Below are 56079 nucleotides of genomic sequence, written 5' to 3'. Positions count from 1 at the left end.
AGGTCTTCGCCCGCGCCGCGGGCACGCGCGTGGCGTACGTCAAACCGCACGGCGCGCTCTACAACCGCGTGGTGCACGACGAGGAGCAGGCCGGGGCGGTGGTCGGCGGTGTCCTCCTCGCCGACGCCGCCCTGCCCGTGCTGGGCCTGCCGGGCTCGAGCCTGCTGGAACTCGCCGCCGAGGCGGGCCTGCCGACGGTCACGGAGGCCTTCGCGGACCGCGCCTACACCGCGGCGGGCACTCTAGTGCCGCGCGACCGGGACGGGGCGGTGCTGAGCGAGCCGGACACCGTCGTGGAGCGGTCGCTGCGGCTGGCCCGCTGCGGCACCGTCGCATCCGGCGCCGGGGAGGACATCGAGATACGCGCGCGTTCCCTATGTCTGCACGGCGACACGCCCGGGGCAGTGGAGCTGGCGCGCCGTGTCCGGGACACGCTGGAGCGGTCGGGTGTGCGGGTGGAGGCCTTCGCATGAGGGTGCTGCCGGTCGGCAAAGCCGCCCTGCTCGTCGAGGTCGCCTCGGGCGACGAGGCCCAGGCCCTGCACGCGGAACTGCTGCGCCGTCGCGCGCGCGGGCTGCTGTCGGCCCGTGAGATCGTCCCGGCTGCGCGCACCGTCCTGATCGACGGCACCGCCGACCCCGAACGTCTGAAGTCCGAACTGACCGTCTGGGAGGTGCCGTCCGCGCCCCCGCCGGGCGGCGATGTCATCGACATCCCGGTCCGCTACGACGGCCCCGACCTCGGCGACGTAGCCGCTCACTGGGACGTGTCCGAACAGGAGGCGGCCCGCATCCACACGGCCGCCGAGTTCCGTGTCGCGTTCTGCGGCTTCGCGCCGGGTTTCGGCTATCTGACCGGGCTGCCCTCGCGCTACGCCGTCCCGCGCCGCGCCACACCGCGCACCTCGGTCCCCGCCGGTGCGGTGGCGCTCGCCGGGCCGTACACCGGCGTGTACCCGCGTTCCTCGCCGGGCGGCTGGCAGCTGATCGGCACGACGGAGACGGTGCTGTGGGACCACGCGCGCGTACCGGCCGCGCTGCTCGCGCCGGGCACCCGGGTCCGGTTCGTCCCGGTGGCGGCCGTATGACGGACCGCGCACTCGCCGTCGTACGCGCCGGAGCGCTCACCACCGTGCAGGATCTGGGCCGGCCGGGCCACGCACACCTGGGGGTGCCCCGGTCGGGCGCGCTCGACGCATCGGCCGCCGTGCTCGTCAACCGCCTGGTCGGCAACCCGCCCGGGGCCGCCGTCCTGGAGACGACCGTCAACGGCTGCGCCGTACGGCCGCGTTCTGCGGTCGTCGCGGCGGTCGCGGGCGCGCCGTGCCCTGTCGCGGTGGACGGCCGCCCGGCCGGGTGGGGGGCGCCGGTCGTGGTCCCGGCAGGGGCCGTGCTCGAGGTGGGGGCCGCGGTACGCGGGGTACGGAGCTACGTCGCCGTCTCGGGCGGGGTGGCCGTCGGGCCGGTCCTGGGCAGCCGTTCCACGGATCTGCTGTCGGGACTCGGCCCGGCCCCGCTCACGGACGGCGCGGTACTCCCCCTGGGCCGCCCGACCGGTCCCCCCGCGCGCGTGGACATCGCGCCGCAGCCCGGGCCGCCCACGGAACTGGTGCTCGGGGTGACCCTCGGGCCGCGCGACGACTGGTTCACGCCCTCCGCCTTACGGACCCTCACCACGTGCCCCTTCAGCGTGTCCGCCGCGAGCAGCCGCATCGGTCTGCGCACCGAGGGCCCGGTCCTGGCCCGGGCGGTGACCGGCGAGCTGCCGAGCGAAGGAATGGTCCTGGGTGCGGTCCAGGTGCCGCCCGACGGACGCCCCGTGGTCTTCCTGGCCGATCATCCGACGACCGGGGGCTACCCGGTGATCGCCGTCGTACGCCCCGCCGACCTCCCTGCGGCCGCCCAGGCAGCACCGGGCACGCCGGTCCGTTTCATGGCCGTGGGCCACCGCTGAGATGCCCGCCCGGCCGCGCCCCGGGCCTCCCGCTCGCTACGCCGCCTCCGTCCCGAACGCCGCACCGGACCCGAATGCCGCGTCCGGCCCATAGGTGTCCGGCCGCTCCACGACCGGCACGACCGGCACGACCGGCAAGGCCGCCAGAGCCGCGGACACCGCGTGCGAGGCACTGAGGTCAAGGCGGGCACCGGTGCCCCGGGCCCGGTGGCGCATCTCGTCGACGGCGAGCCGGAGGAGCTGCGGGAGCAGGTCGGTGCAGCGCCGGGCCACCCAGGCGGTACCGGCGGTGGCCAGCCACCACAGGCTCGCCGACCTGGTGGGCACGGGGAACTCCGGCTCGGGCGAGGGCGCGGGGCCGGTGGCGAGCCCGGCCTCGGTGAGCAGCGCGTGGCAGCGGACGGCGAGCTGCCGGTGCCCCCGCTCACTGGGGTGCAGCCGGTCCGCGCTCCACATGGCGCGGTCGGTGATCCAGTCCTCCTCGGCGGCATGCAGATGGACGGCGCCGTAGCGCTCGGACAGCGCGTGCACGACCGTGTTGACGGCCCGCTGCCGCCGAGCCAGCGGGCGGGCGAGAGCGCCGGGGAGCCCGAGTATCGTGCCGGGGTCGGGCAGACAGGCGGTGAGCACGACGGCGCCGCGGGCGGTGAAGGCCGCGCAGACCTCGTCGAGGCGTGCCGCCACGGCGTGGATGTCGAAGGTGCAGCGCAGTGTGTCGTTGACGCCGATCACGACGGACACCAGGTCGGGCCGGAGCTCCAGCCCGGCGGGGGTCTGCCGTTCGAGCACATCGCGGGTCTGGGCCCCGCTGATCGCGAGGTTGGTGAACTCCACGGGCGGCTCGGCGATCCCGTCGGCGAGCAGTGCGGCCCAGCCGCGCCACCCGCCGTCGAACGGATCGCCCATGCCCTCGGTCAGGGAGTCCCCGAGCGCCACGAAGCGGACGGGTCTCATGTCACGCCCTCCGGCGCGGAAGGCACGGACGACGTCGAAGGCACGGCAGCAGCAGACACGGAAGCACGCGAAGGGCTCGACGCGCCATCGGCGGATGCCGGACCCGAACCCGAACCCAAAGCCTTCCCCGACCCCGCAGCCCCCCGCACCGGCACCGCCGCCTCGTGTGCCGCGAGGAAGGCGTCCACCGCCGTGTCCCACCCGAAGCACTCCGCACGCGCGCGCGCCGTCTCGCGGCGCTCGTGCTCGGGGCGTTCGAGCAGCCCCTCCACGGCGTCGGCGAAGGCGGCCCCGTGGTCGGCGGCCGTGGCACCGGCGGAGCCGATGATCTCCGGAAGGGCGGACGACGCGCTGGCCACCACGGGTGTGCCGCACGCCATGGCCTCCAGCGCGGCCAGCCCGAAGGTCTCGGCGGGACCGGGCGCCAGGCACATGTCGGCGGACGCCTGGAGCGCCCCGAGGAGTTCGCGGTCGGAGACATGCCCGAGAAAGGTCACCGGCAGCCCGCGCTCCCGCGCCCGCTGCTCCAGCCGCGGCCGGAGCGGTCCGTCGCCCGCGACCACGAGCACGGCCCGGCGTCCGCCGCGCAGCAGTGCGTCCAGGGCGTCGAGGGCGGTGCCGGGCCGCTTCTCCACGGACAGCCGTGAGCACATCACCAGCAGGGCCTCGTCCTCGCGCGCGTGCGCCGCGCGCAGTCCGGCGTCGTACAGCGCCGGGTGACGCTGAACCAGGTCCACGCCGAGCGGGGCGCGTACGACATTGCGGGCGCCGATGCGCACGAACTCCCTGGCGGCGAACTCGGTGGTGCACACGACCCGCGAGTAGGTGTGCGCCGTACGGGTGTTGAGGGAGTCGGCGGCACGCCGCGAGAGGTTCTCGGACAGTCCCCAGGTGCGCAGCACGCCGTCGGCGGTCTCGTGGGACACCATGACGGCGGGGACCCGGGCGCGCCGGGCCCAGCGGCCGGTCCAGCGCAGTGTGGTGCGGTCGGAGACCTCCAGACGGTCCGGGGCGAGGTCCTCCAGCAGGGCGGCGACGCGCCGCCTGTCGGTGAGGACGCGGTAGCCGCCGGTGCCGGGCAGCAGCGGGCCGGGGAGGGTGATCACGCGGCCCTGCTCGGTCTCCTGGTCGGTGCGGCGCTCGCCGGGAACGACGAGCACGGGCTGGTGGCCCGCCGCCCGGAAGCCCTTGCCCAGCTCGCGCAGCGCGGTGCGCAGTCCGCCGGAGGAGGGGGCGACGAAGTTGGCGAGCCGGACGATGCGCAGCCCCTCGGTTCTCGTGCCGGTCATGCCGCCACCACCGCCCTGCGGGCGCTGAGGACGTCCTCGTAGTGGGCGATGAGCTGGTCGCCGACAGCCGCCCAGGTGCGGCCCTCGACGGTGGTGCGGGCGGCCCTGCCGAACGAGTGCCGCAGCGCGGTGTCGGCGGCCAGGGCGCGCACCGCGTCGCGGACGGCGATCGCGTCGCGCGGCGGGACGAGGAAGCCGGTGCGTCCGTGGTCGACCAGGTCGAGCGGGCCGCCCGCGGCGGGCGCGACGACGGGCACGCCGCTGGCCATGGCCTCCTGCACGGTCTGGCAGAAGGTCTCGAAGGGGCCGGTGTGCACGAAGACGTCGAGCGAGGCGAAGATCCGGCCGAGTTCCTCGCCGGTGCGGCGGCCGAGGAAGACCGCGCCGGGCAAGGCCTCGGTCAGCTGGGCCTGGCTGGGGCCGTCGCCGACCACCACGACCCGGACGCCGTCGAGACCGCAGACGCCGGCCAGCAGCTCGACCTGCTTCTCGGGGGCGAGCCGGCCGACGTAGCCGACGATCAGCTCACCGTTCGGGGCGAGCCGGCGGCGCAGCGCATCGTCCCGTCTGTCGGGGCGGAAGCGGTAGGTGTCCACTCCGCGCGGCCACAGGGCGACCCGGGGGACGCCGTGCGCCTCCAGGTCGGCGAGCGCCGCGGTGGACGGAGCGAGGGTGCGGTCGGCGGCGGCGTGCACGGAGCGGATGCGCCGCCAGGCGGCCGCCTCACCGGCGCCCATGTAGGTGCGGGCGTATCCGGCGAGGTCGGTCTGGTAGACGGCGAGGGCGGGGATGCCGAGGCGGGCGGCCTTGGCCATGCCGCGCACGCCGAGGATGAAGGGGCTTGCCAGGTGGACCAGGTCGGCGCGGTGCTCGGTGAGCGCCGCGGCGACGCGTCGGCTGGGGAGGGCGACGCGGACCTGGGGATAGCCGGGGAGCGGCAGGGAGGGGACACGGACCACGGGGCACTGCGCCGAGGCGTCGGGCCCGGAGCGGTGGGGGCCGCTGTTCTGTTCCGGCACGATGGTGAGCCGGGCGGAGGCGGCCGGGGCGACGACGAGCGGAGCGTGACCGCGATCGACGAGGTGTCGGGCGGTCTGGAGCGCGCAGTGGGCCACGCCGTTCACGTCGGGGGGAAAGGATTCGGTCACGATGACGACACGCATACCCGTGTTGTCGCCGTGCCGGACGTGGCCGCGTCAACGTGGATCTTTCCGGACGGGGAACGTCCCATGAGCGTTGCAGTGCACACCCGAGCAGGTCAGACGGTGTCCACGCCCGCCTGTCCCCTGGGTCACCCCTCGTTCATGTGCCGGGCGGACAGCCGCGTCCGTCCTTGTCCGTGCACCAGCCCGAAGAACGTTTCGGGCCCCGGGCCGCCCTGGTACGAGCGGCGCCTCGGCACGCGGCACGCGCCGTACGCCCTCAGTGACCGCCGGGGTACGCCCCCTCACCCCGCCGCCGTGTCCGGCGGCCCGATGCGGCTTCGCACGGCGGTCTGTACCTCGTCCTCCTCGGCGGGGTCGGCGGCCAGCCGCCGTAGTCGTTCGACCACTCGGGCGTCGCCGGTCTCGGCGTGCCGGGCGGCGAGTTCGCGGGTGGTCTCCTCGCAGTCCCACAGGCACTCGACGGCGAAGCCGGTGGCGAAGGAGGGGTCGGTGGCGGCCAGCGCGCGTGCGGCGCGTCCGCGCAGATGGGAGGAGGCGGTCTCGCGGTAGATGTGGCGCAGCACGGGTGCGGCGCAGGCGATGCCGAGCCGTCCGGTGCCGTCGACGAGGGTCCACAGGGTCGGGGCGTCGGGCCCCTCGCCCCGGACGGCCTCGCGCAGGGCGGCGAGGACCTGGTCGCTGTCCCGGGTGCCGCCGCGGCAGGCGAGCATCCGTCCGGCGGCGGCGCCGAGCGGGTCGGGCCGCCGGGCCCAGCGGCGGGCCCGGTCGACGGCGGCGACACTGCGCATGCGTTCGAAGGCGCCGACGGCGGCCTCCACGACGGGTGCGGTGCCGCCGACCGCCGCTGCCTCGATCAGGTCGAGGGCGGCCGGGTCGTTGCCGTCGGCCAGATAGCGCAGGGCGGTGCAGCGGGCGCCCTCGGTGCCGTCCTGGGCGGCCCGCAGGATCTCCGGGCGGTCGTCGGGGCCTGCCACGGCGGTGAGGCAGCGGGCGGCGGGGACATGGAGCGCGGCGCCGCGTTCGACACCCTGCTGGGCCCATTCGAGGACGGCCCGCACGCTCCAGCCGGGGCGGGGGCCGGACGGGCTCAGCTGGCGCTGCCAGCGGTCGAAGCAGCCGGTCTCCTGGGCGGCACGCACGCGCGTGGCGATCGGTTCGCGGGGATCCTCGGCCCACAGCCGCCAGGGCCGCGGCTCGAAGGCGTCCCGTACGGCGGCTGCCAGCTCGCTGTCGCCCTCGGTGCCGGCCGGGAAGCGGGCCAGGACGGGGGCGGCCAGGGCGCGCAGGCCGGCGTCGTCGTCCCTGAGGGCGAGCTCGTCGAGGGCCCAGGCCCAGTTGGAGCCGGTGGCGGCATACCGGCGCAGCAGGTCGAGCGCGTCGCGCCTGCCGTACGAGGCGAGGTGTCCGAGGACGGCGAGGGCGAGGCCGGTGCGTGACTCCTCGGTGTCGAGCAGGTCCTCCGGGTCGAAGAGGTGGGCCTCGACGGCTTCGAGGCCGCCGCCCAGGTCGAGGTAGAGGCGGGCGTAGTAGAGCGAGCGGTTCTCCACCTGCCAGTCGTGGCGGGGGTCGCTCAGCACACAGTGGTTCAGCGCCGCGAGCGCCTCAGCGCGCGGTGCGGTGAGCGCGTGCAGCGTGCCGTCGCCGCGGCCCCGCTGGAGCAGGCCGAGCAGCGTTCCGCTGGGCGCTATGACCGGATCGAACATGGGAAACAGCCTCACATCAAGCGTCGACGCAACCGGGGAACACGCATTACCTGGCCGCGTGACAACACGTCGGGGCGCCCGCCGTCTCTTGCTTGCTGTAGACCATCTTCCTCTGCCTCTCGTCGGTGGCCCATGCGGGCCGCATCACGGTCCGCGTGGTGCGGCAACATCTGCCCAGCCATCGCGTCCATGAATCACGACGTCATGATGACTCGCGGGTTTCTCCTGCCGCGACCGTATTTCCGGCGGCCTTTTACCGCCTCCCCCGTTTTTCTCGTTGTCGCTGGTCAGAGCGTTCGGATCAGCGTGTACCGAACAATTCCAGCAGTTCCGTCCGGGCGAACGTCCGGGCGGCGTCGACGGCCGAGGGAGTGCCTTCGGCCGGGTCGGCACCGCCTTCCACAAGTGCCTCGATCACTTCCCTCTCGCCCTTGAAGACGGCCCCGGCGAGCGGGGTCTGGCCCCGGTCGTTGATCCGGTCCGGCGCGGCCCCGCGCGCGAGCAGCGCGCGCACCGTACCGGCGTGGCCGTGATAGGCGGCGAGCATCACCAGGGTGTCGCCCCGGTCGTTGGTGAGATCGGCGGGTACGCCCGCGTCCACGTAAGCGACGAGCGACTCGGTGCGTCCCTGCCGCGCCAGGCCGAAGATCTTGGTCGCGAGCTCCACGACCTCGGGGCCGGGGGCTTCACTCATCGACGGGTCCGCCTCTCCACTACTTGTGAGTCGCCAGGGTACTGGTTCGTGCCGCCGGTGAAAGCGGCCGCTCAGGCTCCGCCGAACGAGGGAAATGCAGCCGAAATCATCCATTTGCACCTTTTATCGTATGGATACATCCTGTGATCCTGGAAGTACTCATGGTGACTGTCCCCTTCGACACCAGGAGAAACCCCCATGATCCTCTCCATCTCAGGCGTCATCCTGCTCGGCATCGTCGTCTTTCTCTTCTTCCGCAAGGACGGGCTCAAGGGCTCGCACGCCGTGATCACGGCTCTGTTCGGTTTCTACCTCTCGAGCACGGCCATCGCCCCCAGCATCAAGGCCGGCGGCGAGAGCCTGGCGAGCCTGCTCGGCGGCATCAGGTTCTGACACCGCCCGTCCCGTCCGTCCCTACGCACCTCTCCAGGAGTCAGCAGTGGCCCGGCGCCCACTACCCCGCATCCTGAGCACCGGCGGCGCGCAGCTCGCCCGCGGCCGGGAGCTGGCCCGGACGGCGGCCGACAGTGCCACCGACGTCCTCCACCCGCTGATCACCATTACGCGTGGTCTGCGCCGGCTGGCCTCGGCCGGGCGGCGCAAGTGGGCCGCGACCCCCAAGGACCGGCGCGGGCCACTGCTGTTCCTGGTGGCCTCGGTGGTGCTGGTCGTGGCCCTCGTGCCCTACGGCCCGCCGCTCGTCGCCGTCGCCCTGATGGCGGTGGCCGCGTGGCAGGGCCGTGACCGCACCGCGGGCCCCGACGGCGCCGACACCTCCCGGGCGGAACGGCTCCGCTCGCTGTACGAGGCCCTGGTCCCGTGCTTCTCCATGGCTGAGGACCCGGCACCGCTCTACGCGCACGGCGGGGAGTGGGAGAAGGTCTTCCCCGTCTACGAGTTCGACGTGGCGGGCCGGGTGTCCCACCTCGTCGTCCGCTATCCGGCGTACTTCCCGGACGGCGAGCCCGAGGCCCGTGTCCGTGTCGAACACCTGCTCACGGCGAAGTCCGGCCGTGAGCGCGAGTACCGCTTCGTCTGGGACGAGGAGGCCAACCAGCTGACCGTCACCGTCCTCGTCCCGCTCCCCACCGACATCACCGCCCAGCACTTCGTCACGGCGCCCGGTGAGACGGTCCTGGGCCTCACCGACCCGTCCCAGGTCCAGCGCACGCTCCCCCTCATGCACGGGGCGGAGCAGCGCGACGTGCCGCCGGTCGTCTGGCGCACCGGTGTCCGCTCCACCGAGCCGCATCTGCTGGCCGTGGGCCAGCCGGGCAGCGGCACCTCGACCCTGCTGCGCTCCGTGATCCTCCAGGCACTGCGGCACGGTGACGTGCTGATCGCCGAGGGCGGCGCCACCGGCGAGTACGCGTGCCTGACCGGCCGGGACGGCGTCCTGGCCGTCGAGAGCGGGCTCGCCGGGGTGCTGGCCGGTCTGGAATGGGCGGCCACCGAGACGGAACGGCGGCTGATCGCGGCCAACCGGGCCCGGCAGGCGGGCGATCCGCCGCCGGAGGACACCCGGCGTCCCCTGTGGATCGTCCTCGATCGGCCGAGCGTCTTCACCCATCTGGCCGCCGCGGACGGCCGCAAGGATCCGCAGGCCCTGCTCCAGGTGCCCCTTCGACACGGGCGGGCGGCCAATGTCACGGTGGTGGTGGCCGAGCAGTTCGACAGTGCGGACGCTCTGAGCGACGCCGTACGGCAGCACACGCGCGCGCGGGTTGTCCTCGGGCCCGCGTCGGCTGCGCAGCTGGAGGCGGTGCTCGGGGCTCCGCCGCACACGACTCCGCCGGCCCTTGTGCCGCCGGGGCGCGGATACGCGCGGCTGGGCACGGGGGGCGTCCTGCGGCTCCAGGTCCCGGCTACGCCGGATCCTTACGACGACTCTGCCGATGCCGCCGAGCGGGAGGCGGTGCTGGCGCTGCTGCCGGCTCGGTCGACTCCGGCGGATGCCAAGCCGGATCTGCGGAAGGCGGAGCCTATCGGGGCGGAGCCTGCCGTTGCCGGGGCGGAGGCGGAGCCGGTGGGGGCGGTGGGGGTGGTCGAGGCGATGGTGGCGGAGAGGCCGTAGCCGGGTTTTTCGCCCCCGCCGCCCCTTCCCGTTCCCGTCCCTGGGGGCTGGGCCCCCAGACCCCCCTTTCGGCCCTTCGGGCCTCGTCCTCAAACGCCGGACGGGCTGAAGATCAGCCCAGCGGGGGTACGGGGGCGGAAACCGCTACGCCACGAACGTGCGCAGTGCCTCCGTGCCCAGGGCCGTCCCCGCGGCCACCAGGCGCGCTGCCATGCCCAGGCGGGTCGCCGCCTCGTCGGCCACGGCGCCCGCCACCGTGAACGGCAGCCGGACATAGCCCTCGAACGCGCCGTCGACGCCGAAGCGGGGGCCCGAGGGGACGCGTACGCCTACGCGTTCGCCCGCCTCGGCGATGCGGGAGCCGGAGAGGCCGCCGGCGCGGGCCCACAGGACGAGGCCGCCCGAGGGCACCTCGAACTCCCAGTCGGGCAGCTCGCGCCGGACCGCCGCGACCAGCGCGTCGCGGTTGCCGCGGGCCTCCTCGCGCCGCAGATCCACGGCCTTCTCCCAGCCGCCCGTGGTGAACAGCCAGTTGACGGCCAGCTGCTCGAGCACCGGCGTCCCGAGGTCGGCGTACGCGCGCGCGGCGACCAGGCTGCGGATGACGTCGGGGGCGGCACGTACCCAGCCGATGCGCATGCCCGCCCAGAACGCCTTGCTCGCCGACCCCACGGTGATCACGGTGGATCCGGCGGGGTCGAAGCCGCACACCGGCCGCGGCATCTCGACGTGGTCGTCGAGCCACAGCTCGGTCATCGTCTCGTCGGCGACGAGCACGGTGCCTGCCGAGCGCGCCGCGTCCACCAGCCGCCGCCGCTGGTCGTCGTCGGCGAGGGCGCCGGTGGGGTTGTGGAAGTCGGCGACCACGTAGGCGATACGGGGCGCGGCGTCGCGCAGCACCTGCCGCCAGCGGTCCAGGTCCCAGCCGGCCAGGCCGTCGGCCATCGCGACCGGTACCAGCCGGGCGCCCGCCTCCCGCATCAGCTGGAGGATGTTGGCGTAGGAGGGCGACTCGACGGCGATCCGCTCGCCGCGTCCCCCGAAGAGGTGACAGATGGCGTCCATGGCGCCCATCGCGCCGGTCGTCACCATGATCTGTTCGGGCATCGTGGGGATCCCGCACGCGCTGTAGCGCTCGGCGAGCATGGAGCGCAGCGCCGGGAGCCCGGCCGGGTAGTCGCCGTGGGTGTGTGCGTAGGGCGGGAGTTCTTCCAGGGCGCCCTGGACGGCGCGGGTGAGCCATGGTTCGGGCGCGGGCAGCGCGGCGCTGCCGAGGTCGATCATCGAGCCGAGGGCCTCGGGCGGCAGGGGTTCGAGGCCGCGCGCGGGGATGGGGTTGCCGGCGGGTACGGCGGTCCAGCTGCCCGCGCCGCGCCGCGACTCCAGGAAGCCGTCGGCGCGCAGCACCTCGTAGGCGGCGGCGACCGTGGTGCGGCTGACCCTCAGGGCCGTGGCCAGTTCGCGCTCGGCGGGCAGCCGGGCAGCCACGGGAACGCGTCCTTCGAGGACCAGCAGCCGGATGCCGTCGGCGAGGGCACGGTAGGCGGGCGGGCGGCGGCTGCCAGGCCCGGCCGGGCGGTCCTGCTGGGAGTTGAGCAGCCGTGCGAGCGGCGCGGCCCCCACCGCCGAGGTCCACTGCGCCATGCAGATCAGTCCACCTTCCCCGAATTGGCCATGGATGGCCTCCACCACCCGGCCACAGAGTGACACGGGTCGGTCCACATCCACCACCGGGGGTGCCCCTTGTCGGTCCAACGCCGTCTGCCGATCCCACGCCGGCCGTCGATCCCGTACCGTCTCGGGCGACGGCTGGTCCAGCTGTACACCGGTCTCACGCTCTACGGCGCCAGTTCCGCGCTGCTGGTCGGGGCGGGGCTGGGGCTGGAGCCCTGGAACGTTCTGCACCAGGGGCTGGCCGAGCTGACCGGTCTGACGATCGGCACGGTGTCGATCGTCGTGGGCGCGGCGGTGCTGCTGCTGTGGATCCCGCTGCGCCAGCGGCCGGGGATGGGCACGGTGTCCAATGTCTTCGTAGTGGGCCTCGCCATGGACGGCACACTGGCCCTGCTGCCGGAGGTGCGGGAACTCGCGGCGCGGATCGCGCTGCTGGCCGCGGGCGTCGTCCTCAACGGGGTGGCGACGGGCCTCTACATCTCCGCGCGGTTCGGCCCGGGCCCGCGTGACGGTCTGATGACCGGTCTGCACCGGTGCACGGGCCGCTCGATCCGTCTGATGCGCACGGCGGTCGAGGTGGCTGTCGTGGTCACCGGCTTCGCCCTGGGCGGCACGATCGGCGTCGGCACCCTGCTCTACGCGGTGTCGATCGGCCCGCTCGCCCAGCTGTTCCTGCGGATGTTCGCCGTCCCGGCGGCATCCGACGGCAGCACGGTCGTTGCCACCGGGACACCGCGGCGGGCCATACTGCCCCGGTGACCTCGCGCAACGACCGGCCCGGCAACCATCCCCGCCACCCGTATCTCGACCATCCGGGGCCCATCCCCTTCGCCCACCGCGGCGGGGCCGCCGACGGCCTGGAGAACACCGCGGCGCAGTTCCGCCGTGCGGTGGGCCTGGGCTACCGGTACATGGAGACCGATGTCCACGCGACGGCGGACGGCCGCCTGGTCGCCCTGCACGACCCGACGCTGGACCGGGTGACCGACGGCGCGGGCCGGATCGCCGAGCTGCCGTGGGACGCGGTGCGTGAGGCGCGGGTGGCGGGCCGGGAGCCGGTGCCGCTGTTCGAGGAACTGCTGGAGATGTTCCCCGGGGTGCGCTGGAACGTCGACGTCAAGGCGGAGCCGGCGCTGCGGCCGCTGCTCGATCTGCTGGAGCGCGCCGACGCCTGGGACCGGGTCTGCGTGGGCTCGTTCTCCGAAGCGCGGGTGGTGCGTGCGCAGCGGCTGGCGGGGCCACGCCTGGCGACGTCGTACGGCACCCGAGGGGTGCTGAGTCTGCGGCTCAGGTCCTGGGGTCTGCCGGTCGCGGTGCGCCGGTCCGCGGTGGCCGCGCAGGTGCCCGAGTCGCAGTCGGGGATCCCGGTGGTCGACCGCGCTTTCGTGCGGACCGCACATGCGCGCGGGCTTCACGTCCACGTGTGGACGGTCAATGAACCCGATCGGATGCACCGGCTCCTGGACCTGGGTGTCGATGGCATCATGACCGATCACATCGACACGTTGCGCAAGGTCATGCAGGACCGGGGCGTCTGGGCCTGAGCCCGGTGCCGAACGGGACCGGCGCCTTCGTACAGCACCGACGGGGAAGCGAGGGCACGGGTGAGCATCGGCACCGTGCGGGCTCAGGCGGCCGACGAGGCCGCCGAGCGGCGCCGTGAACAGCACGGCTGGTACTTCTACGACTGGGCCTGCTCCGTCTATTCGACGAGCGTGCTCACCGTGTTCCTCGGCCCCTATCTCACGGCGGTCGCCCGGCACGCGGCGGACGCCGACGGGTATGTGCATCCGCTGGGCGTGCCGCTGCGGGCCGGTTCGTTCTTCGCGTACTGCGTCTCGGCGTCCGTGGTGCTGGCGATCCTGGTGATGCCGGTCGCGGGTGCCGCGGCCGACCGGACGGGCCGCAGGAAGCCGCTGCTCGCGGTGTCCGCCTACACGGGGGCGTTCGCGACGACAGGGCTGTTCTTCCTGGACGGCGACCGCTATCTGCTGGGCGGGCTGCTGCTGATCGTGGCGAACGCGTCCGTGGCCGTGTCGATGGTCCTCTACAACTCGTTCCTGCCGCAGATCGCCCCGCCCGAGGAGCGCGACACGGTCTCGTCGCGCGGCTGGGCCTTCGGCTACGCGTCCGGTTCGCTGATGCTGGTCGTGAACCTGGTGCTGTTCTCCGCGCACGACTCCTTCGGGCTGTCCGAGTCGGCGGCCGTCCGTGTCTGCCTGGCGTCGGCGGGCCTGTGGTGGGGTGCCTTCACCCTCGTGCCGCTGAAGCGGCTGCGGGACCGCCGTACCGCGTCGGCGGGCGCGGCGCCCGCCGCGCACGGCTGGCGGCAGCTCGCCGCGACGGTGCGCGACATGCGCGGCAAGCCGCTCACCCTGGGCTTTCTGCTGGCCTACCTCATCTACAACGACGGCATCCAGACGGTGATCTCCCAGGCGTCGGTGTACGGCTCCGAGGAGCTGGGGCTCGGCCAGTCGACGCTGATCGTCGCCGTGCTGATGGTCCAGGTGCTGGCGGTGGCGGGCGCGCTCGGCATGGGGCGGCTCGCCCGGGTCCACGGCGCCAGGCGCACGATCCTGTGCTCGCTGGTCGCATGGACGCTCACACTGGCCGCCGGGTACTTACTGCCGGCGAAGGCGCCGGTGTGGTTCTTCGTGCTGGCCGGCGGGATCGGGCTGGTGCTCGGCGGCAGCCAGGCCCTGTCACGCTCCCTGTTCTCCCATCTCGTCCCGCCCGGCAGGGAGGCCGAGTACTTCTCGGCGTACGAGATGAGCGACCGCGGCATGAGCTGGCTCGGTCCGCTGCTGTTCGGGGTCACGTACCAGCTGACCGGGAGCTACCGCTCGGCGATCGTCTCGCTGGTGGTGTTCTTCGTCATCGGGTTCGTGCTGCTGCTGCGAGTGCCGGTACGGCGGGCGATCACGGAGGCGGGAAATCCCGTTCCGGAGATTATTTAGCGCTGGACGGCAAAGGGCGGTAGTGTACGCGTTTGGCCTGCCAGGCGTACCGTTACTGCGCGTCAAAGGTGCCGAAACGCTGGGTGACATCTGCTAGCAGATGTGACAAACCGGGCGCCGGTGGGTACAACAAGGGGCGGCTACGACGGCGACGCATCACCCTGAACGGGAATCTTTACCGCCGACCGGACGTTGACCGGATGACGACGACAGCGACACCTGTCCTGTGGGCGACAAGCCCGGGAGGCACGAATTCATGAGTGAGCGAGCTCTTCGCGGCACGCGCCTCGTGGTGACCAGCTACGAGACGGACCGCGGTATCGACCTGGCTCCGCGCCAGGCCGTGGAGTACGCATGCGAGAAGGGGCACCGCTTCGAGATGCCCTTCTCGATCGAGGCGGAGATCCCGCCGGAGTGGGAGTGCAAGGTCTGCGGGGCCCCGGCACTCCTCGTCGATGGCGACGGCCCGGAAGAAAAGAAGGCCAAGCCCGCGCGTACGCACTGGGACATGCTGATGGAGCGGCGCACCCGTGAGGAACTCGAAGAGGTCCTCGAGGAACGTCTTGCCGTTCTCCGCTCCGGCGCGATGAACATCGCCGTTCATCCCCGGGACAGCCGCAAGTCCGCATAGCCCATGCGGGGGCTGAGCCGTCGGACAGCACATACCTGAACAATCGCGGGCGCCGTACGTGAGATCTTCTCCACGTACGGCGCCCGCGGTTGTGTGCCGGTGGGTGGTGCGCCGGGTGTGCTGTGCGCCCGGGTGTGCCGGGCGTGCCGGGCGTGCCGGGCGTGCCGGGCGTGCCGGGCGTGCCGGGCGTGCCGGGCGTGCCGGGCGTGCCGGGCGTGCCGGGCGTGCCGGGTGATCATGTCCCGGGAGATCGTGTCGCGGCTGATCGCGTCCCGGTGTGACGAACGCCGCAGAACACCCGGCCGGCAGCGGGGCGTAGCGGAACTCAGCTGGTCAGTGGCGGGCGCTGCTCCCAGGGGCCGCCGCCCGGCTCGCCGCCGCGGGCCGGGTCCGCCGAATCGTCCCGTATGACCTCGCCCTGGACGACCTTGCCGTCGGGGCGGTGGATACGGGCCTGCTGGAAGGCGTCGCCGAAGCTGCCCGCTCCGGCCGCGCGCAGTCGGCGCTCGACGGCGCGCTCCGTGTAGCGGCCCAGCGCCTTCTGGACCGGCGGGACCAGCAGCAGAAGTCCCACGGCGTCCGAGATCAGGCCGGGCAGGATCAGCAGCAGACCGCCGAGCATCATCAGACCGTTGCCGCCGCCCTGCGACGGGGAGCCGCCGCGCTGCAGGGCCTCGTTGAGGTTGCGGAAGGCGCGCCGTCCCGCATGCTTGACGACCGCTGAACCCACCACGATCCCGGCGAGCAGCAGCAGGAAGACCACCAGCCCGCTGGTCGCGCCGGCCACCAGGGTCAGCAGCCAGATCTCCAGCACCAGCCAAGCGGCGACGGCCAGCGGCAGGAATCTGCGCGTCCGGGAGCGCCGGGGCCGGGTGGGGGTGGAAGAGGTCGGAACGCCAGTCGTCATGCCTCCAGTGTGCATGGGCCCGGCTCAGTACGGGATAAGCAGGGATAAGCCGGGAGCGTACGGGCCCGATCGGGTCGTACTGGCGCGCGGGCCGCCGGGGTCGCGTCGGCCTGCCCGGAGGGCCTGTCCGGCGGATCATGCCGGAGACGCGGAGACCGGCACTCCCCGGAGGTCTGCGAGCAGAGGGGGCACCCCCACCCCCAAGCTCTTCGAGCAGGGGGCACCCACAGCCGCTTTGTCATCGCTCGCCGAGTCTCCCTCCGCCTGGCAGCCGCACGCTCCCCCACGGTGTCGTCGGCTTCCTCCGGCTTGATCCGCCGGTCAGGCCCTACGCCCGCTTGTCGCGGCCGGTGATCTTCCCGACCCGCTCCCGCACGCCCCAGGAGGTGACCCGCCACAGCGCCTCGACGAGGATGTCGCGACTCATCTTGGAATCGCCGAACTCGCGCTCCACGAAGGTGATGGGCACCTCGACGACGTGGTACCCGGCCTTGACGGCGCGGCGTGCCAGGTCGACCTGGAAGCAGTAGCCCTGCGAGGCGACCGCGTCGAGGCCGAGGCCCTCCAGGGTCTCGCTCCGGAAGGCCCGGTAGCCGCCGGTGATGTCGCGCAGCGGCAGATCGAGGGCGAGGCGGGAGTAGAGGCTGCCGCCGCGGGAGATGAACTCTCGGGACTTGGGCCAGTTGACCACCCGGCCGCCCGTCACCCAGCGGGAGCCGAGGACGAGGTCGGCGTTCTTGAGCGCGGTCAGCAGCCGGGGCAGTTCCTCGGGCTGATGGGAGCCGTCGGCGTCCATCTCGACGAGCACGCCGTAGCCGTGGGCCAGGCCCCAGCGGAAGCCCGCGAGGTAGGCGGCGCCGAGGCCCTCCTTGCCCTTGCGGTGCAGCACCTGGACGTTGTTGTCCTCGGCGGCCAGCTCGTCGGCGAGCTTGCCGGTGCCGTCGGGGCTGTTGTCGTCGGCCACGAGGACATGCGCCTCGGGAACGGACTGCCGCACCCGGCGGACGATGCTCTTGATGTTCTCCGCCTCGTTGTAGGTGGGGATGATCACCAAGGCCGTACCGAGCGGGCCGAACCGCCTCGCCTGGGCCGGTGCCCCGTGAGTCCCGTCGCCGTCGTTCACTGCTGCCCCTTCATGTCGTACGCAGGGGTCCACCATAGTGGCCGCAGCCTGCGCGGACGGGTCAGGACGTTCGTACGCGCGGTGTCGATTCCACAAGAGTGGGGTAAGGGGACGTTTATGGCTGAATCAAGGCCGTTTGTCCGCCTGCCAGTGCTAGGCGTGCCCTAGGGGCCGCCGCAAGGCGGCGGAGGGGGCCCGGCGCCCTTCGGGCCGACCTGGGACCCGCCGGCTGCGGGTCGACCTGAAGCCGTTGTCTACTGAGCGTCCGGGCCCCACCCGGGTCGCACCTCCCCGGCCGGCCGGAACGTCCCTCGCCGTGGCGCCTGCGCTGAGCCTGGCTCCCAGTGGCGGCACGCCCCGTGCGGCGCACCGTCCCTGACCCAGCGGCGCCGCGACGTGTGCGCGGAGGTTCCCCGGTCGGGCGTCCGGTGGTGGACTCGGCCGAACCTACCCGCCCTCTGCCGTCGGCTGTCAATAGTCGTCCGACCTGCGCCGTTCCGATGGATCGCCTGGTCAGCGCGGAGGATGCGCAGGTCGCGCGTCGGGGCGGCGGGCGGCGGGCGCCGCCGCGCCGCCCCGGGAGATCACTCGCCCGGGCGTACGAACACGGTCCGGCCGCCGACCACGGTGCGCAGGCAGACCGGCAGGTCACGGCCGGGGGTCAGATCGGGCAGGCCGGGGGTGCCGGAGCGGGGGTCGGTGGACCAGCGGGCGACACGGTCGTCCGGGGCCTGGACGACAAGCTCGCCCGTGTCCCAGACGGCGTAGTCGGCCGGTGCGCCCGGCACCAGGGCGCCGGCACCGTCCTGCCCGACCGCCCGCCAGCCGCCGCGGGTGTGCGCGGTGAACGCGGCGCGCACCGAGATCCGGTGCTCGGGCGTGCGGTGGAAGGCGGCGGCGCGGACCGTGCCCCACGGGTCGAGGGGCGTGACGGGGCTGTCGGAGCCGAAGGCGAGCGGGACGCCCGCGCGCAGCAGGGCCGCGAAGGGGTTGAGCGTACGGGCCCGTTCGGCGCCGAGCCGCTGGGTGTACATGCCGTCGTCGCCGCCCCACAGCGCGTCGAAGGCGGGCTGCACGGAGGCGGTGAGGCCCAGTTCGGCGAAGGCGGCGATGGTGTCGGGGCTCAGCATCTCGGCGTGCTCGACCCGGTGGCGGGCGGCGCGGACGCGGTCGAGGCCGGTCTTCTCGGCGGCGGCGCGCACCCCCTCGACGACGACGGTCACCGCGGCGTCGCCGATGGCGTGGAAGCCCGCCTGGAGGCCCGCCTCGGTGCAGGCGACGACATGCGTGGCGACGGCGGTCGCGTCGAGGTAGGCGGTGCCGGTGTGGTCGGCGTCGGCGTACGGCCGGTGCAGACAGGCTGTGTGGGAGCCGAGGGCGCCGTCGACGAAGAGGTCGCCCGCCGCGCCCGCGGCGCCCAGTTCGCGGGCGCGGGCCACTCCTTCGTCGCCCTGCTCGGCCCAGTAGCCGACGACGCGCGGGCCGGGCTGCTCGGTGGCCAGCCGGAGCAGTCCGGTGAAGTCGTCCTCGGAGGAGATGTGCGGGCCGCCGCACTCGTGGACGGACCCGATGCCGAGGGCGGCGGCGCGGGCGAGGGCCGCGCGCTGGGCCTCGCCGCGCTGGGCGGGCGTCAGGGCCGCCAGCGCCGCGGCCCGTACGGCGTGGTGGGCGTCCTTGGTGAGGGGGCCGCCGTCCGCCGCCTCGACGCCGGGGCACAGGTCGAGCAGTGCGGTGGTCACGACCGCAGAGTGGACGTCGATGCGGGACAGGTACAGCGGCCGTCCGCCGGTCGCCTCGTCGAGCTCGGCGCGGGTCGGCGGACGGCCGCCGGGCCAGCGGGCGGCGTCCCAGCCGTGTCCGAGCAGGACCCGGTCACCGGGGCGGGCGGCGGCGAAGTCCCGCACCCGGGCCAGTGCCGCCTCCAGCGAGGGAGCATCGGACAGGTCGAGGCCGGTGAGGGCGAGGCCGGTGGCGGTGGTGTGCACGTGGGAGTCGGTGAACGCCGGGGTGACGAGCGCGCCGTCGAGGTCGATCACCTCGTCGACCCCGTCGGCGAACGCGTCGGCCGCCCCCTCGGAGCCGACCCAGGCGACCTGCCCGCGCTCGACGACCATCGCGGTGGCGAAGGGATCGGCGGGACTGTGGACCTCACCGCGACGAAGAAGGACGGTCGCCGACGCGGAAGCCTCAGCCGGCTCGGGAATGCGCTCGCTCATGGCTGACAGTCTCGCGCCTCACCCCCGGGGCCCGGCACAGGGGTGGGCACACGCCGCCGCGCGCGAGGAGTGACCGGGGGTGCGCGGGCCGCGGCAGCCGATGAGCCGGACAGGGGTGGGCCTCGCAGGAGCGGGAGGGGACGACCTCAGCTCGTGGGACCCGGAAGCGCGGCGCACCCGCTCCTGGGCGACAGCCGCACGGCTCGTCGGCGGCACCCCGCATACGGGTCGCCGTCCCGCCGTGCCCGGAGGACCGCCCCAGGCACGCAGACTCGGCCGCCGGGTCAGACGCGGCACGGCCCAGGCCGGTGTAGGGGGCGCAGACGACCACCAGTTCGGACCGGATCGCAAAGCCGCCCGCGGGCGCACCCCCAGGCGGGAAACGGCCCCGCGCCCCTCCCGCTGCGCCCTGCCCCGCAGGCCGGCACCCCGACGCACTCGAAGCACTGCCCCAGGCACGCAGGACGCAGGCACGCAGGCCCGCAGAACACGGCCGCCAGGTCAGACACGGCACGCGCTGCACGCGCGGCACAGTAGGGCGGCACAGACACGACCCGAGGGCCAGGAAGGCCCGAAAAGCTCGCGGGAGCCGGGAGCGCGCGCCCGCGCGTAGGGGGCAGTCCCGCGGCCCCGCCCCGCGCGGCTCGCCTCGCCTCACCCCAAGCGCCGTGGGGCGCACGCCTGGCACCGCTGCCGGGTCAGATGCGCGGCGGTCGGGCCTCGTACGGGGTGGAGAGGACGACCGTGGTGCGGGTCGAGACGCCTGCCAGGGTGCGTACCCGGGACAGGATCTCCTCCAGTTCGTGCGGGGTGGCCACGCGTACCTTGAGGATGTAGTTCTCGTCGCCCGCCACGCTGTGGCACGCCTCGATCTCGGGGATGCCGGCCAGGCGGTCCGCGATGTCGTCGGGGGCGCTGGGGTCGAACGGTTTCACCGAGATGAAGGCGGTCATCGGCAGCCCCACGGCCTCCGGGTCGACCACCGCGGCGTATCCGCGGATGACACCGCGCTGCTCCAGCCGGCGCACCCGCTGGTGCACGGCCGACGTCGACAGACCCGTGGCCTTGCCGAGGTCGGTGTAACTCATCCGCCCGTCCTTGACGAGCAGCTGCACAATCTGTCGGTCCAGCTCCTCCATGGCGCAAGAACCTACAGTGCGGCTGATCTCCTCAGCATCTCCTCAGCGGCCGGGAACCCGGCAAAGGCGGTCGGCGGAGGCGGCCACCAGCGGCATGTGACGAAGGCCACAGCATCCATACGCTCTCCGTGACCGTCTCGCGATTACCGCGGAGATCCACAGGGAAATGCTTGCTGTGGTCGAGGCCGCAGCGCCTTCACGGCCCAGCCCGAGGGGGAGTAACCCATGCAGAGTCTTAAGCGCCCTGGTCGTTCCACGTCCAAGCGGCAGCAACTGGTCGTCGAGCCCGAACCGGAGGGCGTCGAACTTCACGTCCTCGACGGCGAGGAGGCCGATGACTACGACACGTTCGAGACCTTCCGGGTGATCTGCCCGGACTGCGCGCAGTCCATCGCGCTGCTGTCGGGCGAGGAGATCCTCCCCGAGCACGCGCTGTGCGCCTCGCCGTGGAACCCGTTCGGTCTGACGGTCTGTGCCGGCACCGGCCGCACGGCCTCCGACGCCCGTTCCGCGGACGAGTCCTTCGAGCCCCAGGAGCAGGGCACGGCCGTCGTACTGACGCTTCCTCAGGGCCTCGACTGGCGTACGCAGCCCTTCTCTCACGTCGGCGGCCCGGGCTCACGCCCGATGCGCGTACCGGCGATGCGCCGCCAGGCCGCCTGAGGACTTCGCTCGACTCTCCCCGGCAGACCACCGTGCGCCACACCTATTGACCGTCCTGTGGCGACAGCCGTTCGACGGTACGTCAATTCAAGCTGCTCACACGGAAGTCAGCCGGGGTCCGGGCCCAACAGGTGGCGGGCGACGACCGTCCGCTGGATCTGATTGGTGCCCTCGACGATCTGAAGTGCCTTGGCCTCGCGCATATAGCGCTCGACGGGGAAGTCGGCGGTGTAGCCGTATCCGCCCAGGATCTGGACGGCGTCGGTGGTGACCCGCATCGCCGTGTCGGTGCAGTGCAGCTTGGCCATGGCGGCCTGCCGGGCGAACGGGCGTCCCGTGTCGCGCAGCCGTGCCGCCGCGAGGTACAGCGCGCGGCCCGCCTCGATCTGGGTCGCCATGTCGGCCAGCATGAAGCGCAGGCCCTGGAAACCGGCGATGGGCCGGCCGAACTGCTGCCGCCCGGTGGCGAATCGGACCGCCTCGTCGAGCGCGGCCTGGGCCAGACCGGTCGCGCAGGCCGCGATGCCGAGCCGTCCGGAGTCGAGCGACGCCAGGGCGATCGCGAAGCCCTGGCCCTCGTCGCCGATGCGCCCGGCGTCGGGCACATGGACCGCGTCGAAGTGGAGCTGCGCGGTGGGCGAGCCCTTGAGGCCCATCTTCCGCTCCGGTGGCGCGGGGTGCAGTCCCTCGGCGTCGCCGGGAACAAGGAACGCGGTGATGCCGCGCGGCCCCTCCTCACCCGTACGGGCCATGACGGTGCAGAAGTCGGCGATGCCGCCGTGCGTGATCCACGCCTTGGTGCCGGTGATCGTCCAGCCGTCGTCCTCCCGCACCGCACGGGTGCGCAGGGCCGCCGCGTCGGAGCCGGAGGCCGGTTCGGAGAGGCAGTAGGCGCCCAGCAGCCCGCCGCCGAGCATCGCGGGAAGCCGTGCGGCCCGCTGCTCCTCGGTGCCGTACTCGGCGAGGGCGTGGCAGGCGAGGGTGTGCACGCTGATGCCGAGCCCGACGGTGAGACGGGCCGCGGCGAGTTCCTCCAGCACCTGGAGGTAGACCTCGTACGGCTGGCCGCCACCGCCGTACCGGGTGTCGTACGGCAGACCGAGGAGTCCGGCCCCGGACAGGAACGTGAACAGTTCGCGGGGGAAGTACCCGGCTTCCTCCTGGGCGGCGGCGCCGGGGGCGATCTCGCGGCGGGCGATGTCGCGGACGAGTGCGATGAGGTCGCGGGCCTCGTCGGTGGGCAGGGTGCGGTCCACGGGTGGTGCGGCGCAGTCGGGCATGACGGTACGGTCGGGCGTCGTGGCACGGTCGGGCATGGCGGCACTCTCCTCCCTGCCGGACCCGCCTGCGGACCGGTGGCTGAGCAGCGGGAGACGGTCTCGCCGCGGTCCGGGCGGGCGGACGGTGACGGACGTCTCCGGGCCGCTGACCGGGTCGGGGCCGCTGACCGGGTCGGGGTCGCGGACCGGGTCGGGGCCGCGGAGGCGTCCGACCGACCAGCGGTTGTGCCATGAGTATGCCCGCTTTGCGGCGGTGGATCACCGCCCGTCCCGTCTCAGGCGTCGCGGCGGGCGGGAGCCGGGGCCGGGCACGACGGCTCCAGCTCTTCGATGGCGCGCAGGGCGCCGCCCAGGGTCCTGACGAGCAGGGCGCACATGGTCTCGCGGGGCAGTTCGGGGCGGGCGATCCAGTCGAGGGTGGCACCCTCGACGCTGCACACCCAGGCGAGCAGACCCATACGGGTCAGCGGCGGGACGTCGGTACGGCCGTAGGAGCCCTCGGCGAGGGTGTCGACGATCGCCTCGCGCACACCGTCCCGGACGTCCTGTACCTCGGTGTCGAAGCCGACACCACCGCTGACGATGGTGCGGAAGGCGGCCTGATTGTTCTCGGCGTAGCGCAGATAGCCGTCGATGGTGCGCTGCAGGCGTTCCAGGGGCGGGAGTTCGTGGCCGCTCCCGGCGAACGAGACCAGCACGGCGACGGAGTCATGGATGATCGCGAGGTAATAGCCGCGCTTGGACTGGAAGTAGTAGTAGATGAGGCCCTTGGCGACCCGCGCATGCCGGGCTATGTCGTCCATCGAGAGGGCGTCGTAGGGCCGGTCGGCGAACAACTTCCGCCCGATGGCGATGAGTTCGGCGCGGCGAGCCAGCGAGCGCTCGGTCCCGCGGGCCCTGGGACGGGTTGCGGTACCGGACTGTTCACTCATGTTCAATGCGGACCCTGGTCTCAACGGCGGCGGGACATCCGCAGTATGTCAGGTCATTCCATCGGCAGGGTCCGCCACAAGGTCAGTTCTCCGTACGGCGGTTCATGGACGTCGGGCCGCGGACATCAGGTGCGGGCTGGCCGTCGCGGACGGCGGTCCGGAAGGTGATCGGACGCAGCCGTTGCTCACAGGCCGGCGGCCCCCGGCGCGCGCTGTGGGGGCCGCCGGCGGCGTGGTTCAGCGGACGCCGACCGCCGCGAGGGCCTGGCGTTGGCGGGGTGTCGGACGTGCCGGGAAGTAGAGGTAGCAGACTCCGCCGGTGCCGGAGACGACCTTGCCGGAGGCGTTGTAGCGCTTGGTCCTCAACCAGATGTTTTCAAACTCGCGCCGGGCGTAGACGCGTCGTACCGCGTCGTCGCTCGGGGAGGCCGGGTCGTTGGCGATCACGTCGCCGTCCGCGGTGAAGCCGATCACCGTCATCAGATGGCCGGAGGTGCCGTAACCGGCGCCGGTCAGCTCGTCCTTGAGGAAGGACTGGGAGGTGATCGCCGGGATCCCGGCCTCGATCAGGGTCTCCAGGTCGGTGAGCGAGGCGAGCCGGGTGACCACGCTCTGGAGGCCCTCGAAGGTCGCGGCGTAGGCCGCGTTGAACGGCCAGTTGCCGCAGCCCTGGTACTGGAAGTCGTAGGCGTGACGGGCCGCGTGGTCGACCTGCGGGTCGGCGTAGGACGGATCGACCCAGGACAGTTGTTCCGGGGTGAGGCGGCCGCCCCAGTACTCGATGATCATCTGCGAGGAGGTGGGGCTGCACCAGGCCTCGCCGCCGTTGTCGTACTCGGGGTACTGGCCCTTGTGGATCTCCTGCGAGTAGCGCGGAACCACCAGTTCCCGGGCGGGGCCGGGTGTGGTGGCGGGGACCGTGAAGCGGTCGGGGATGTCGGAGCCCATCGTGCCGAGCCGCCACACCGTGGGGGTGAGCCGGGTGCCCGGCTTGCGGTAGAGGGTCAGGCGCAGCCGGTACGACGCGAGGCGCAGCCCGGTCGTGGCGTCGTCGACGGCGAAGGTGTCGGTCCAGATGGTGCTCCTGCCGTCCGTCTGGTCGTCCACGGAGGTCCGTCTGATGTCCTGGTCGCCCGCCGCCCAGCGGCCCATCACGTACCACGGGGTCTCGGTGCCGTCGGAGTAGGTGCCGCGCAGTTCGGTCTGGAGCCAGGTGCCGGGCGGGGTGTCGGCGTTCCAGGAGGCGACCGCCTCGGTCGCGGGGGCGGTGAGCCGGTGGACCGGGGAGGTCCAGGTGGCGTACTCCCAGCTCGCGGTGGTGCCGCTGTGCGGGTCGGTGTAGTCGGTGGTGCCGGCCGGGGTGGCGATCGTGACGCCGGGGCGGGTGCCGGCGTGGGCGCGCACGCCTTTCGCCGTGCCCGAGTGCCAGTCGGCGTACGTGGTCCAGGCCCGGTAGTCGATCGGGCGGGCCGGGGTGCCGGTGGCCGGCTTCGCCGGGGCGCCCCCGAAGTGCGCGCCGGCGCCGGGATCGGTCGCGGCGGACGCCGGGCCCGCGCCGCCCGCCACTGCGGCGACGACTGCGGCGGTCAGGACCGTTCTGCGGGACGGCTGTTCGGCTCTGCTCATGGGCGGAAGACCCCCAGATGTGTGTCCGAGTCGGGCAGGTCCGTTGGATCAGTTGAACGCTGTCCGGCCCACTATGACCGCAGCCGCGCCTGTCCTGCCAGCACCCCGGATCGCGCGGCGCCCACCAATATTGGTCTCGACCACTGGAGTGGACCGGTGCGATGACCTGGCCCGCGAGCGGCTGGGGCGTGTCTGACAATTCGCGTCGGATCAGCGCGCGGCGTCTGGTGCGGTGCATCGCAAGGCGGAGGATCGCCCGCGTACTGGACGTACTCGGGTGATCCGACAACGCGGCGAGGTGCCGTGCCAGACGTCGCGCGCCCGGCGGGAATTGTCAGACACGCCCTGGGGGCGGACTAAAATGTTCCCGATGACGGTGCACGATCTCGCCCCGCGGCTGCGCGCCCTCCCCCCGTCCTGCGGACCGGTCCGTCTCGTCGGTGTCGACGGGCACGCCGGGTCCGGGAAGTCGACGTTCGGCGCCCGGCTGGCCACCGCGCTCGGCGGGGCGCCGGTGCTGCATCTCGACGACATCGCCAGCCACGACGAACTGTTCGCCTGGACGGACCGGCTGCTGGCCCAGGTGATCGTCCCGCTGAGCCGCGGCGAGAGTGCGGCGTACGCGCCCTACGACTGGCGCACCCGGCGTTTCGGGCCGCCGTGTGCACTGCCGCCCGCGCCGGTGGTCCTGGTCGAGGGCGTCGGAGCCGGACGCCGGGCGCTGCGGCCACGGCTGGCGATGCTGCTGTGGATGGATCTACCCCGGGCGGAGTCCTGGGCGCGGGGGCGCCTGCGGGACGGGGCGGGGCAGCGGGAGTTCTGGGACGGATGGATCGAGGCGGAGCGGCGGCATTTCGCCGAGGATCCGTCGCGGACGTTCGCCGACGGGCTGGTACGGGAGTCACCTCAGGGGTACGAGGTGCTGCGCGGCCCGGGTGGGAGCACGGGACCGGACCGTACGGTCACCCTCGGTGACGGGCCGTCGGCGGTGCGCTGAAGCCCCGCGGCGACGGGCGGAGGAACTCGGTCGAGTGCTCCAACTGTGCTTGACCGGGGGGCCGTACAGGTCTTACGTTCTCAATGTGCGACCAAGTACGGTCGCCTTCAGTCGCGAAGCCCCCGGTTGTTCCCCCGTGATCGGGGGCTTCGTCTTGCCCGCGGGCGGTTTCACGAGTGCCGTGCGCTGCAAGTCGCTCACCCTGGGTCACCGTTTTGTCGCTGCGCCGTCCGCCCGATCTGCGGCCTGTCCTCGACGAACGGCCCGTGCGGCACCCTTCGGTCACCCGCCGCGCCGCGGGTACGATGCCCTCGGTGCGACCTTCGGGCTGCTGCTTCGCGCACCTGGCAACTCCGGTCCGCGGCACAGCGGTTCACCCGAGTCGGCCGAGTCGGCCGTCGGGCGTCCGCCCGGTGGCGAGGGGACACCCCTTGGGCAGGCGGGGGCACGGTTTGTGGGGGACGCGATGGACTTCGGCACGCAGGGCTCCGAGGCCCCGGCCGACCTCGCCTGGCTGCGGGGCGTGGACGCCTACACCATGGGCGCCTATCCGCAGGCGGAGGAGGAGTTCCGGGCCGCGGTGCGGATGGACCCCGGGATGGCCGACGGATGGCTCGGGCTCCATGCGCTGCGCGTCGAGACGACGACCGCGCTGCTGAGGATGCACCGGCACCGGGACCGTTTCGGGGAGCAGCGCGCACGGCACCGGCGTGCCCTCAACTCCTGGTACTGGCTGGGCTGGTGGGTGCAGCCGGTGCTGGAGAGCCCGCGCGATCTGCTGCTCGCCCACGCCTCCCACTGGCTGGACGGCCGCCATGTGCCGGAGCTGGACCGGGCGCTCGCCGGGCTGCCGCCGGTGGACACCGATCACCAGGTCCGCTTTCTGCACGCCTGCCGCGCCTATCTGGTCAAGGACTGGGAGCAGTTGATCCGGCACACGGATCCGCTGGCCGACGACACCATGCTCGGTATCGAGGCGGGGCTGTTCGGCGGTATGGCACGGGTGCGGCTGGAGATGTACGGGCAGGCCGAGCCGCTGCTCGCGGCGGCGCTGATGCGCTGCCGCAGCGAGCAGCCGCAGCGCAAGGAGCTGCGGTACTGGCTGGCCAGGGCACACGAGGGCACCGGGCGCTCGGCCGCCGCGCTCCCTCTCTACCGGGCGGTGCACCGGGTCGACCCGGCCTTCATGGACACCTCGGCCCGGCTGGCGGCGATAGCCGAGGCCGACGGGTACGACGAGGTGGGCGACCTCGCCGCGATCACCCTCACCGGGGCCGGGCAGGACAGCGTCGACGGCCCCGACGGGTTCGATCCGCTGTTCGGCACCGAGGGCCGCGATCTGCGGTTCCCGGAGACCGATCTGCCGCCGACCGGTCCGCTGCCGCCGGTGATGGACCCCGCGGTGCGCGAGAAGTCGTCCGGCTCGCCCTCGGGGCTTCCCACCGGCCCCACCGACCCTGCCCTGCTGGAGGAGGCGCTCGCCGAACTGGAGCGGATGGTCGGCCTGGAACCGGTCAAGCGCCAGGTCAAGGCGCTGTCGGCGCAGCTGAACATGGCGCGGCTGCGCGCCGGTCAGGGGCTGCCGGTACAGCCACCCAAACGGCACTTCGTCTTCTCCGGCCCCTCCGGCACCGGCAAGACCACCGTCGCCCGCATCCTGGGCCGGGTCTTCTACGCCCTCGGGCTGCTCGGCGGCGACCATCTCGTGGAGGCCCAGCGCGCCGATCTGGTCGGCGAGTACCTCGGCCAGACCGCCGTGAAGGCCAACGAGCTGATCGACTCGGCGATCGGCGGCGTCCTGTTCGTCGACGAGGCGTACTCGCTGTCCAACTCCGGCTACGGCAAGGGCGACGCGTACGGCGACGAGGCGCTCCAGGTGCTGCTGAAGCGGGCCGAGGACAACCGGGACCACCTGGTGGTGATCCTGGCCGGCTATCCGGAGGGCATGGACCGGCTGCTGGCCGCCAACCCCGGTCTGTCCTCCCGCTTCACCACCCGCGTGGACTTCCCCTCGTACCGCCCCCTCGAACTCACGGCGATCGGCGAGGTGCTGGCCGCGGAGAACGGTGACGCATGGGACGAGGAGGCCCTGGAGGAGCTTCGCTCCATCGCGGGGCACGTGGTGGAGATGGGCTGGATCGACGAACTCGGCAACGGCCGTTTTCTGCGCACCCTGTACGAGAAGAGCTGCGCCTACCGCGACCTCCGCCTGTCCACCTACCCGGGCGCCCTCTCCCGCGACGACCTGGCGACCCTCCGCCTCCCGGACCTGATGCAGGCCTACGGCGAGGTCCTGTCAGGCAGGGCCCCGCACGACCCGTCGGCCCCGTGAGCCCACGGGCCGACGGCCCCCTGAGCCCCTGTGGCCCGACGGGGGTCGTCGGCCCCGGGCCCTGGGCCGACGACCTCGACGGTCTGCCCGGGAGTGAGCCCCACGCGCCGCCGCCCCGGCCCCGGGGCCGACGCTCAGCTGGCCAGGGCCTGGGCCTCCTCCGGGTCGTCCGAGATACGGGGTTCGGCGAGTTTCGGGGGTGGGGGCGGGGTGTCCCGGTGGGCGGGGTCCTTCACCTCGCCGACCAGGAGTTCCAGGACGTCCTCCAGGGCGACCAGGCCCAGCACCCGCCCCGACGCGTCCGCGACCTGGGCCAGATGGGTGGCCGCCCGGCGCATCACCGTCAAGGCGTCGTCCAGGGGGAGTTCGGGTCTGAGCGTGGTCATCGGGCGCCAGATCTGCTGCGGCACGGCGCGGTCGGAGTTCTCCAGGTCGAGGACGTCCTTGACGTGCAGGTAGCCCATGAAGGCGCCGGTGTCCGCGGCGACCGGGAAGCGGGAGTACCCGGTGCGGGCGGTGAGCGCGACGATCTGGCCCGGCGTGACCGACGGCGGCACCGTCACCAGGGACTCCCGGCGCAGCAGCACATCGGTGACGGGGCGGGAGCCCAGTTCCAGGGCGTCCTCCAGACGCTCCTGTTCCTCCGGGTCGAGGAGGCCGGCCTGGCCGGAGTCCTCCAGCAGCCGGTTGAGCTGCTCGCTGGTGACGACGGCCTCGACCTCGTCCTTGGGCTCGACCCCGAACAGCCGCAGGATGCCCCGGGCGCAGGCGCCGAGCGCGACCGTGATCGGCCGGCACACGCGGGCGAACGCGACCAGGCCCGGGCCGAGCCACAGCGCGGCCTTCTCGGGGGCGGCCATGGCGAGGTTCTTCGGGACCATCTCGCCGATCACGAGGTGGAAGAAGACCACCCCGGCGAGTGCGATGACATAGCCCAGGGGGTGGACGACACCGTGCGGAAGGCGGATCCACTCGAACACCGGCTCCAGCAGATGCGCGACCGTGGGTTCGGCGACCGCGCCCAGGGTCAGCGAGCAGACGGTGATGCCGAACTGGGCGGCGGCCATCATCTGGGGCAGCCGTTCGAGGCCGTGGAGCACCTGGCGGGCGCGGGCCGTGCCGAGGGGTTCGATCTGGCTGCGGCGGACGGAGACGAGGGCGAACTCGGCGCCGACGAAGAAACCGTTGGCCAGCACCAGCAGTGCGGCGAAGACCAGTTGGAGCACGCTCATCGGACGACCTCCGCCACCACGCCGGTGCGTACCAGACGGACCCGTTCGGCGCGGTAGTGCCCGACCTGGCGCACCGACAGCCGCCAGCCGGGCAGTTCGGCCCGGTCGCCGGGGACGGGGATCCGGCCGAGCAGATCGGCGACCAGGCCGGCCACGGTCTCGTACGGCCCCTCGGGCACGTCGAGACCTATCCGCTGGAGGATGTCGACGCGGCAGCTGCCGTCGGCCTCCCAGGCGGGTCGGCCGTCCTCGGCCGGGGCGGCGGCCAGTTCGGGCAGGTCCTGTCCGTCGTGCTCGTCGCGCACCTCGCCGACGATCTCCTCGACGATGTCCTCCAGGGTGACCACACCGGCGGTGCCGCCGTACTCGTCGACGACGACGGCGATGGGCTGTTCGTTGCGCAGCAGGGCCAGCAGCGGCTGGACCGGCAGGGTCTCGGGGACCAGCACGGGCTGCATGGCGATCCGGCCGACGGGCGTGCGCAGCCGGTCGTGCACCGGGATAGCCAGCGCGTCCTTGAGATGGACCATGCCGACGATCTCGTCGATCTTCTCCCGGTAGACCGGGAAGCGGGACAGGCCGGTGGCGCGGGTCAGATTGACGACGTCCTCGGCGGTCGCGGAGGACTGGAGCGCGCTGACCTTCACGCGCGGGGTCATGACGTGCTGCGCGGTCAGATCGCCGAGCGACAGCGTGCGCACGAACAGGTCGGCCGTGTCCTGTTCGAGGGCGCCGGCCCGCGCCGAGTGGCGGGCCAGGGACACCAGCTCGCCGGGGGTGCGCGCGGAGGCCAGCTCCTCGGCGGGCTCGACACCGAGGGCGCGGACCAGCCGGTTGGCGACCGTGTTGAGCGCGGCGATCACCGGGCGGAACAGACGGGAGAAGAGGTGCTGCGGTCCCGCGACGAACCGCGCGACCTGGAGCGGCCGGGAAACCGCCCAGTTCTTGGGCACGAGTTCCCCGACCACCATCTGGAGGGCGGAGGCCAGCAGCATGCCGACGACCACGGCGACACCGGAGACGGCGCCCCCGGGCATGCCGGTCGCGGCGAAGGGACCGCGCAGCAGCCCGGCCAGGGCCGGTTCGGCGAGCATGCCGACGACCAGGGAGGTGATGGTGATGCCGAGCTGGGTGCCGGAGAGCTGGAAGGACAGCTCCTTCAGCGACTCGACGACCGTGAGGGCCCGCCGGTCGCCGTCGGCGGCGGCCTTCTCGGCCTCCGGGCGCTCGACCGTCACCAGCCCGAACTCGGCGGCCACGAAGAAGCCGTTGGCGAGAATCAGCACGAAGGCCGCTGCGAGCAGCAGCAGGGGGATGGTCATGAGGCCACCCCTTCCGTGTGAGCGCGGCTGCGGTCCGCGCTATGTCGGGAGGGGGCGGCGCAGGTACTACAGGACGATCCGTCCATCGCCGGTGAGGGTCACTCCTCGGGTAGCAGGAACCCCTGTGCGCCGGGCGGCACAGCAGGGGCGGAGGCGCAGCGAAAGCGGCTCCGTCAACAGACTAATCAAGACATGCGCAAATGCGGCAGAGTCGGCCTCCGGTCAGCTCTGGTCCGGCCCCGGTGGTGCCACCGACCGGGCCTCGGTGAGCGCCCGCAGGGTACGCGCGTCCGCGATGGCCCGCTGCCTGGCGATGCCCGGCTGGATACCGAGGGCGGGCAGGCTGGTGCCGTCGCTGAGGTTGAGGAACACCCAGGGGTCGCCGGGGCGCAGATTCACCTGGAGGATCTCCGCCCACTCCAGCCGCCGCCGGCTGGCGATGTTGACCACGGTGACCCCCGCCTCGTCGGCGACGACCTTCGGCCGGGCCAGCAGAAGCAGCACACCGCTGAGCAGCGCCGCGGTGAACACGAAGCTGAGCCGCTCGCCCGGGCCGAGCTGCTCCAGCAGCAGCGCCACGAGTGTGATGACGACGAAGAGCGCCGCGGCGGCGGAGAGCAGCACGATGCGGGTGCGGCCCGGCCGGAAGGTGACGGGCAGCGGTGGGAGCGGCGACGGACTCGGGGGATCCGGAAGGTCTGCCATGGCGGGCGGGCCTCAGAGCCGGCAGGCGTGGATGGCCGTGGTGAGGATGGCCCGCGCGCCGAGGTCGTAGAGGTCGTCCATGATGCGCTGCGCGTCCTTGGCGGGGACCATGGCGCGGACGGCGACCCAGCCCTCGTTGTGCAGCGGGGAGACCGTCGGGGACTCCAGACCGGGGGTGAGCGCGACGGCCTTCTCCAGCTGCTCGACCCGGCAGTCGTAGTCCATCATCACGTACGTCCGGGCCACCAGGACGCCCTGGAGGCGGCGCAGGAACTGCTGGACCTTGGATTCCTCGGCGTCCGCCCCGGTGCGGCGGATGACGATCGCCTCGGACTTCATGATCGGCTCGCCGAAGACCTCCAGGCCGGCATTGCGCAGCGAGGTGCCGGTCTCGACGACGTCGGCGATGATCTCGGCGACGCCCAGCTCGATCGCGGTCTCGACGGCGCCGTCGAGGTGGACGACGGAGGCGTCGACGCCGTTGTCGGCGAGGTGCTTGGCGACGATGCCCTCGTAGGACGTGGCGACCGTCTTGCCGTCGAGGTCCGTCATGCCGCTCGCCTCGCCGGGCTTGGCGGCGAAGCGGAAGGTGGAACGGGCGAAGCCGAGCGGGAGGATCTCCTCGGCGTTGGCGCCGGAGTCGACCAGCAGGTCACGGCCGGTGATGCCGATGTCGAGGCGGCCGGACGAGACGTAGATCGCGATGTCGCGGGGGCGGAGGTAGAAGAACTCCACCTCGTTGACCGGGTCGACGATCCGCAGTTCCTTGGACTCCCTGCGCTGCCGGTAGCCGGCCTCATGCAGCATCTCCGCCGCAGGGCCTGAGAGGGAACCCTTGTTGGGGACGGCGATGCGCAGCATGAGGTCGGCTTCCTTCGAGTGAATCGGCGGGTTTTGTGTGGGGGTGTGCGGCGGGATGCCCGGAACGGAGGACCAGAGGATCAGAGGACCAGAGGTCTGTCCGGAACGGGTTCCTACAGGTGGGCGTAGACGTCGTCCAGGGAGATTCCGCGGGCGACCATCATCACCTGGACGTGGTACAGCAGCTGCGAGATCTCCTCGGCGGCCGCCTCCTTGCCCTCGTACTCGGCGGCCATCCAGACCTCGGCGGCCTCCTCGACGACCTTCTTGCCGATGGCATGGACGCCCTTGCCGACCAGTTCCGCAGTGCGGGAGGTGGCAGGATCGCCGTGGGCGGCCTTCTGCTGGAGCTCGGTGAAGAGCTCCTCGAACGTCTTCTTGGACATAGTGCCGCCCACTCTACTTGTAGGCCGGTCGTGCTAACGCCATGGTTCGGATACTGAGCGGAGAGTGGCCGCGGTGGCGACAGCGGCGGTCACCGCTTCGTGGCCCTTGTCCTCGTTGGAGCCCGCGAGACCGGCCCGGTCCAGGGCCTGCTCCTCCGTGTCACAGGTCAGCAGACCGAAGCCGACAGGGACGCCGGTGTCCACCGCCACCTGGGTGAGTCCCTGGGTGACGCCCTGGCACACATAGTCGAAGTGGGGGGTACCGCCGCGGATGACGACGCCGAGGGCGACGATCGCGTCGTAGCCCCGGCCCGCGAGGACCTTGGCGACCACCGGGAGCTCCCAGCTCCCGGGGACCCGCAGCAGGGTCGGCTCGTCTATCCCCAGGTCGCGCAGGGCGCGCAGGGCGCCGTCGATCAGACCGTCCATCACCTTCTCGTGCCACTGCGCCGCCACGACGGCGACCCGCAGATCGCCGACTCCCTGCACGGTCAGTTCGGGTGCGCCCTTGCCGCTCACGTTTCTGTCTCTCCTCGGTGTGCTGTTCTCGCCGGTCGCCGCACCGGGGCGGCGCGCTGCGCTGTGCTCTGCTGTGCTGGCTGTGCTTACTGGTTGCCGCAGGCGGACACAGCGGGCGTGTCCAGCCAGGGCAGGTCGTGGCCCATCCGGTCCCGCTTGGTGCGCAGATAGCGGAGGTTGTGCTCGCCCGCCTGCACGGGCATCGGCTCACGGCCGGTGACCTTGAGGCCGTGCCGCAGCATGGCGTCGGTCTTGTCGGGGTTGTTGGTCATCAGCCGCATGCTGCGCACACCGAGGTCCGCGAGGATCCGTGCACCCGCGCCGTAGTCCCGGGCATCGGCGGGCAGGCCGAGTTCGAGATTGGCGTCGAGGGTGTCACGCCCGCGCTCCTGGAGCTCGTACGCCAGCAGCTTGGACACCAGGCCGATACCGCGCCCCTCATGACCGCGCAGATAGACCACCGCTCCCCTGCCCTCCTCCCGGATCCGGGCCAGGGACGCCTCCAGCTGGGGGCCGCAGTCGCAGCGCAGGGAGTGGAAGACGTCACCGGTGAGGCATTCGGAGTGCACGCGGACCAGGACGTCCTCGCCGTCACCGATGTCGCCGTGGACGAGGGCGACATGCTCGACCCCGTCGGCGGCAGAGCGGTAGCCGTAGGCGGTGAACGTGCCGTACCGGGTGGGCAGATGGACCTCGGCGGCCCGGCGGACCAGCGGCGTCGGCGCCGGTTCGGGGGCGGGTTGCGGCGCCACGGCCGCTACGGTTTCCACGGCTGCCAGGGCTGCTGCGGCGTCCCCCTCCGCGAGGTGTCCGGGCGCCGTCTGCTCGGGCAGGGCAGCGAGTTCGCGGGTGCGGCGGTAGGCGATGAGGCCCTCGATGGAGATGATCGTCAGCCCGTGCTTGCGGGCGAACGGGATCAGGTCGGGCAGCCGCAGCATCCGGCCGTCCTCACCGGCGATCTCCACGATCGCCCCCGCCGGACGCAGTCCCGCGAGGCGGGCGAGGTCCACGGCGGCCTCGGTGTGCCCGTCGCGGACGAGCACACCGCCGGGCCGGGCGCGCAGCGGGAAGACATGGCCGGGGCGGACCAGGTCGCCGGGCCCGGCGGTGCCGCTCGCCAGCAGTTGGAGGGTGGTGGCGCGGTCGGCGGCGCTGATGCCGGTGGTCACCCCGTGCTCGGCCGAGGCGTCCACGGACACCGTGAACGCGGTCTTCATCGACTCGGTGTTGTCCTGGACCATCTGCGGCAGTTCGAGCCGGTCGAGCTCGTCGCCCTCCATGGGGGCGCAGATCAGGCCACGGCACTCGCTCATCATGAACGCGACTATCTCGGGCGTGATCTTCTCGGCGGCGACGACGAGGTCGCCCTCGTTCTCCCGGTCCTCGTCGTCGACGACCACGACGGGCCGTCCGGCGGCGATGTCGGCGACGGCCTGTTCGACGGAGTCGAGCGACCAGTCACCCCCTCGATCGAGGTCGTCACTGAGCAGTACGGACACGGCGGTCATGCCGGCGCTCCTTCCAGGACGGGCTGCGGGCTCGTGCGGGAGCGCAGCCACCAGTCGCGCATGCCCCACAGGACGAGTGCGCCGTAGATGACGTAGACGAAGCCGGAGAAGGCGTAGCCGTTGGCGAAGTTCAGGGGGACGCCGACGAGGTCGACGAGCAGCCAGGCGAACCAGAACTCGACCATGCCCTTGGCCTGGGCGTACATCGCGACGACCGTGCCGACGAAGATGTACGCGTCCGGCCAGGGGTCCCAGGACAGGGTGGGATAGGCGGTGAACAGCAGGGCCACGCCGACCGTGCCGGCGGCGGCAGCGGCGGCCATCGCGGCCCGCTCGGGCCAGCTCGCGAAGCGGACGGTGATACGGCCGTCCCCGTCCTGCCCCTTGCCGCGGTTCCACTGCCACCAGCCGTACAGCGCCACGGACATGACGACGGTCTGCTTGCCCGCGCTGCCGGTGAGATGGCCGTAGAAGGCGGCGAAGAGGACGAGACCGGAGAGGAGCTGGACCGGCCAGGTCCACAGGACGCGCCGCCAGCCGAGGGCGAGGGCGACGAGGCCGAGGATGTTGCCGATCATGTCGGACCAGATGATGTGCTGGCCGAGGAGGGTGAAGGCCTCCGAGTTCAGCGCGTTCACCGGTCGGCTCCCTGGTGGGCCGTGAGCCGCTCGACGTACTTGGCGACGATGTCCACCTCCAGGTTGACCGGGTCGCCGGGCTGCTTCTGGCCGAGGGTGGTCAGCGCGAGGGTGGTCGGGATGAGGCTGACGGAGAAGCTGTCCTCGCCCGCGTCGACGACGGTGAGGCTGATGCCGTCGACGGTGATGGAGCCCTTCTCCACGACGTAGCGCGTGAGGCCGGCGGGGAGGGAGACGGTGACCAGTTCCCAGTTCTCGGAGGGCGTGCGCTCCAGGACGGTGCCGGTGCCGTCGACGTGGCCCTGCACGATGTGCCCGCCGAGGCGCGCGCCGACCGCCACGGGCCGTTCGAGGTTGACCCGGGAGCCGACGGTCAGGGCGCCGAGGCTGGAGCGCTTGAGGGTCTCCGCCATGACGTCGGCGGTGAACTCGTCGCCCTCGTGCTCGACGACCGTGAGACAGACACCGTTCACGGCGATGGAGTCGCCGTGCTGTGCGCCCTGGGTGACGACGGGGCCGCGGAGCCGGAAGCGGGAGGCGTCGCCGAGATTCTCGACGGCGGTGACCTCGCCCAGCTCTTCGACGATTCCGGTGAACACTTCCCGGGTCCTCCTGCCTCTTCGGGCACGGACTCCGGGGACTGTCGACGAACGACAGAAGGACGGACCGGCACACCGGGTACGACGCCGGAAGGGCTCCGTCCGCACGGACGGGCCCAGACGGCGGCGTGCACGCATGCCCGCCCGCCGCGCACTGCCTCCCATCCGGACTTTAACCGTCGGTCCAGGAATTTCACCTGGTCAACCGGCCGCTGGAAGCGGACGGGTCGCGGACTGTAACCGCCGGTTCGGAGTTTCACCGACCCCGGAGTGCGCTGCTTCTGGTACAGGGCCAGTGTGCCACGCCCGCTCGCCGACCGGACAGGGGACCCCTGTGGCCTGGCTCACAACTGACACCCGACCCGCACCCGCCAAGGGGCGGTACACCCCACCGGTGCATCAACTCCCCTCCTCACAAAAGGCCTTGAGATTGGTCCAGACCTGTTGACGGCCGTTGCATCGGCCACCTACTGTCGGGGCGACTGCCCGGAGGGAAGTTCCGCAAGCGGGCCCGGCGGTGGTGACGACGGCCCTTGCCCGCCGCCGGGCCCTCCCCTCCCCCCGAGCCGCCGTCGCCCCGCTCTGGCAGGGTGGAGACATGACGACCGCGCCCGCCGACGAGTTCGAACGTCACCGCCCCCGGCTGTTCGGCCTGGCCTACCGGATGCTCGGCTCCGCGCACGAGGCCGAGGACACGGTCCAGGACGCGTATCTGCGCTTCAGCGGCGCGGACCGGGACGGCATCGAGCATCCGGCCGCCTGGCTGGCCAAGGTCGTCACCAACCTCTGCCTCACCCACCTGACGTCGGCCCGCGCACGCCGCGAACGGTACGTCGGATCGTGGCTCCCGGAGCCGGTCGTCACCTCGGACGGCACCCTCGGGCCACTGGAGTCGGCGGAGCAGCGGGAGGCGGTGTCCACGGCGATGCTGCTGCTCCTGGAGCGGCTCACCCCGGCCGAGCGGGCGGTGTACGTACTGCGCGAGGCGTTCGGCTACGGCCACCGGGAGATCGCGGGGGTGCTGGACCTGACGGAGGCCAACACCCGCCAGATCTACCGGCGTGCGGTGAAGCGGGTCGACGAGGGAGAGTCCCGTTTCGACCCGGCACCCGCACAACGGGACGAGTTGATCGCCTCGTTCCTCACGGCGGCACAGGACGGAGACCTGGCCGGCCTGGAGAAACTGCTGGCGGCCGATGCGGTGTGGTGGAGCGACGGCGGCGGCAAGGTCACCGCTGCCCTCCATCCGATCGAGGGCGGCGACAAGATCGCCCGCTTCCTGGCAGGCGGCGCCGCGCAGTTCATGGCAGGCCTGAACTTCACCGCAGCCGAGATCAACGGCACACAGGCCCTCCTGGCCTGGAGAAACGGCACCCTGACCGCGGCCATCACCCTCGAATGGCGCAACGGCACCATCGCCCAGGTCCAGTCGGTGGTCAACCCGGACAAACTGGGCTACGTGGGACGCCAATTGACTGAACGGCAGCCCGGGGGGCGCAGCATCTGACACAGCGCCGGGGGTGCAGCCCCCGGCGAGGCAACAGTGCCGGAGCCCCTGGCGAGTCCCAAGCGGCACACCCCGGCGGACCCAAGCGGCACACCCCGGCGGCGGGGTCCGAGGGGCGGAGTCCCGGGCCGGGTCCGAAGGGCGCAGCCTCTCGTGGGGTTCCAGGGGCGCAGCCCCTGACGGGGTCCGAGGGGCGCAGCCCCGGGCGGGGTCCGAGGGGCGCAGCCCCTGGGGACGGGAACGGGTAGGGGCGGCGGGGGCGAGATCCCCCGCTCCCCCGGCCCGCACCGCTACCACCGGGATACCACCGGCCGGCCAGGCCTACCGTTCCGGCGGCGCGAACAGCGCGTCCTGCGCCCGGTCACGTGCCGTCAGCAGCGCACCGCGGAGCACCGCCGCACCCCCCAGTGCCCCGGCCCGCACCTCCGTCGGCAGCGGAGACATCCGGCGCAGCCGGGACGCCACCCGCGAGGCCAGTTCGCTTCCGCCCGCCTGCCCCACCTCGCCGCCGAGCACCACGCACCCCGGATCGAGCACCGCGACGACCGACGCGGCGCCGATGGCGAGGCGATCGGCGAGAGCGTCGAGGAAGCGGTCGGGGCCCGCGGCACCGGGGTCGGCGACCGCCGTTCTCACCAGGGCGGCAGCCGCGGGTTCATGCCCCGTCGGCCGCCCGGCCACGCGGTGCGAGGCGGCCAGCTCGGCGATCGCCGCGGCCCCGGCCAGCGAGTGGAAGCCGCCCACGCAGTCCTTCGCCGACGGCAGCACGGCAGTGCCCGGCACCGGCAGGAACCCGATCTCACCGGTACCGCCGGAGGCCCCCCGGCGCAGGGTGCCGTCGAGGACGACAGCGGCGCCGGTGCCGTGCCCGAGCCACAGCAGCACAAAGGTGTCGCGGTCGGCGGCGGCACCCTCGCGCTGCTCGGCCACGGCGGCGAGGTTGGTCTCGTTCTCGACGGTGACGCGCGCCTGCGGGAACCGCTCCTGGAGCACCGCCACCAGCCGCCGGTGCCACTCGGGCAGCCCGGAGGAGTCCCGCAGCTCCCCGCTCACCGGGTCGATCAGCCCGGGCGCGCCGATGCCGACGGTGTGCAGCATGCCCCACTCCCGCTCGCCTCCCGGCGGGGGCTCCGCCGGCGTGCCCGCCTCCTTCACCGCCCGCTCCACGAGCGCGACCGCCTGCTCCACGGCCGCTCCGGTGCCCATGTCACCGCCGATCGGCACCGCCGCCTCCGTGAGCACCCGCCCCACCAGGTCGGAGACGATCACGGAGACGCCCTCCATGCGCACATCGAGGGCGGCGAGGTGGGCGCGGTCGCCGACGATGCCGTAGAGCCGGGCGTTGGGACCGCGCCGTTGGGTGCCGGACTCGCCGACCACCGCGATCAGTCCGGAGACGGTGAGGCGTTCGACGAGATCGGCGACGGTCGGCCGGGACAGTCCGGTCAGCTGTTTCAGCTGCCCCGCCGTCAACGGGCCCTCCTGCTGCAAGTGGCGCAGCGCGAGACGGTCGTTGATGGCCCGGGCGGTGCTCGGGGATGCGGGCATGCCGGGAATCCTCCCAGATCGGCGGGACCGGTCGGACGGTCGAACGGCCGGAGACGGACTGACGGAGTAACGGACTGATGGACTGGCGGACTGGCGGACTGGCGGACTGGCGGACTGGCGGACTGGCGGACTGGCGGACTGGCGGACTGGCGGACTGGCGGACTGGCGGACTAACGGACTGACGGAGTAACGAAGTAACGGACTGGCGGTCGCAGGGTTGGAACTGCAAACCACTGGCGGAGGGGGCCTCGGATATCGCTATCTATCAGGCAGGGTTCCTGATAGTTTACGTCGGCGCAGCGTGGCGACACCCTTCGGGAGGGGCCGGATGATGAGTCGGATGGACGACGGACAGCGCGAGGTGAGGCGGGGGTGGTACGCGATCGCGGCCGTGTTCGCGGTGCACGGCGCCGTGACCGGGTCGTTCGCCACGCGGGTGCCGTGGATCCAGGACCACACGGGGGTCAGCCCCGGACTGCTGGGGTTCGCGCTGGCGTTCACGGCGTTCGGCGCGGCCTGCGCGATGCCGCTGGCGGGGTGGATCACCCACCGGTTCGGCAGCCGCACCGCGCTGCGCGGACTGCTGGCGATGTGGACGCTGTCGCTGATCCTGCCGTCGCTCGCCCCGAACATGATCACCCTGTGTCTGGCGATGTTCGTCTACGGCGCGAGCGCGGGCATGGCCGACGTCGCGATGAACGCGCTCGGCGTCGAGGTGGAGCGGCGGCTCGGCAAGTCGATCATGTCGGGGTTGCACGGCATGTGGAGCGCGGGCGCCCTGACCGGTTCGGCGGCCGGGACGCTCGCCGCGCATCTGGGTGCGGACGCCCGGCTGCACCATGCCCTGGCGTCCGCCACCCTCACCCTGCTCGGGCTGGTGGCCTGCTCCTGGGTGCTCGACCTCAAGCCCGCCGAGGACGAGGAGCCGCCGCCGCGGTTCACGCTGCCGCCGCGCTCGGCGCTGCTGATCGGTGCGGTCGGGTTCTGCGCGGTGTTCGCGGAGGGCGCGAGCATGGACTGGTCGGCGGTCTATCTGCGCGACCAGCTGGACACCTCGGCGGGGCTCGCGGCCGCGTGCACGACCGGTTTCATGCTCACCATGGCGGTGGCGCGGCTCGCCGGGGACACGGCGGTGAACCGCTTCGGCGCGGTGCGCGCGGTGCGCGGCGGCGGTGTGCTCGCGGTCCTGGGCGGGGTGCTGGTGGTGATCGGCGGATACCCCGCGGTGGCGATGGCCGGGTTCGGGCTGCTGGGGCTGGGCATCGCGATCGTGGTGCCGCTGTGCTTCGCGGCGGCGGGCCACGCCGGGCCCAACCCGAGCCAGGCCATCGCGGGCGTCGCGACCATCACCTACACCTCGGGCCTGATCGCGCCGAGCCTGATCGGCGGGATCGCCCAGGCGAGCAGCCTCATGGTGTCGTTCGTCCTGGTCACCGTGCTGGCGGGCGGCCTGGTGGTGTTCGCGGGTGTGCTGCGCGCCGGGGAACGGGACCGGCAGCGGTTCAGTCAGCCGGCCGCAGCAGTCGCCGACCCGCGGCCCTGAACGCGTCGCTCCACGGCGCAGGGCGCAGCGTGTCGGCGTCCAGCCGGACCAGCACCCGGGTGCCGTGGGCGTAGGTCACCGCGCCGTCCGCGGAGCAGAACCGGAAGCCGTAGGTCAGCCCGGTGGTGCCGAGCCGTTCCAGCCAGAGGTGGACGGCGTAGCCACCGGGCCGGGTGAACGGGGTCTCGTAGGTGATCCGCAGTTCCTTGACCGCGTTGCAGGCGTCGCCGGCGGCGGCCCAGTCGCCCTCGAAGCGGATGCCGTACTCCCGCAACAGCTCTGTCCAGGCGCGCTCGACCATCAACGGGTAGCGGGCGTTGTGCAGCAGGCCGAGGGCGTCGAGGTCGTCGAAGTGGACGGTGACGGGTATCAGCCGGCCGTGGGAGAGGGCGGGGGCGAGCGGTGCTTCGGCGGTCACGGACGGGGCTCCTGTGCGACGGGGTGGTGCGGAACGGGACGCCTCCACCCTAGGCGGCGGCTCGGCGGGCCTGTCCGCAGCCCCCTCGAAGATGCTGGTCAGCCGCGCGACGGCGCCGTGCGGCACCACGGGCGCGCCCGCCGGCCCCTTGCGCCGCCGGCCTCCCCGGCGAAGCTTTCCGCCGGACGGACCGCCCGCCTCCCGCACGACGGACGGCACTCGCACGCCTGGGCGGTACACCCCAGGCAGCGAGCCGCGCAGCGCGGCCCGCGCCCGCCCCGCACATTCCCTCGTTCCGGCGAAGCTGACGCCACCGGGCCACGCGCCCCGCCCCCGGCTGGGACCCTGCACGCATGGTGCACTCGCAACAGCTCACCACGTCCGTGGGCGACGTCCTGGACCGGATGCGCGCTCTGGACGCGGCTCTTCCCGCGAGGGACGGCGTGGCCGTGTTCAACCGGGTCTATCTCGCCGTGACCGAGGCCGTCGACCGGGGTGTCGAGGCGGGCCGGTTCAGCGACGCGCGGGCCGCGATCGCGCTGGACGTACGGTTCGCGCAGCGGTATCTGGCCGCCGTGGACGCGGTCGCCGAGGACCGGCGCACGCCGGCCTGCTGGTGGCCGCTGTTCCAACTGCGCCGCCATCCCGGCGTACGGCCGCTGCAGTTCGCGCTCGCGGGCATCAACGCGCACATCGGGCACGACCTGGCGCTTGCGGTGGTGGACGCCTGTCACACGCTCGGCTGTGAACCCGCCGAGCTGGAGGACGAGTTCGACCGGGTGGGCGATCTCCTGGTGGCGCTGGAGGAGCACATCCGCGAGGAGCTGATGCCGGGCCCCGACCTGCTCCAGCTCGCCGATCCGCTGACCCATCTGCTCGGCTCGTGGAGCCTGGAGCGGGCCAGGTCCGCCACCTGGTCGGCGGCACGGGCGCTGTGGGCGCTGCGCAGGACGCCGGACGTGGCCGAGGAGTTCACCGAACGCCTCGACCACGCCGTGGGATTCGCGGGCCGCATGCTGCTCACCCCGCTGCCGCACCAGGGCGTCAGATGAGGGAGCCGTACAGCCCCGGACGGCGGTCCTTGAGGTACGGGTTCGCCGCGCGGGAGGCGGCCAGCGCGGCGGGGTCGACCTCGGCGAGGAGAAGTTCCTCGCCCCGGCCGCCGCGGACGTGGGCCACCCCGTCCGGCCCGGCCAGGGTGGACAGTCCGACGAACTCGAACTCCCCCTCCTGCCCGGCCCGGTTGACGTAGGCGAGATACATCTGGTTCTCGAAGGCCCGCACCGGGACCATCGACTCGGCGACGAACTGGAACGGGTGCATCTGCGCGGTCGGGACGATGAGCAGATCGGTCCCGGCGAGCGCGTGGGCGCGTACGTTCTCCGGGAACTCGACGTCGTAGCAGATCATGACGCCGACCCGCAGCCCGTCCAGCTCGGTCTGGGCGACGGTCTGGTCGCCCGCGGTGAAGTGGTCGCGCTCGAAGTCGCCGTAGAGGTGGGTCTTGCGGTGGTTGACGAGACGGGTGCCGTCGGCGGAGATCAACTGGGCGGAGTCGTAGACCGCGGCGCCGTCGCGCTCGGGGTAGCCGTAGGCGATCGCAAGACCGTGCCGGGCGGCCGTCTCGGCCACGGCGTGCGCGCTGTCGCCGCTCGCCGGTTCGGCGAGGCCCGCGACGGCGTCCCCGATGGCATACCCGGTCAGGAAGAGCTCCGGCGCGACCAGCAGCCCGGCACCCGCGGCGGCGGCTCGGCCCGCGGCATCGTCGAGCACCCTGAGGTTCTCGACGATGGAGCCGGGACGGCCTGAGCTCTGCAGGAGGGCGGTGCGCATGGATGTTCCTCACCGGGACGAAGGGTGCTTCTGGGGCAACCACGACCGTAGATCGCCGGACCGGGCCGGACAAGGCGAAGACGGTGCGCAAGGGTCCCCTGATCATTGCGTCGACCAGCCCTTTTTTCGCGATGATTCATTGTGTACGACGCCTGGCCCGCGACCCCTGGCCCGCCGGAGGACGCCGAGGAGCAGCGGCGCGGGACAGCCCGGGCCGCCGGGCCCAGCCGTACGCCGGACCCGGCGCTGCTCCCGCCGATGAGCCCGACGACGAGCCCTAACTCCAGCTGGCGTGAAGGGGCTTGCCCTCCGCGTACCCGGCGGCGCTCTGGATGCCGACGACGGCCCGCTCGGCGAACTCGGCGAGGGAGCCCGCACCGGCGTAGGTGCAGGACGAGCGGACGCCTGCGATGATCGAGTCGATCAGGTCCTCGACGCCCGGCCGGGCCGGGTCGAGGTACATCCGGGAGGTGGAGATGCCCTCCTCGAACAGCGACTTGCGGGCCCGGTCGTACGAAGACTCGTCCGACGTGCGGTTGCGCACCGCACGCGCGGACGCCATGCCGAAGGACTCCTTGTAGAGGCGGCCGTCGGCGTCCTGCTGAAGGTCGCCGGGCGACTCGTAGGTACCCGCGAACCAGGAACCGATCATCACATTGGACGCACCCGCGGCAAGCGCCATCGCCACATCGCGCGGGTGACGCACCCCGCCGTCGGCCCAGACGTGCTTGCCGTGCCTGCGCGCCTCGGCGGCACACTCCAGGACGGCGGAGAACTGCGGGCGGCCCACGCCGGTCATCATGCGGGTGGTGCACATGGCGCCGGGGCCGACCCCCACCTTGACGATGTCCGCACCGGCCTCGATCAGGTCCCGGACGCCCACGGCGGACACGATGTTGCCCGCGGCGATCGGCACCTGCGGGTCGAGGGCGCGCACCAGCCGGACGGCGGCGATCATCGACTCCTGGTGGCCGTGCGCGGTGTCGATGACGAGCGTGTCGACGCCCGCGTCGAGGAGCTGCTTGGCCTTGCCCGCGACGTCGCCGTTGATGCCGACGGCGGCGGCGATGCGCAGCTTGCCGCGCGGGTCGGTCGCCGGGGTGTAGAGGGTGGCGCGCAGCGCGCCCTTGCGGGTGAGGATGCCGGCGAGCCTGCCGTCGGCGTCCACGGCGGGGGCGTAGCGGCGGTTGGCGGCGTCGAGGCGGTTGAACGCCTCGCGCGGGTCGATGTCCGCGTCGAGGAGCACCAGGTCGCGCGACATGACGACCTCGAGCTGGGTGAAGCGGTCGACACCGCTCAGGTCCCGGTCGGTGACGACGCCGACGGGGCGGTGGTTCTCGTCGACCACGACACCGGCGTTGTGCGCCCGCTTGGGCAGCAGGGACAGCGCGTCGGCGACGGTCTGGTGCGGGGCGAGCACGATCGGGGTGTCCAGGACGAGGTGGCGGCTCTTCACCCAGGAGACGACCTCGGTGACGACGTCGATCGGGATGTCCTGCGGGATGACCACGAGGCCGCCGCGCCGGGCCACGGTCTCGGCCATGCGGCGGCCGGCGATGGCGGTCATGTTGGCGACGACCAGCGGGATGGTGGTGCCCGTGCCGTCCGGCGAGCTGAGGTCCACACCCTGCCGCGAGCCGACCGCGGAGCGGCTCGGCACCATGAAGACGTCGTCGTACGTCAGGTCGTAGGCGGGCTGGATGTCGTTGAGGAAACGCACGTGCTGCACATCCCAGTCGATCAGAGGCGGCCCCGGGACAGGTCAGCCAGGGGTAAGAGCACGTACTTCATTGTCCCATGCCGGCACCGGGGCAATGCCCGGGAGAAACGTCCAGCGGGGGCGAGAGCCCGTTGGGAGGAACCTCCGACGAGCCTCTCGGAAGGCTCACCGGAGACGAAGAATCACCGAAGACTCAGTGGCCGCCCCCGAGAGACTCAGTGATCGCCGCCGAGGGCCAGCGCCACCGACAGCCCCGGCTCCCGGTCCACCGCATCGCCGAACACCTCCTGGGCGGTCCGCCACTCCTCGGGACGCGCCTCCGCGTACGGCCGCCAGTTGCGTACGACGACCAGCAGCCCCCGCCGAGCCGCTTCGTCGGGCCAGACGCCGGGGTCGGCGAGGGAGTCGAGCAGGGCGTCCCAGTTGCGGCCGAACCAGTCCGGCAGTGCCAGGGCGCGGGCGCAGCGGTCCATGAGCCCCGCCCGGTTCTCGACGCCGTCGAGGTCCAGCGTGACGACGTACTCGGTCATCTCGGCTCCGTCCGGGAGGGGTGGTCGCGTGGTGGGGTGCTGGGGTGAGGGGGTACCCAGGTGCGCGTCGGGGGACACACCTCGGCGTAACCCGGGGCGGCCCTCCGCCACCCCCGGTGCGTCCCCCACGCGATCGGACCAGGACCCGACAGCCGACCAGGACCCGACAGTCGACAGGACCCGACGGCCCGCAGGACCTGTCAGGGCCCGCCGGGACCGTCGCCGCCGGTCACTGCCGGTCGGTGCCGGTCAGTGCCCGTCCGGATCCGCCCGGTTGAGCGCCGGCTTCGGCGCGTGCCCCGCCGTCATCAGATAGTCCGCGGCCGAGGTGTCCGTGACCAGGCTGGTGACGAGCCCGGAGCGCAGCACGGCGTCGATCGCGGCCGCCTTGCGCTGCCCGCCCGCTATCGCCACGACCTCGGGGACACGGCGCAGCTGGTCGGCCTTGACCGTGATGCAGCGCTCCCCCAGATCCCGGCCGACCCGGCGGCCCTGCCCGTCGAAGAGGTGCGCGGACATCTCGGCCGCGACGCCGAGCGAGGCGTAGTGCGCCCGCTCCTCGTCGCTGAGCATGTCGTGCACCGTCGAGATGCCCGCCTCCCAGGAGCCGATGGAGACACAGGCGACCGTGACCTTGTCGAAGTACTCGAAGGCGCGGGCGATCCCGGTCTGGTTGCGCAGCGCGGCCGCGGTGGCCGCGTCCGGCAGCAGCATCGGCGCGTAGATGGGGTGGGCGTCGCCGCCCGACACCTGGGCGGCCCGGCGTACGGCCTCGACCGAGCCGCGCTCTGCGGTCCCGGCATCGTAGACGCCCGTCAGCTGCACCACCGTGCACGGCGGCAGCCGGTCGAGGGCCGCCGCCATGTGGATGGTGGACCGGCCCCAGGCCAGACCGAGGACATCTCCCTCGCTGACCAGTTCGCCGAGGAGGTCGGCCGCGACCTCGCCCAGGTTCTCCGGGTCGGGGGTCTCCTCCGCCTCGGCCGGGGACTCGACCACGACCGCGTGCCTGAGGCCGTAGCGGGCGCGGAGCGCGTCGGAGCGCTCTGCGTCCAGCTCGGCCGGGACGCGGATCTCGATGCGTACGAGATCCCGTTCGAGGGCGGTCTCCAGGACCCGGGCCACCTTGAAGCGGCTGACGCCGAACTCCTCGGCGATCTGGATCTTGGATTTGCCCTCGAGGTAGAAGCGGCGGGCCATGGCCGCCGCCTGCACCAGCTCAGCGGGTCCCATCCGCATGGCTGACCGGCCCGCCGACATACCCGACACGGCCATCTCCTCACTGCTGTTCACACTCTGGATACGTCGTTCATCCTTGCAGATCCGACGCGCTTGAACTGCCTTGATGGCCGTCGTTCACGTAGCTGTGGCTCAGTGGACGCATGACCACGAGGCCCTGGACGTGGCCTCCTCCGCCTGCCTGCGCAGGGCGCTCACGGCCTTGGCCGGGTCGTTCGCGCCGTACACGGCGGAGCCGGCGACGAAGACGTCGGCTCCAGCGTCCGCGCATCGCTCGATCGTCGACGCCGAAACTCCTCCGTCGACCTGCAGCCACAGCTCAAGACCGTGCTTGCTGATCAACTCGCGGGTCCGCCGGATCTTCGGAAGCATGATGTCGAGGAACGCCTGGCCGCCGAAGCCCGGCTCGACGGTCATGATCAGCAACATGTCCAGCTCGGGGAGCAGATCCTCGTACGGCTCGATCGGCGTGGCCGGCTTGAGAGCCATCGAGGCCCTGGCGCCCTTGGCGCGGATCTCTCGGGCGAGCCGCACGGGTGCGGCGGCCGCCTCGATGTGGAACGTGACGGAGGAGGCACCCGCCTCGACGTACTGGGGCGCCCAGCGATCGGCGTCCGCGATCATCAGATGACAGTCCAGCGGAGTGTCCGTCGCACGGGCCAGGGACTCTACGACCGGCACTCCGAGCGTGAGGTTCGGGACGAAATGGTTGTCCATCACGTCGACATGGAGCCAGTCGGCTCCTTCGACCGCCTTCGCCTCGTCGGCAAGACGAGCGAAGTCGGCGGACAGGATGCTGGGGTTGATCTGCACGGCCATGCCCCAAGCCTGCCATGCCCGGAAGGGTTTCTTCCCCCTGGTCCGGACCTGGGACGTTCAGCCCATGACCCGACCCCGGCCCCCGTGTCATGCTGGTCGGTCGGGTTGCACCAGGGACCGCCACGGGGGTAGCGGCGATGCGGCATCTTGAGACGTGGAAGCGGAACGCCATCGGGTTCGTGTGCGGGCGGCGCTCCAAGTGGGTGGTGGTCGCCCTGTGGCTGGTGATCCTGGTGATCGCCGCACCGCTCGGGATGAAGCTCAGCGACGCACAGGACAACGACGCCCAGTCCTGGCTGCCCAAGAGCGCCGAGTCCACCCAGGTCCTGAATCTCTCGGAGAAGTTCCGGCCGGAGCAGATCCCCGCCGTCGTCGTCTACGCCCGCCCCGGCGGGCTCACCGCGGCGGACCGGGCACAGATCACGCACGACGCGGCCGAGCTGCGGACCTTGCGCGCCCACGGGGTGCGCGGCGCGCAGACCCAGGGGCCCTTCTTCGACCGGCGGGTGGCACCGCGGGCCGCCCAGATCTCCGTCCCCATCACCATGAACGCCTCCGGCTGGCAGCGCATCGAGCCCGCCGTCGACTCCATGCGCGCCGTGGTCGGACACGGCAACCACGGTCTGGCCGTGCACATCACCGGGCCCGGCGGCACCGCGGCCGACTCCGCCAAGGCGTTCAAGGGCATCGACTCCACGCTGCTGTTCTCCGCGATGGCCGTGGTGATCGTGATGCTGCTGATCACCTACCGCAGCCCCACCCTGCTGTTCGTGCCGCTGCTCGGCGTGATCGCCGCACTGTTCACCGCACAGGCGTTGATCTATCTGCTGGCCCGGCATGCCGGGCTGACCGTGAACGGTCAGAGCGCCGGCATCCTGACCGTGCTCGTCTTCGGCGCGGGCACCGACTACGCACTGCTGCTGGTCGCCCGCTACCGGGAAGAACTGCGCCGTCACGAGGACCGGCACGAGGCGATGGTGCTGGCGATGAACCGCGCGGGCCCGGCCGTACTGGCCTCCGGGGCGACGGTGGTGCTGAGCATGCTGGTGCTGCTCGCCGCGCAGATGAACTCCACACGCGGCCTCGGCCCGGTCGCCGCCATCGGCGTCACCGTGGCACTGGCGGCGATGCTGACGCTGTTCCCGGCGCTGCTGCTGCTCTTCGGGCGCTGGATCTTCTGGCCCGCGATCCCCCACTTCGGCTCCGCCGACCCGACCAAGAGCGGGGTGTGGGCCCGGATGGGCCGGCGCTTCTCCCGTCGTCCGCGCATGGTGTGGGTCCTCACGGCGGGTGTGCTCGCTGTGCTCTCCCTCGGCCTGATCCAACTGCGCGCCGACGGCATCCCCAATGCCGACGCGTTCACCGACAAACCCGACTCGATCGTCGGCCAGCAGGTGTCCGCGAGGTACTTCCCGGCAGGCACCGGCGATCCGCTGGTGATCGTCATGAACCGGGCGCAGGCCGTGCAGGTGGGCCGTACGGTCGCCGCCGACAGGGGTGTCGTGCCGACCAGCATCGGCATACCCCCCGGCACGGCTCCGCTCTACGACGGCAAGGTGCTGGTGGAGGCCACCATGCGCGCCCCGTCCGACAGCTCCGCCGCCAAGGGGACCGTCGAGCGGGTGCGGACGGCGGTGCACGCCGTGCCCGGGGCCGACGCCGAGGTCGGCGGAGGCACGGCCGCCCTGCTGGACATGGAGAACGCCCAGGCCCATGACAACTACGTGGTCATCCCGCTGGTCCTGACCGTCGTCCTGCTCGTCCTCGGTGCCCTGCTGCGCGCCGTGGTGGCGCCGCTGCTGCTGGTCGGCACGGTGGTGCTGTCGCTGGCGAGCGCCCTGGGCCTGAGCGCCCTGGCCTTCCGGTACCTCTTCGACTACGCGGGCGAGGACGTGGCGTTCCCGCTGTTCGTCTTCGTGTTCCTGGTGGCGCTGGGCATCGACTACAACATCTTCCTGACCACCCGCATCCGCGAGGAGGCGGTCCGGCAGGGCACGCGGAAGGGGGTGGTGACCGGCCTCGCCGCGACGGGCGCGGTGATCACCTCGGCGGGCCTGGTCCTCGCGGGCACCTTCGCCGCGCTCGGCACCCTGCCCATGGTGGGCTTCGCCGAGATCGGCTTCGCGGTCGCCCTCGGTGTGCTGCTGGACACCCTTGTGGTGCGGTCCGTGCTGGTCACGTCGCTCTTCCTCGACGTGGGCAAGAAGGTGTGGTGGCCGCACCGTCTGTCCCACCGCGACGGCGCGGACGAACGAGCGGCGGTGCCGACGCAGGAACCGGGGGCGGGCGTGCGGCAGCCAGGGAGCTGAGGGGCGCGCCGAGTCGCCCCGTCGCGCCGGTCACCCGTACTGGACTCAGGCCGACCCTGGGCTCAGGCCGACCCTGGGCTCAGGCCGTCCCTTCCACGGGCTCAGGCCGTCCGTCTGATCAGCGCCAGATACATGGCGTCGGTGCCGTGCAGATGCGGCCACAGCTGGACGTCCGGGCCGTCTCCGATCGCCGGTACGCCGGGCAGCAGCGGGCGGGCGTCGATCAGTTCGGCCCCGGGGTACTGCTTGAGCACGTCGTCGACGACCGCGCGGGTCTCGGCGAGATGGGGCGAGCAGGTGGCGTAGCCGACCACGCCGCCCACTCGCACGGCGTCGAGGGCGCTGCGCAGCAGTCCGCGCTGGATGGGCGCGAATCCTTCGAGGTCCTCGGGACGGCGCCGCCAGCGTGCCTCGGGGCGCCTGCGCAGGGCGCCGAGACCGGTGCAGGGCACGTCCATCAGCACCCGGTCGAAGACGCCGGGCCGCCATGGCGGGCGCATGCCGTCGGCGGCGATCACCTGGTAGGGCCCGGGGTTGCCGTGCAGGGCCTTGGCGACGAGCCCCGCCCGGTGCGGCTGCTTCTCGGAAGCGAGGAGCACGGCGCCGCGCTCCGCGGCGAGGGCGCCGAGGAGGGCGGCCTTGCCACCGGGTCCGGCGCAGCCGTCGAGCCATGCCTTGTCGGGCCCGTCGAGCGGTGCGTCGGCCAGGGCGATCGCGACGAGCTGGCTGCCCTCGTCCTGGACACCCGCGCGCCCCTCCCGTACGGCGTCCACGGCGCCGGGCTCGCCGCCCTCGGTGAGCCGCACGGCGTACGGCGACCAGCGGCCGGGCACCGCGGCGTCCTCGCGCAGGAGTTCCTCGGGGTCTACGCGGCCGGGACGGGCGACCAGGGTCACCTCGGGCCGCTCGTTGTCCGCCTCCAGGAGGTCCTCGATGCCGTTGCGTCCGCCGCCCAGGGCGTCCCACAGCGCGGAGACGATCCAGCGGGGGTGCGAGTGCACGACGGAGAGATGGTCCTCGGGGTCGTCGTCGTACGGCGGCGCGACCTTGTCCAGCCAGGCGTCCAAGTCGTGCTGAGCGACCTTGCGCAGTACCGCATTGACGAACTTCGCGCGTCCGTCGCCGAGGACCACGCGGGCGAGCTCGACGGTGGCGGAGACTGCGGCGTGGCTCGGGATGCGGGTGCCCAGCAGTTGGTGCACACCCAGGCTGAGCACATCGAGCACCGGCGGGTCGACCTCCCGCAGCGGCCGGTCCACACAGGAGGCGATGATCGCGTCGTACGTCCCCTGCCTCCGCAGCGTCCCGTAGACGAGCTCGGTGGCCAGCGCCGCGTCCCGGCCGTCGAAGCCGCCCTTCTCCCGTGCCTTGCGCAGCAGCGGCGGCAGTACGAGGTTGGCGTACGCGTCCCGTTCGTCCACCGCCCGCAGGGCGTCGAAGGCGAGGATGCGGACGGGGTCCTTCTGCGGCCGGCGGTAGGGTTTGCCGGGCTTGCTGGGCCTGCGGGGCTGGTCGTTCACGAAAAAGGTGCTCCGGATGTCAGTGCGGGTTCGCCCCAAGCCTACGTCGCACCGGTCGCCGTGCCACCCGGCGCGCGGTCTGCGGACAGCGAGGAAGGGGCCGCGCCCGACGTGCGGTTACCCACCGTACGGCGCGCCGCGTGGCCGTACGGTCACCGGCCGCGGGTCCCGCACCGTGCCCGTACGGCCACCCGCTGTGCGGGCCGTTGTACGGACACCCGGTGCACGGCCACCGCTGTACGGTGTCGCGCGCCGTTCGTCAGCCGCCGAGCCGCTCGCCCTCGGCGATCCGCACACCGCGGGCCCAGTCGGCGGCGCGCATCGGCTTCTTGCCCTGGGGCTGCACCCACAGCAGCTCGACGGCGTAGGAACCGGTGCCCACGTGGACGCTGTGCTTGGTGACCGCGAGCTGTCCGGGCGCGAGGCCGGTCCGGCCGGGCACAGGCGTGGCCTGGACGAGCTTGAGCCGCTCGCCGCGGAAGACTGTCCAGGCGCCGGGCGCCGGGGTGCAGCCGCGCACCACCCGGTCGACGCGCAGCGCCGGGGTCGTCCAGTCGATCCGGGCGTCCTCGACGGTGATCTTCGGGGCGAGGGTGACGCCGTCGGCGGGCTGCGGGACGGCCTTCAGGGTGCCGTCCTGGATGCCGTCCATCGTGGCCGCCAGCAGTCCGGCACCGGCGAGGGCGAGACGGGTCAGCAGGTCGCCGCTGGTGTCGGTGGGGCGGATCGCCTCGGTGACGGTGCCGTAGACGGGTCCCGAGTCCAAGCCCTCCTCGATGAGGAAGGTGGAGGCGCCGGTGATCTCGTCGCCCGACATCAGGGAGTGCTGCACGGGGGCGGCGCCGCGCCAGGCGGGCAGCAGCGAGAAGTGCAGATTGACCCAGCCGTGCACCGGGATGTCGAGGGCGACGCGGGGCAGCAGAGCGCCGTAGGCGACGACGGGGCAGCAGTCGGGGGCGATCGCCGCGAGCCGCTCCAGGAACTCCGGGTCACGCGGCCTGCCCGGCTTCAGCACCTCGATCCCCTCCTCCTCGGCTCGCTCGGCCACCGGAGAGGCGACCAGCCTGCGGCCCCGGCCGGCCGGCGCGTCGGGGCGCGTGACCACGGCGGCGACCTCGTGGCGCCCGGAGGCGATCAGGGCTTCCAGGGCGGGAACGGCTACCTCGGGGGTACCGGCGAAGACGAGCTTCATGAGCGGGCTGGGGCCTCTCGGGCGGTGACGACGGTGGGCAGCCCCCAAGTCTATGGCCCCGCACGGACGATCACCGATCGCGCGGCCCGTCCCCACGGCGGTACGGACACCTGTCCCCCGGGTGGTGCGACAGGTGGTGCGCGGGCGGGAACACCGGCGTACGCATGTACGTACACGCCCCCACACCGTGACCAGCGGGGCTCCTGTGCGTTGGTCAAGAAAGAGTTGACCACAGAAAGAAAGAGTTGACCCCGCCCACCCCCACAGGACCGCCTTCGCGGCCCGATTCCTTTCAACGCCGGTTCGAGAGGCTTGTTCATGGCCGACCACGCAACCCACGACGCCCAGGCCCGGGCCAGCCTGCACCTGCTGGTGCGGGACATCGAGCGGGTCCGCCGGCAGGTGGACGCGCTGCGCACGCTCACCGCCCAACTGGGCAACGTCTACCGCCCGCGCCGCTCCGGCCCCACCACGGGCTTCGTCGTCTACGGACGCGCCCCCGCCCCGACGGTCCGTCTCGCCCAGGAACTGCGGGACAGTGTCGAGACCCTGGTCACGGCCGCAGTGGATTTCGACCGCTCGCTCGGCTTCTCGTGGGACGCGGTGGGCTCCGCGCTCGGGGTCACCAAGCAGGCGGTACACCGCCGTTACGGCGCGCGCCGGACCGGGACCCAGGCGGCGGCCGAGGCGGAGCGGTCCACCGAGCCGTCGGGCCCCCGCACGGTCAATGTGACCACCCATCTCCCCACGGTGCCGACGGTTCCCGCGGCCCGCACCATGCCGACCCAGCCCACCGCGGGCAGCCCCACCCTCCGCGACGAACCCCGTCCGGCCCCCTTCCCCGGCCCCCGCAACGGCTGACACCCCGCCAACCACCCCGGGATCCCCCGCCCTTCCGGTTCCGCACGACCGGGAGGGCGCATCTGTGTGCCGGCGTGATCCCGTCTCCGTTCGGCGAACTCAGCCCCGAGCCGACGAACTCAGTCCCGAACCGCAGCGGTTGCCGAGCGTCGCCCGGCTCCTGCCCCGCTCACCCGATGTCCGGCGGATCGATCCGTACCCGTACCGGCGTCTCGCCGCTGCCGCGGGCCGTCCGGGCGGCCTGAGCGGTCTTCAGGGCGGTGGCCAGGGCCGTTCCGCTGCCCGGGGGGACACGGATCAGGACTCGGTCCCAGTGCTCGCCGGGAGGCGGTCCTCCGGTGCGGCGGGGGCCGGCGACGGGGGCGGGCGGCAGCGGTACGGGGCCCAGTAGCTCGGCGTCGGGCGGCAGTTGGGCGGCCGTCAGGAAGTCCGCCAGTGCCTCGGGCGGACCGGAGACGGCGGCCATCCGGGAGACCGGGGGGAAGCCCAGTTCGGCCCGCTCGGCCAGTTCGCGCAGCGCGTGGCCGACGGGGTCCCAGCGCACCAGCGCCTGCACCGGGCGCAGCGTCGGCTCGGCGACCACGACGACCGTGCCGCCCGCCGGCTGCTCCCGCACCAGCGAGGCCGCCGAGATCCAGCGGCCCAGCGCGTCCTCACCGGCACGCAGATCGGGTCGGGTCAGCATCGCCCAGCCGTCCAGCAGCAGCGCCGCCGCGTAGCCGCCCTCGGCGACGGGTTCGGCGCCCGGTGTGCTGACGACGAGTGCGGGGGTGCCCGGCACGGTGTCGAGCACATGCTCACGCCCCGAGGTGCGCACCGGTACGGCGGGAAAGGCCCGCCCCAGTTCCTCCGCGGTCCGCCGCGCCCCGACGATCTGCGCCCGCAGCCGCCGCGCACCGCACTCCGGGCAGTGCCAGTCGTCCTCCGCGCGCCCGCACCAGCCGCAGCCGAGCGCCCCACCGTCGCGTGCCTCCAGGGGTCCCGCGCAGTGCCGGCAGCGGGCCGCGGTACGGCACTGCGCGCAGGCCGTCCGCGGCACATAGCCGCGCCGGGGCACCTGCACCAGCACCGGCCCGTGCCGCAGCCCGTCGCGGGCCACCTGCCAGGCGAGGCTGGGCAGCCGGGCGGCGCGGGCGGCCTCGTCACGCGCCACGTCCTCGTCGCCGACGGTCCGTACCAGCGGTGCGGCGGCCCGTACCTGCTCCCGGGCGGCGACCAGGGGGCGCGCCCAGCCGCTCTCCACCAGTTGGGCGGCCTCGACGGTGCAGCTCCAGCTGCCCAGCAGGAACGCGCACTTGTCGAGCGAGGCGCGCAGCAGCAGCACCTCACGGGCATGCGGTTGCGGCGCGTGCTGCTCGCTGTGGCTGTCGTCCCCGTCGTCCCAGAGGGCGACCAGGCCGAGGTCGTGCACCGGAGCGAACATCGCGGCCCGTGTGCCCACCACGGCCCGGACGGAGCCGCGTCGTACGGCGAGCCACTGCCGGTAGCGCTTCTCGGGCCCGGCGTCGGCGGTGAGCAGGGCGTGCCGCCCCTCGCCGAGCAGCGCGGTGAGGGCGGCGTCCACCCGGGCGGCGGTCCGCCCGTCGGGGACGACGACGAGCGCGCCGCGGCCGGAGGCGAGGGTCGCGGCGACCGCGGTGGCCGCCTCGGCGCTCCACAGCGCTCCCGGCAGCGCGTTCCAGACGGCCCGGGGTGCACCACCCGAGGCCAGCGCGTCCAGGAACGCCGGGCCGTGCTCGTAGCGGGCCCAGGATCCCGGCGCCGGTCGCGGGGGCGTGGGCAGCGGCGCGGGCGACTCCCGCTGCTCGGCCCTGGCGCTGCGCGGCGGTACGGCCAGTTGGAGGACGTCGGCCAGGCTGCCCGCGTAGCGGTCGGCGACGGCGCGGGCCAGGCCGAGCAGTTCCTCGCTGAGCACCCGCTCGGGTGAGACGACCTGGGCGAGCGCGGCGAGCGGACCGGCGTAGTCGCTCTCGGCGCGGCGCTCGACGAGGAACCCGTCGATCAGTCCGCCGCCCTCACGCCGGCCGTCGCGCACCCTGTGCCGTCCGGCGCCGAACCGCACCCGCACCCGCACCCCGGGCTGCGCGTCGGCGTCCAGCGCGGCCGGGACGGCGTAGTCGAAGTACCGGTCGAGGTGGAGCACTCCCTTGTCCACGAGGACCCGGGCGACCGGCAGCCGTTCGGCCAGCTCGGCGTTCCGCCAGGTCCTGGGTTTGGCCCGCGGTTCCCGGGCCTTGCGCACGCTCTCCCGGATGAGGGCGAGCTGCTCGGGCGGCGCACCTTCCCCGCCGCCGCCCGACATCCCGTTCCGGCCGCTCATGTCTGCATTCCTACCAAACCGCACTGACAAGCCGACGGGGCCCGGCGCCCCCGCAGGGAGCACCGGGCCCCGTAAGAGTCCCGCAGAGTCCCGCGAGCGGCTGAGTGAAGCGCCCGCGGTCCTGACCGTCCTTACAAGCCGACGGCCTTGCGCAGGGCGTCCACGCGGTCCGTGCGCTCCCAGGTGAAGTCGGCCAGCTCACGGCCGAAGTGGCCGTAGGCGGCGGTCTGGGCGTAGATCGGGCGCAGCAGGTCGAGGTCGCGGATGATCGCGGCGGGACGGAGGTCGAAGACCTCGTCGATCGCCTTCTCGATCTTCTCGGTCTCGATCTTGTGGGTGCCGAAGGTCTCGATGAACAGGCCGACGGGCTCGGCCTTGCCGATGGCGTAGGCGACCTGGACCTCGCAGCGGGCGGCGAGGCCCGCGGCGACCACGTTCTTGGCGACCCAGCGCATCGCGTACGCCGCCGAGCGGTCCACCTTGGACGGGTCCTTGCCCGAGAAGGCACCGCCGCCGTGGCGGGCCATGCCGCCGTACGTGTCGATGATGATCTTGCGGCCGGTCAGACCCGCGTCGCCCATCGGGCCGCCGATCTCGAAACGGCCGGTCGGGTTGACCAGCAGCCGGTAGCCCTCGGTCT

50 protein-coding genes and 1 riboswitch (2 of these 51 only partly in view) are annotated in these 56079 nt (G+C 72.9%); of the genes, 17 read left to right on the top strand and 33 right to left on the bottom strand.

All coding sequences use genetic code 11. The features are described 5' to 3' along the window. The 3 genes in view from ACSYGN_RS34085 to ACSYGN_RS34075 are tightly spaced (each overlapping or abutting the next) and all read left to right on the top strand, a layout consistent with a single transcriptional unit that may run on beyond the window. A protein-coding gene (locus ACSYGN_RS34085) for a LamB/YcsF family protein (protein WP_460402538.1) crosses the window boundary here: on the top strand, positions 1 to 473 show its 3' portion. Its footprint begins 286 nt before the window's first position; only the last 473 of its 759 coding nucleotides appear in the window; its start codon lies off the left edge, out of view; the stop codon is at positions 471 to 473. Then, positions 470 to 1087: a 5-oxoprolinase subunit PxpB gene (gene pxpB, locus ACSYGN_RS34080; RefSeq protein WP_460402536.1), complete on the top strand. Its 618-nt coding sequence runs from the start codon at positions 470 to 472 to the stop codon at positions 1085 to 1087. Before ACSYGN_RS34085 ends, pxpB begins: the two co-directional genes overlap by 4 nt. Next, complete coding sequence (locus ACSYGN_RS34075; RefSeq protein ID WP_460402534.1) at positions 1084 to 1953, top strand: 5-oxoprolinase subunit C family protein; 870 nt, start codon at positions 1084 to 1086, stop codon at positions 1951 to 1953. The genes pxpB and ACSYGN_RS34075 overlap by 4 nt, the downstream gene beginning before the upstream one ends. A 36-nt stretch (positions 1954 to 1989) precedes the next feature. On the opposite strand, the gene ACSYGN_RS34070 is transcribed toward ACSYGN_RS34075, so the two are convergent. From ACSYGN_RS34070 to ACSYGN_RS34050, 5 genes are all read right to left on the bottom strand, one after another. Then, on the bottom strand, positions 1990 to 2907 hold the full coding sequence (locus tag ACSYGN_RS34070) for an SGNH/GDSL hydrolase family protein (RefSeq protein ID WP_460402532.1): 918 nt from the start codon (positions 2905 to 2907) through the stop codon (positions 1990 to 1992). Further along, positions 2904 to 4196: a glycosyltransferase gene (locus ACSYGN_RS34065; protein WP_460402530.1), complete on the bottom strand. Its 1293-nt coding sequence runs from the start codon at positions 4194 to 4196 to the stop codon at positions 2904 to 2906. Before ACSYGN_RS34065 ends, ACSYGN_RS34070 begins: the two co-directional genes overlap by 4 nt. Beyond that, on the bottom strand, positions 4193 to 5359 hold the full coding sequence (locus ACSYGN_RS34060) for a glycosyltransferase family 4 protein (protein WP_460402528.1): 1167 nt from the start codon (positions 5357 to 5359) through the stop codon (positions 4193 to 4195). Before ACSYGN_RS34060 ends, ACSYGN_RS34065 begins: the two co-directional genes overlap by 4 nt. A gap of 284 nt (positions 5360 to 5643) precedes the next feature. After that, positions 5644 to 7065, bottom strand: a complete 1422-nt coding sequence (locus tag ACSYGN_RS34055) for a HEAT repeat domain-containing protein (protein ID WP_460402526.1) — start codon at positions 7063 to 7065, stop codon at positions 5644 to 5646. A 301-nt stretch (positions 7066 to 7366) separates the two neighbouring features. Beyond that, positions 7367 to 7759 carry an ankyrin repeat domain-containing protein gene (locus ACSYGN_RS34050; RefSeq protein WP_460402524.1) on the bottom strand — a complete coding sequence of 131 codons (393 nt, stop codon included), beginning with the start codon at positions 7757 to 7759 and terminating at the stop codon, positions 7367 to 7369. Between the two features lie 198 nt (positions 7760 to 7957). Between ACSYGN_RS34050 and ACSYGN_RS34045 the strand changes: the two genes are divergently transcribed. After that, positions 7958 to 8152, top strand: coding sequence for a hypothetical protein (locus ACSYGN_RS34045; protein WP_460402521.1), 195 nt, complete (start codon positions 7958 to 7960; stop codon positions 8150 to 8152). A 46-nt stretch (positions 8153 to 8198) separates the two neighbouring features. Continuing rightward, a complete protein-coding gene (locus ACSYGN_RS34040) occupies positions 8199 to 9833 on the top strand; it encodes a hypothetical protein (protein ID WP_460402519.1) in 1635 nt (544 codons plus the stop codon). Positions 9834 to 9977: 144 nt separating this feature from the next. Here the strand turns inward: ACSYGN_RS34040 and ACSYGN_RS34035 are convergent, their stop codons facing one another. Continuing rightward, positions 9978 to 11477, bottom strand: coding sequence for an SCO1417 family PLP biosynthesis transcription factor (locus tag ACSYGN_RS34035; protein ID WP_460402517.1), 1500 nt, complete (start codon positions 11475 to 11477; stop codon positions 9978 to 9980). Between the two features lie 99 nt (positions 11478 to 11576). Between ACSYGN_RS34035 and yczE the strand changes: the two genes are divergently transcribed. From yczE to ACSYGN_RS34015, 4 genes are all read left to right on the top strand, one after another. Then, on the top strand, positions 11577 to 12266 hold the full coding sequence (gene yczE / locus ACSYGN_RS34030) for a membrane protein YczE (RefSeq protein ID WP_460402515.1): 690 nt from the start codon (positions 11577 to 11579) through the stop codon (positions 12264 to 12266). After that, positions 12263 to 13051, top strand: a complete 789-nt coding sequence (locus tag ACSYGN_RS34025; RefSeq protein WP_460402513.1) for a glycerophosphodiester phosphodiesterase — start codon at positions 12263 to 12265, stop codon at positions 13049 to 13051. Before yczE ends, ACSYGN_RS34025 begins: the two co-directional genes overlap by 4 nt. A gap of 60 nt (positions 13052 to 13111) precedes the next feature. Further along, on the top strand, positions 13112 to 14464 hold the full coding sequence (locus tag ACSYGN_RS34020; protein ID WP_460402511.1) for an MFS transporter: 1353 nt from the start codon (positions 13112 to 13114) through the stop codon (positions 14462 to 14464). A gap of 256 nt (positions 14465 to 14720) precedes the next feature. After that, complete coding sequence (locus ACSYGN_RS34015) at positions 14721 to 15095, top strand: RNA polymerase-binding protein RbpA (RefSeq protein WP_460402509.1); 375 nt, start codon at positions 14721 to 14723, stop codon at positions 15093 to 15095. 325 nt (positions 15096 to 15420) lie between these two features. On the opposite strand, the gene fxsA is transcribed toward ACSYGN_RS34015, so the two are convergent. From fxsA to ACSYGN_RS33995, 4 genes are all read right to left on the bottom strand, one after another. Continuing rightward, the gene (gene fxsA, locus ACSYGN_RS34010; RefSeq protein WP_460402507.1) at positions 15421 to 16002 is read right to left on the bottom strand and encodes an FxsA family membrane protein; all 582 of its coding nucleotides are present in this window, start codon (positions 16000 to 16002) and stop codon (positions 15421 to 15423) included. Positions 16003 to 16330: 328 nt separating this feature from the next. Further along, entirely contained in the window at positions 16331 to 17125 is a 795-nt protein-coding gene (locus ACSYGN_RS34005; protein ID WP_460402505.1) for a polyprenol monophosphomannose synthase, read from the bottom strand. Between the two features lie 584 nt (positions 17126 to 17709). Next, positions 17710 to 19341: an amidohydrolase gene (locus tag ACSYGN_RS34000; protein WP_460402503.1), complete on the bottom strand. Its 1632-nt coding sequence runs from the start codon at positions 19339 to 19341 to the stop codon at positions 17710 to 17712. 698 nt (positions 19342 to 20039) lie between these two features. After that, positions 20040 to 20480 (bottom strand): Lrp/AsnC family transcriptional regulator, encoded by a 441-nt coding sequence (locus ACSYGN_RS33995; RefSeq protein WP_460402501.1) that lies wholly within the window; start codon positions 20478 to 20480, stop codon positions 20040 to 20042. Between the two features lie 225 nt (positions 20481 to 20705). Here ACSYGN_RS33995 and ACSYGN_RS33990 point away from each other — a divergent pair, with 225 nt between their 5' ends. Then, positions 20706 to 21143 (top strand): hypothetical protein, encoded by a 438-nt coding sequence (locus tag ACSYGN_RS33990; RefSeq protein ID WP_460402499.1) that lies wholly within the window; start codon positions 20706 to 20708, stop codon positions 21141 to 21143. Positions 21144 to 21250: 107 nt separating this feature from the next. Here ACSYGN_RS33990 and ACSYGN_RS33985 read toward each other — a convergent pair whose 3' ends face one another. The 3 genes from ACSYGN_RS33985 to ACSYGN_RS33975 all read right to left on the bottom strand — a co-directional run bounded on the left by ACSYGN_RS33985 (position 21251) and on the right by ACSYGN_RS33975 (position 24981). Beyond that, entirely contained in the window at positions 21251 to 22423 is a 1173-nt protein-coding gene (locus ACSYGN_RS33985) for an acyl-CoA dehydrogenase family protein (RefSeq protein WP_460403907.1), read from the bottom strand. 275 nt (positions 22424 to 22698) lie between these two features. Continuing rightward, positions 22699 to 23355, bottom strand: a complete 657-nt coding sequence (locus tag ACSYGN_RS33980) for a TetR/AcrR family transcriptional regulator (RefSeq protein WP_460402497.1) — start codon at positions 23353 to 23355, stop codon at positions 22699 to 22701. Between the two features lie 237 nt (positions 23356 to 23592). Further along, entirely contained in the window at positions 23593 to 24981 is a 1389-nt protein-coding gene (locus tag ACSYGN_RS33975) for a peptidase C39 family protein (protein ID WP_460402495.1), read from the bottom strand. 370 nt (positions 24982 to 25351) lie between these two features. On the opposite strand from ACSYGN_RS33975, the gene ACSYGN_RS33970 reads away from it, so the two are divergent. Both ACSYGN_RS33970 and ACSYGN_RS33965 read left to right on the top strand, forming a co-directional pair. Next, positions 25352 to 25978 carry a uridine kinase family protein gene (locus ACSYGN_RS33970; protein WP_460402493.1) on the top strand — a complete coding sequence of 209 codons (627 nt, stop codon included), beginning with the start codon at positions 25352 to 25354 and terminating at the stop codon, positions 25976 to 25978. A 466-nt stretch (positions 25979 to 26444) separates the two neighbouring features. Then, positions 26445 to 28310 (top strand): AAA family ATPase, encoded by a 1866-nt coding sequence (locus tag ACSYGN_RS33965; protein ID WP_460402491.1) that lies wholly within the window; start codon positions 26445 to 26447, stop codon positions 28308 to 28310. 134 nt (positions 28311 to 28444) lie between these two features. Here the strand turns inward: ACSYGN_RS33965 and ACSYGN_RS33960 are convergent, their stop codons facing one another. The 9 genes from ACSYGN_RS33960 to ACSYGN_RS33920 form a co-directional block, all read right to left on the bottom strand. After that, positions 28445 to 29542 (bottom strand): hemolysin family protein, encoded by a 1098-nt coding sequence (locus ACSYGN_RS33960; RefSeq protein ID WP_460402489.1) that lies wholly within the window; start codon positions 29540 to 29542, stop codon positions 28445 to 28447. Then, complete coding sequence (locus ACSYGN_RS33955) at positions 29539 to 30864, bottom strand: hemolysin family protein (protein ID WP_460402487.1); 1326 nt, start codon at positions 30862 to 30864, stop codon at positions 29539 to 29541. The genes ACSYGN_RS33960 and ACSYGN_RS33955 overlap by 4 nt, the downstream gene beginning before the upstream one ends. 222 nt (positions 30865 to 31086) lie before the next feature. Beyond that, positions 31087 to 31569, bottom strand: coding sequence for a PH domain-containing protein (locus ACSYGN_RS33950; RefSeq protein ID WP_460402485.1), 483 nt, complete (start codon positions 31567 to 31569; stop codon positions 31087 to 31089). A gap of 12 nt (positions 31570 to 31581) precedes the next feature. Continuing rightward, entirely contained in the window at positions 31582 to 32430 is an 849-nt protein-coding gene (gene hisG / locus ACSYGN_RS33945; protein ID WP_460402483.1) for an ATP phosphoribosyltransferase, read from the bottom strand. 113 nt (positions 32431 to 32543) lie between these two features. After that, positions 32544 to 32816, bottom strand: coding sequence for a phosphoribosyl-ATP diphosphatase (locus tag ACSYGN_RS33940; RefSeq protein ID WP_023552153.1), 273 nt, complete (start codon positions 32814 to 32816; stop codon positions 32544 to 32546). A 33-nt stretch (positions 32817 to 32849) separates the two neighbouring features. Then, positions 32850 to 33335 (bottom strand): 6,7-dimethyl-8-ribityllumazine synthase, encoded by a 486-nt coding sequence (gene ribH / locus ACSYGN_RS33935; RefSeq protein WP_460402481.1) that lies wholly within the window; start codon positions 33333 to 33335, stop codon positions 32850 to 32852. Between the two features lie 86 nt (positions 33336 to 33421). After that, positions 33422 to 34843 carry a GTP cyclohydrolase II gene (gene ribA, locus ACSYGN_RS33930; RefSeq protein WP_460402479.1) on the bottom strand — a complete coding sequence of 474 codons (1422 nt, stop codon included), beginning with the start codon at positions 34841 to 34843 and terminating at the stop codon, positions 33422 to 33424. Next, complete coding sequence (locus ACSYGN_RS33925) at positions 34840 to 35481, bottom strand: nicotinamide mononucleotide transporter family protein (protein WP_460402477.1); 642 nt, start codon at positions 35479 to 35481, stop codon at positions 34840 to 34842. The genes ribA and ACSYGN_RS33925 overlap by 4 nt, the downstream gene beginning before the upstream one ends. Further along, positions 35478 to 36080, bottom strand: coding sequence for a riboflavin synthase (locus tag ACSYGN_RS33920; protein ID WP_460402475.1), 603 nt, complete (start codon positions 36078 to 36080; stop codon positions 35478 to 35480). Before ACSYGN_RS33920 ends, ACSYGN_RS33925 begins: the two co-directional genes overlap by 4 nt. Positions 36081 to 36227: 147 nt before the next feature. Then, positions 36228 to 36358: riboswitch (FMN riboswitch) on the bottom strand. A gap of 320 nt (positions 36359 to 36678) precedes the next feature. Here ACSYGN_RS33920 and ACSYGN_RS33915 point away from each other — a divergent pair. Then, positions 36679 to 37587 carry an RNA polymerase sigma-70 factor gene (locus tag ACSYGN_RS33915; protein ID WP_460402473.1) on the top strand — a complete coding sequence of 303 codons (909 nt, stop codon included), beginning with the start codon at positions 36679 to 36681 and terminating at the stop codon, positions 37585 to 37587. A gap of 321 nt (positions 37588 to 37908) precedes the next feature. On the opposite strand, the gene ACSYGN_RS33910 is transcribed toward ACSYGN_RS33915, so the two are convergent. Continuing rightward, positions 37909 to 39135 carry an ROK family transcriptional regulator gene (locus tag ACSYGN_RS33910; RefSeq protein WP_460402471.1) on the bottom strand — a complete coding sequence of 409 codons (1227 nt, stop codon included), beginning with the start codon at positions 39133 to 39135 and terminating at the stop codon, positions 37909 to 37911. A 340-nt stretch (positions 39136 to 39475) separates the two neighbouring features. Between ACSYGN_RS33910 and ACSYGN_RS33905 the strand changes: the two genes are divergently transcribed. Then, on the top strand, positions 39476 to 40678 hold the full coding sequence (locus tag ACSYGN_RS33905; protein ID WP_460402469.1) for an MFS transporter: 1203 nt from the start codon (positions 39476 to 39478) through the stop codon (positions 40676 to 40678). Here ACSYGN_RS33905 and ACSYGN_RS33900 read toward each other — a convergent pair. Continuing rightward, positions 40638 to 41096: an acyl-CoA thioesterase gene (locus tag ACSYGN_RS33900; RefSeq protein ID WP_460402467.1), complete on the bottom strand. Its 459-nt coding sequence runs from the start codon at positions 41094 to 41096 to the stop codon at positions 40638 to 40640. The genes ACSYGN_RS33905 and ACSYGN_RS33900 overlap by 41 nt on opposite strands. 353 nt (positions 41097 to 41449) lie before the next feature. Here ACSYGN_RS33900 and ACSYGN_RS33895 point away from each other — a divergent pair, with 353 nt between their 5' ends. Next, positions 41450 to 42148: a DUF5995 family protein gene (locus ACSYGN_RS33895; RefSeq protein WP_460402466.1), complete on the top strand. Its 699-nt coding sequence runs from the start codon at positions 41450 to 41452 to the stop codon at positions 42146 to 42148. Here ACSYGN_RS33895 and ACSYGN_RS33890 read toward each other — a convergent pair. From ACSYGN_RS33890 to rpe, 5 genes are all read right to left on the bottom strand, one after another. Next, a complete protein-coding gene (locus tag ACSYGN_RS33890; protein WP_460402464.1) occupies positions 42141 to 42929 on the bottom strand; it encodes a carbon-nitrogen hydrolase family protein in 789 nt (262 codons plus the stop codon). The genes ACSYGN_RS33895 and ACSYGN_RS33890 overlap by 8 nt on opposite strands. 277 nt (positions 42930 to 43206) lie before the next feature. Then, positions 43207 to 44649: a GuaB1 family IMP dehydrogenase-related protein gene (locus ACSYGN_RS33885; RefSeq protein WP_460403905.1), complete on the bottom strand. Its 1443-nt coding sequence runs from the start codon at positions 44647 to 44649 to the stop codon at positions 43207 to 43209. 215 nt (positions 44650 to 44864) lie between these two features. Beyond that, positions 44865 to 45179, bottom strand: coding sequence for a barstar family protein (locus ACSYGN_RS33880; protein WP_460402462.1), 315 nt, complete (start codon positions 45177 to 45179; stop codon positions 44865 to 44867). 249 nt (positions 45180 to 45428) lie between these two features. Next, complete coding sequence (locus tag ACSYGN_RS33875; RefSeq protein ID WP_460402460.1) at positions 45429 to 46472, bottom strand: sugar-binding transcriptional regulator; 1044 nt, start codon at positions 46470 to 46472, stop codon at positions 45429 to 45431. A gap of 78 nt (positions 46473 to 46550) precedes the next feature. Further along, a complete protein-coding gene (gene rpe, locus ACSYGN_RS33870; RefSeq protein ID WP_460402458.1) occupies positions 46551 to 47237 on the bottom strand; it encodes a ribulose-phosphate 3-epimerase in 687 nt (228 codons plus the stop codon). Positions 47238 to 47374: 137 nt separating this feature from the next. On the opposite strand from rpe, the gene ACSYGN_RS33865 reads away from it, so the two are divergent. Beyond that, complete coding sequence (locus ACSYGN_RS33865) at positions 47375 to 49546, top strand: MMPL family transporter (protein WP_460402456.1); 2172 nt, start codon at positions 47375 to 47377, stop codon at positions 49544 to 49546. Positions 49547 to 49647: 101 nt separating this feature from the next. Here the strand turns inward: ACSYGN_RS33865 and ACSYGN_RS33860 are convergent, their stop codons facing one another. Together ACSYGN_RS33860 and fmt are read right to left on the bottom strand one after the other, a co-directional pair. After that, positions 49648 to 51066, bottom strand: coding sequence for an RsmB/NOP family class I SAM-dependent RNA methyltransferase (locus ACSYGN_RS33860; RefSeq protein ID WP_460402454.1), 1419 nt, complete (start codon positions 51064 to 51066; stop codon positions 49648 to 49650). Positions 51067 to 51325: 259 nt separating this feature from the next. Further along, on the bottom strand, positions 51326 to 52258 hold the full coding sequence (fmt, locus tag ACSYGN_RS33855) for a methionyl-tRNA formyltransferase (RefSeq protein ID WP_460402452.1): 933 nt from the start codon (positions 52256 to 52258) through the stop codon (positions 51326 to 51328). Between the two features lie 318 nt (positions 52259 to 52576). Here fmt and ACSYGN_RS33850 point away from each other — a divergent pair, with 318 nt between their 5' ends. Beyond that, entirely contained in the window at positions 52577 to 53119 is a 543-nt protein-coding gene (locus ACSYGN_RS33850; protein ID WP_460402450.1) for a hypothetical protein, read from the top strand. Between the two features lie 169 nt (positions 53120 to 53288). On the opposite strand, the gene ACSYGN_RS33845 is transcribed toward ACSYGN_RS33850, so the two are convergent. Continuing rightward, on the bottom strand, positions 53289 to 55439 hold the full coding sequence (locus ACSYGN_RS33845; RefSeq protein WP_460402448.1) for a primosomal protein N': 2151 nt from the start codon (positions 55437 to 55439) through the stop codon (positions 53289 to 53291). Between the two features lie 131 nt (positions 55440 to 55570). Next, positions 55571 to 56079, bottom strand: the 3' end of a protein-coding gene (gene metK / locus ACSYGN_RS33840) for a methionine adenosyltransferase (protein WP_460402446.1). It continues 700 nt past the right edge of the window; only the last 509 of its 1209 coding nucleotides appear in the window; its start codon lies beyond the right edge, outside the window — the gene reads right to left on this strand; its stop codon occupies positions 55571 to 55573.

The sequence above is a fragment of the Streptomyces sp. YIM S03343 genome (genome assembly GCF_054729195.1).
This window is presented reverse-complemented; position numbering and strand designations above follow the sequence as displayed.

Excerpts from the sequence above, each read along its gene's own strand:
- pxpB (WP_460402536.1), top strand. The coding sequence starts at position 470 with ATGAGGGTGCTGCCGGTCGGCAAAGCCGCCCTGCTCGTCGAGGTCGCC.
- ACSYGN_RS33865 (WP_460402456.1), top strand. The coding sequence starts at position 47,375 with ATGCGGCATCTTGAGACGTGGAAGCGGAACGCCATCGGGTTCGTGTGC.
- ACSYGN_RS33845 (WP_460402448.1), bottom strand. The coding sequence starts at position 55,439 with ATGAGCGGCCGGAACGGGATGTCGGGCGGCGGCGGGGAAGGTGCGCCG.
- ACSYGN_RS34045 (WP_460402521.1), top strand. The coding sequence starts at position 7,958 with ATGATCCTCTCCATCTCAGGCGTCATCCTGCTCGGCATCGTCGTCTTT.
- ACSYGN_RS33910 (WP_460402471.1), bottom strand. The coding sequence starts at position 39,135 with ATGCCCGCATCCCCGAGCACCGCCCGGGCCATCAACGACCGTCTCGCG.
- ACSYGN_RS33895 (WP_460402466.1), top strand. The coding sequence starts at position 41,450 with ATGGTGCACTCGCAACAGCTCACCACGTCCGTGGGCGACGTCCTGGAC.
- fmt (WP_460402452.1), bottom strand. The coding sequence starts at position 52,258 with ATGAAGCTCGTCTTCGCCGGTACCCCCGAGGTAGCCGTTCCCGCCCTG.
- ACSYGN_RS33940 (WP_023552153.1), bottom strand. The coding sequence starts at position 32,816 with ATGTCCAAGAAGACGTTCGAGGAGCTCTTCACCGAGCTCCAGCAGAAG.
- ribA (WP_460402479.1), bottom strand. The coding sequence starts at position 34,843 with ATGACCGCCGTGTCCGTACTGCTCAGTGACGACCTCGATCGAGGGGGT.
- ACSYGN_RS34060 (WP_460402528.1), bottom strand. The coding sequence starts at position 5,359 with ATGCGTGTCGTCATCGTGACCGAATCCTTTCCCCCCGACGTGAACGGC.
- ACSYGN_RS33980 (WP_460402497.1), bottom strand. The coding sequence starts at position 23,355 with ATGAGTGAACAGTCCGGTACCGCAACCCGTCCCAGGGCCCGCGGGACC.
- fxsA (WP_460402507.1), bottom strand. The coding sequence starts at position 16,002 with ATGACGACTGGCGTTCCGACCTCTTCCACCCCCACCCGGCCCCGGCGC.
- ACSYGN_RS33905 (WP_460402469.1), top strand. The coding sequence starts at position 39,476 with ATGGACGACGGACAGCGCGAGGTGAGGCGGGGGTGGTACGCGATCGCG.
- ACSYGN_RS33960 (WP_460402489.1), bottom strand. The coding sequence starts at position 29,542 with ATGAGCGTGCTCCAACTGGTCTTCGCCGCACTGCTGGTGCTGGCCAAC.
- ACSYGN_RS33975 (WP_460402495.1), bottom strand. The coding sequence starts at position 24,981 with ATGAGCAGAGCCGAACAGCCGTCCCGCAGAACGGTCCTGACCGCCGCA.
- ACSYGN_RS34000 (WP_460402503.1), bottom strand. The coding sequence starts at position 19,341 with ATGAGCGAGCGCATTCCCGAGCCGGCTGAGGCTTCCGCGTCGGCGACC.
- ACSYGN_RS34015 (WP_460402509.1), top strand. The coding sequence starts at position 14,721 with ATGAGTGAGCGAGCTCTTCGCGGCACGCGCCTCGTGGTGACCAGCTAC.
- ACSYGN_RS33965 (WP_460402491.1), top strand. The coding sequence starts at position 26,445 with ATGGACTTCGGCACGCAGGGCTCCGAGGCCCCGGCCGACCTCGCCTGG.
- ACSYGN_RS34035 (WP_460402517.1), bottom strand. The coding sequence starts at position 11,477 with ATGGCGCAGTGGACCTCGGCGGTGGGGGCCGCGCCGCTCGCACGGCTG.
- ACSYGN_RS34070 (WP_460402532.1), bottom strand. The coding sequence starts at position 2,907 with ATGAGACCCGTCCGCTTCGTGGCGCTCGGGGACTCCCTGACCGAGGGC.
- ACSYGN_RS33995 (WP_460402501.1), bottom strand. The coding sequence starts at position 20,480 with ATGGAGGAGCTGGACCGACAGATTGTGCAGCTGCTCGTCAAGGACGGG.
- ACSYGN_RS33990 (WP_460402499.1), top strand. The coding sequence starts at position 20,706 with ATGCAGAGTCTTAAGCGCCCTGGTCGTTCCACGTCCAAGCGGCAGCAA.
- ACSYGN_RS33890 (WP_460402464.1), bottom strand. The coding sequence starts at position 42,929 with ATGCGCACCGCCCTCCTGCAGAGCTCAGGCCGTCCCGGCTCCATCGTC.
- ACSYGN_RS33915 (WP_460402473.1), top strand. The coding sequence starts at position 36,679 with ATGACGACCGCGCCCGCCGACGAGTTCGAACGTCACCGCCCCCGGCTG.
- ACSYGN_RS33850 (WP_460402450.1), top strand. The coding sequence starts at position 52,577 with ATGGCCGACCACGCAACCCACGACGCCCAGGCCCGGGCCAGCCTGCAC.
- ACSYGN_RS34075 (WP_460402534.1), top strand. The coding sequence starts at position 1,084 with ATGACGGACCGCGCACTCGCCGTCGTACGCGCCGGAGCGCTCACCACC.
- ACSYGN_RS33880 (WP_460402462.1), bottom strand. The coding sequence starts at position 45,179 with ATGACCGAGTACGTCGTCACGCTGGACCTCGACGGCGTCGAGAACCGG.
- ACSYGN_RS33970 (WP_460402493.1), top strand. The coding sequence starts at position 25,352 with ATGACGGTGCACGATCTCGCCCCGCGGCTGCGCGCCCTCCCCCCGTCC.
- ACSYGN_RS34050 (WP_460402524.1), bottom strand. The coding sequence starts at position 7,759 with ATGAGTGAAGCCCCCGGCCCCGAGGTCGTGGAGCTCGCGACCAAGATC.
- ACSYGN_RS33950 (WP_460402485.1), bottom strand. The coding sequence starts at position 31,569 with ATGGCAGACCTTCCGGATCCCCCGAGTCCGTCGCCGCTCCCACCGCTG.
- ACSYGN_RS34055 (WP_460402526.1), bottom strand. The coding sequence starts at position 7,065 with ATGTTCGATCCGGTCATAGCGCCCAGCGGAACGCTGCTCGGCCTGCTC.
- rpe (WP_460402458.1), bottom strand. The coding sequence starts at position 47,237 with ATGGCCGTGCAGATCAACCCCAGCATCCTGTCCGCCGACTTCGCTCGT.
- ACSYGN_RS33985 (WP_460403907.1), bottom strand. The coding sequence starts at position 22,423 with ATGCCCGACTGCGCCGCACCACCCGTGGACCGCACCCTGCCCACCGAC.
- hisG (WP_460402483.1), bottom strand. The coding sequence starts at position 32,430 with ATGCTGCGCATCGCCGTCCCCAACAAGGGTTCCCTCTCAGGCCCTGCG.
- ACSYGN_RS34065 (WP_460402530.1), bottom strand. The coding sequence starts at position 4,196 with ATGACCGGCACGAGAACCGAGGGGCTGCGCATCGTCCGGCTCGCCAAC.
- ACSYGN_RS33955 (WP_460402487.1), bottom strand. The coding sequence starts at position 30,864 with ATGACCATCCCCCTGCTGCTGCTCGCAGCGGCCTTCGTGCTGATTCTC.